Below are 55720 nucleotides of genomic sequence, written 5' to 3' on the forward strand. Positions count from 1 at the left end.
CTTTAGGGGTGGGTTTCCCTATCTCCTGTACCAGCCCATCCAGTACGAGAACAGGACGAACAGGAACAGCAGGACGGACAGGCTGATGCGCAGGGTCAGGGCGCGGACCATGCGTTTGCTGTTGCCGGTGTCCCGCATCAGGAAGACCAGTGCCGAACCCAGACTGTAGAGTATGCCGATGAAGGCAATGGCGACGATGAAGCGCATCAGGTATTTCCTCCTCCAAGATGGAATTATGGCAGGGGGCGGGTGCGGGCGGTGGCTGGGGTGAACCCGCCTGCCGCAGGTCCGCATCGGTCGGGCCGGGTCTGGGTGGCGCTGGCGCTGCTGGCAGCGACCGTGGGCGTGACGGGGATGCTGGGCCGCTGGCAGTTGCACCGGGCGCAGGAAAAGCTGGCGACACTGGCCGAACTCGAAGCGGGCAGGGCGTTGCCGCCGCTGGTCCTGGATGCGGCCACGCCGCCGGCCGAGTTGAGGCCCTGGCGCCCGGCGATGGTGCGCGGGCGATGGCTGGCCGATCGGACGGTGCTATTGGAGAACCGCATGTCGGCGGGCCGCCCGGGGTTCTGGGTGGTGACGCCGCTGGCGGTCGAGCAAGGCGCTGCCGTAGCCGTGCTGCGAGGCTGGCTGCCCCGGCCGGTGCCGGACGGCCCGGTGCGGGTGCAGACGCCGCCGGGGCCGGTGGAAGTGAGCGGGGTGCTGCTGGCCCGCGTTCCGCGCCTGCTGGACCTGGGCGCGCTGAGCGGCAGGCCGCAGGCGTGGCCCGAGCCGTGGCCGCAAGCGGACGGGGCGCCGCCGCGGATGCAGAATCTCGATACCGGTGCCTACGGGCAGGCGGCAGGGTTGGCGCTGTTGCCCGCGGTGCTGGAGCAGACCGGCGCCCAGGCGGATGGCTTGCTGCGGGAGTGGGCCGGTCCGCCGGTCAATGTGGATACGCATCGCGGCTACGCGTTGCAGTGGTTTTCGTTCGCGGCGATTGCCGCCATCGCTTTTGGAGTGCTTCTTGTCCGACATTTCCGCTCGACCCGTTGATGCCCGCCGGCCCGCGCCGCGCCGGCGCTCCCTGTTCGCGCTCTATGCCGTACTGCTGGTATGCGCCGCGCCGCTGGTGGCGGCGGCGCTGGTCTATTTCCTCGATTGGCGTCCCGACGGCGCAGGAACCAATTACGGCAGCCTGGTCGATCCGCAGCGGCCGGTGCCGCCGGCGGAACAATTGCAGCTGACCGACCTGGACGGCAGCGCCTTCGACCTGCGCAGCCTGACCGGCAAATGGGTGATGGTGAGCGCCGACAGCGGCGACTGCGGCGACGAGTGCGCCAAGAAACTGTTCATCATGCGCCAGACGCACGCCAGCACCGGCAAGAACGTCGGCCGCATCGAGCGCGTATGGCTGATCCTGGACGATGAACCGGTGCCGACCATCGTGATCCGGGCCTACGAAGGCGCGCACATGGTGCGGGCCAATGCCGAGCAGGTGGCGCGCTTCCTGGCGTTGCCGGACGGCACGCGGCCTTCGGCGCAGGCGCTCAAGCAGCACATCTGGCTGATCGATCCGCGCAACAACCAGATGCTGCGCTTTCCCGAAAATCCGGATCCCCTGCGGCTGCGCGACGACATCGGCAAGCTGCTGCACGCGTCGCGCATCGGGTAGCGGACATGGCAACCCTGCAGACGCCCGGGGCGCGGGCCAGCCGCATCCGGGCACGTTACGCCAGGCTGGTGGCCGTAACGATGTTCCTGACTTTCGATCTGATCATGTTCGGCGCCTTCGTCCGCCTGACCGATTCTGGCCTGGGCTGTCCCGACTGGCCGGGCTGCTACGGCAACGCCTCGCCCATCGGCGCGCGGCACGACATCCACGCCGCCGCCACGGCCTTGCCGGACGGGCCGGTTACCCTGTCCAAGGCCTGGATAGAGATGATCCACCGCTATGCCGGCACCGTTCTGGGCATGCTGATCATCGCCATCGTCGTGATGGCGTGGCGGCATCGCAAGACGCTGGCGCAGTCGCCGCTCCTGGCCACCGTCATCCTGCCGGCGGTCTGCCTGCAAGGGGCGTTCGGCGCCTGGACGGTCACGCACCAGCTCATGCCTGTGGTCGTCACGGTCCACCTGCTGGGGGGCGTCAGCCTGCTGGCGCTGCTGACCTGGCTATCGGCTAGACAGACGACCCTCCCGCAAATCCCGCCGTCGGCCCGCAAATGGCGCGGCTATGCGGCGCTGGGCCTGGTGCTGCTCTACGCCCAACTGGCGCTCGGTGGGTGGGTGAGCACTAACTACGCTGCCTTGGCCTGCCTGGACTTCCCCACTTGCCACGGGGAGTGGGTGCCGGACATGGATTTCCACGGCGGCTTTTCCATCCTGCGGGCGCTGGGCGAGCTGCCATCGGGCGAGATCATTTCGCAGAGCGCGTTGACGGCGATCCATTGGGTCCACCGCAATTTCGCGTTCGTCGTACTGATCTACCTGGGCTGGCTGGCGCTCAAGCTGCGCCGCTACGAGGGGCTGGCGGGTCCGTCGCGCGCGCTGCTGGCGATGCTCGGGGTGCAGCTCCTGACGGGGCTGACGAATATTTTCCTGCATTGGCCTATAGTGGTCGCCGTGCTGCATAACGGCGGGGCCGCCGTGCTGACCCTGCTTTGCGTTACGCTGATGGTCCGGCTCGGCCGTGCGCGCGCTGGGTCCGCGGACGGCATGCGCACGATTTGATGGGTTTTGGGTTTTTCATGGAAAGCATTAGTGTGTCCAACGTCGGTCTGCGGCTTCGCCAGTATTGGGTACTGACCAAGCCGCGCGTCAGCCAGCTCGCGGTGTTCTGCGCCGTGATCGGCATGTTCCTCGCCACGCCGGGCGTTCCGCCCTGGGGTACGGTGGTGGCCGCAACCGTGGGCATCTGGCTGCTGGCGGCGGCCGCTTTCGCGATCAACTGCCTGATCGAAGAGCAGATCGACGCCCGCATGGCCCGCACCGCCCACCGCCCATCGGCGCGCGGCGACATCGGCGCGCTGCAGATCATCGGCATGTCGGGCGTGGTCGGCGGCCTGGGCATGGCGATCCTCTATACCCTCGTGAACCCGCTCACGATGTGGCTGACCTTCGCCACCTTCGTCGGCTATGCGGTGATCTATACCATCATCCTCAAGCCTCGCACGCCGCAGAACATCGTGATCGGCGGTCTGTCCGGCGCGATGCCGCCGGCATTGGGCTGGGCCGCCGTGGCCGACAGCGTGCCGGCCGAGGCCTGGTTGCTGGTGATGATCATCTTCGTCTGGACGCCGCCGCATTTCTGGGCGCTGGCCCTGTATCGCACGCGCGACTACGAGAAAGCCGGCCTGCCCATGCTGCCCATCACCCACGGCGCACAGGTCACCCGCCTGCACATCCTGCTGTATTCGGTGGCGCTGCTGGCGACCACCGTGCTGCCCTACGTGATCCGGATGAGCGGGATGTTCTACCTGGTATGCGCCGTGGCGCTGGGAGCGGTGTTCATCGGCTATGCCTGGAAACTTTATCGCCATTACAGCGACGAACTCTCACGCAAGCTGTTCCGTTATTCCATCCTGTACCTGGCGCTGCTGTTCGCCGCATTGCTGCTCGACCATTGGCTGCCGGCCTGGACCTGAGCGCAGGCGACGCCAGCGCCGTTTTTCCTGGTTGCCACGAGGTTCCCGCATGAGCGCAGATTTGTCCGTCTCCCGCCGTTTCGTCCTGCGCGCAGGCGCCGCCGCCGTTGCCGCCGCCATGCTGGCCGCGTGCCAGAAGCAGCCGTCGTTCAAAAGCACCGACGTCAGCGGCTCGGACCTGGGCACCGATCTCTCCCTGGACGACTTCAACGGCAAGCCACGCAGCCTGCAGGATTTCAAAGGCAAGGCGCTGGTCGTGTTCTTCGGTTTCGCCCAGTGCCCGGACGTCTGCCCGACCGCCCTGGCCGACCTGGCCCAGGTCCGGGAACTGCTGGGTCCGGATCGCGACCGCCTGCAGGTCGTTTTCGTGACTGTCGATCCCGAGCGCGATACGCCCGAGGTCCTGCGCCAATACGTCACCCAGTTCGATCCCGGCTTCCTCGCCCTGCGCGGCGACGACGTCGCCACCGCCCGCGTGGCCAAGTCCTTCAAGGTCTATTACGCCAAGGTTCCCGGCAAGGAGCCCGGCTCGTACACCATGGACCACACCGCCGGCCTCTACATCTACGATCCCCAAGGCCACCTGCGCCTGTTCGCCCGCCACACCGCCGGCCCCGAAGCGCTGGCCAGCGACATCCGCCAACTGCTGTAGCCGCCATCTTTCCGGAAAGGGCGGCGCGGCGGATCTACTTCTTGCCGCGCGGGCCCGGCGCGGGTGGCGGCGGCGCGATCTCCATCATGTCGCCCCACTTCACTTCGGCCAGCACGCGCTCGGAATTGAGCACCAGCGTCTTCATCGCGCGGGTGACGACGGTCAGCTCTTCGGCGGTGATGCCTTGGAACAGATGGTCGTTCACCTTGCGCACCAGCGGCGATATGCGGGCGACCTCGGCCTCGCCGTTGGGCGAGAGCGAGACCAGCACGCTGCGGCCGTCGGCGTGGTTGGGGCGCTTGACCAGCAGCTTCTTGCGGATGAGCCGCCCGACCTCGGTCGTGACATGGGGCGCGGCCAGCCGCACATGCTCGGCGAGCTCGCGGATGGTGACGCCTTCCGCGCCCTGTTTGTAGGCCGTGCCCATCAGCACCGCGAACTGGCTGCCGGTGAGCGTCATCGCCTTGCTGAACACTTCGCGGCAGGACATCAGGGCATCGAGCGCACGCACGATGCCGTAGATGCTTTCGCGAAAGACCTGGTCGGAACCGTTGTCGATGAACTCCCGCCGCGAGGTGGTGGCGGGGGGTTGGTAGGAAGCCGGTTTGGGACTGCGGGAAGTGCTCATTCGAGACTGGGCGTCAACATTCGAAAAGGGGCTGCCGGACCGGCCGGCGCTCGCGCGCGGCCGGTCCGGCGCGCCGAAGCATGTTTATACCAGCTATGCCTTTTCAGGTGGCGCGGGTCCCGGGCGGCTTCGTATCCGATCGTCGCCCCGGTCCTGGGGAACGCCTCGACGCCGGGACGCAGCCTCCCGGGCTGGTCATGCAGGAGGCAATGCCGGCAAAGACTCCCGCCGTGACGCTTGATTAGTTACATTTTGTATATAAAACATGAATATAATTGGGCGGCTGCACGCCTTGGAGAAGCCATGTCGAAGAATGCGTGGCAACTTGGGCGAAACCGGTTGACACCCGCCAATTTAATTACATAATATACATACATTATGTATGTAAATCGCTGGCGGATTCAGTGGCTTGCATATCTTCCGATGCTTACCGAGTGACCTGTGGAGACCTCTCAATGAATGCCCAATCCAAGCGCGAGATGACCAATCTGGAGCCGCGTCCGTCCAGCAGCCAGGCCGGCGGGTTGCGCCCCGGCGATGAATATCTGCGTTCGTTGAACGACGGCCGCGCGGTCTACATGGACGGCCAGCTGGTCAAGGACGTGACCCGCCATCCGGCCTTCGCGGCTTCTGCCCGGTCCGCGGCCCGCCTGTTCGATACCGCCGCCGATCCGTCGCTGCGCGAACGCATGACTTTCGTGTCTCCGAGCAGCGGCAACCCGGTGCTGCGCGCCTACCAGATTCCCCGGACCCATGCCGACCTGAAAGCCAAGCGCCTGGCGTCGGAGACCTGGTCCGAAGGCAGCTTCGGCATGATCGGCCGCACGCCGGATCACGTGGCGGGCTTCTTCACGGGCTATGCCGCCGTGCCGGAAGTATTCGCCGCGGGCGGCCAGCAGTTCGCCGACAACGTGGTCGGCTTCTACGAACACCTGCGCGAGAACCATCTGTGGGCCACCTACGCCATCGTGCCGCCGCAGATCGACCGCAGCAAGCCGGCGCACAAGCAGACCGATCCCACGCTGTATGCGGGCGTGGTCAAAGAGCGCGACGACGGCATCGTGATCTCGGGTGCGCAGCAGCTGGCCACCGCGGGCGTGCTGTCCGATTATCTCTACCTGAGCTGCATTCATCCCCTGCAGCCGGGCGACGAGAACTATGCCATCGGCGTGGCCCTGCCCATGAACGCTCCCGGCATGAAGCTGTATCCGCGGCGTTCGTTCGCGCTGCAGGCCGCCAACTCGTTCGACTACCCGCTCAGCAGCCGCTTCGACGAAACGGATTGCTTCGTGGTGTTCAAGGATGTGTTCGTGCCCTGGGAGCACGTTTTCATCTACCGCAACACCCAGGTCTGCCGCGACCAGTGGTGGAGAACGCCGTCGCATGCGTATGGCAACCTGCAGGCGCAGGCCCGCTACGCCACCAAGCTGCGCTTCATGATGGGCCTGGCCAAGCGCATGAACGAGATGACCGGCAACGACGCCCACCCCCAAGTACAGGTGCAGATGGGCGAGATGGCCGCCCAGGTGCAGCTGGTCGAGTCCATGCTCGAGGCGCAGGAAACCCGCGCCACGATCGACGCCAAGGGCGTGGTATGGCCGTGCGCCAAGTCGCTCTACGCGATCATGGCGCTGCAATCCGAGATGAATCCGCGCATGATCGACATGATCCGCGAACTGACCGGCGCCGCCATGATCTCGCTGCCGTCGTCGCTGCAGGACCTGGAAAGCCCCGAGACTGCCGGGGACATCGAGCGCTACATGCGTTCGGCCAACTCGGATGCCCGCTCGCGCATCGCGCTCATGCGCATGGCCTGGGACTTCATCGGCACCGAGTTCGGCAACCGCAGCCAGCAGTACGAGAAGTTCTACGGCGGCGCGTCGTTCCTGGTGAAGCAGAACATGTACCGCTCCTACGACTTCGCGCGCGGCACCGCCATGGTGGACGCCGCCTTGAATCTGCCGCCGGAACTGTAATCGCCACGGGCCCCGCCGGCGCGGCGGGGCCCCGACTGGAAGAGCCCATGAATACGCCCGACGGTTTCAATTCGACGTTCGACAGCCGGCAATTCCGCAACGCCCTGGGCATGTTCGCCACCGGCGTGGCGGTGGTGGCCTGCGTGGCCGATGACGGCACTCCGCTGGCCAGCACGGTGAGTTCGTTCAATTCGGTGTCGCTGGATCCGCCGCTGGTGCTCTTCAGCCTGGCCAACTCGGCGCTGTCGCTGAAGTCATGGCTGAACACGCCGCACTATACGGTCAGCCTGTTGCACACCGACCAGGCCGACTTGTCGAATCGCTTCGCCAAGGCGGGGTCCGACAAGTGGCAGGGCGTGCGGCCGGTTCGCGGTCCGTCGACCGGCTTGCCGCTATTGCCCAACGCGCTGGCCTGGTTCGAGTGCGCGGCCTACGGGCAGCACGACGGCGGCGACCACACCATCATGGTGGGCCGCGTGCTGTCTTTCCGCACGCGCCAGCTGTCCGACGACCAGCCGCTGGTGTTCTACAAGGGCCGCTACCGGAGGCTTGCGCAAGAGGCGGAGCCGGTCGCGGCCGACGACGGGCTCTACCTGCACGCCTGGTAGGCCGGATCGCCGGGTGAACGCAGAAAGGCCGGCTCTTCGCGGAGCCGGCCTTTCTGCCGTGCGCGCCCTCAGCCGCGCAGCAGGTCCAGCCACTTGTCCTCGACCGCGCGGCGCTCCTGGACGTCCAGGGCCGAAGGGATCGGGAACTGCTCGCGCCAGACGTAGGGCCGGGTGGCATCGAGGATGAGCTTCGAGTTGGAGCTCACCCCCAGCTCCTTCAGCGCCGGCGGTATGCGCGGATCGAGCGCGGAGCTCCAGCCATTGCGCAGGATGTCCACCGATTCGCTCGGTTCGCAGCGCGTGGCGACGGCCCACATCACCTCGTTCAGGTTGGACGGGTCGATGTCCTCGTCCACCACCACGACCAGGCGGCCCATGTAGGCGTTGCCGGCCGCCACCATGGCGGCGCGGCGCGCGTGGCCGTCGTAGCGCTGCTTGAGCGCCACCACCGTCATCAGCGAGGACATGTGCTGCCAGATACCGGTGATGTCGCTCACGCCGGCGGCCGTCAGGCTGGCCCACATGCCGCCCACCCGCATCGGCACGCCGACGTGGAAGTGGGGCGGCTTGAGCGGCGGCGAACCGAGCAGGATGGGATCGTCTCGATAGTGCAGGCCGAGCACCTCCATGACCGGCGCCGGCCGTTTGTCGTCGGCGTAATAGCCGGTGAATTCGGCGAACGGCCCTTCTTCCAGGGCGTCCGTGCTCATCGGCAACAGTTCGCCTTCCAGCACGATCTCGGCATCGGCGGGGATCGGCAGGCCGGTGACGGGCCCCGGACACACCGCCAGGGGCTCGCCCCGGATCGCGCCGGCGAACTCCAGTTCGCTCGCGCCCAGCGGCAGAGATTCGAAACCCGCCATGAACAAGGCCGGATCGCCGCCGTTGACCACGGCCAGCGGGCACGGCCGGCCACGGTCCCAATACTTCCTGGCGATCACCGCCCCGTGCCGCCCCATGTGGTCGAACTGCACGGTCACGCGGCGCGGGCCGTGCACCTGCACCCGGTAGATCGAGGCATTGATCCAGCCGGTATCGGGATCGCGCATGACGACGATGCTGCCCGCGCCGATGTAGGGGCCGCCGTCCTGCCGATGCCAGACCGGCGCGGGAATGGCGGTGACGTCGACCGCGTCGCCGGTCAGGCTGTGCTCGAAGCAGCGGCCGTCCGCCGTTTCCGCCGGCGCCAGCATGCGCAGCGCCTGGCGCTTCTTCAGCCACGCCTCGAGTATTTCCAGCGGCCGCTGGCGCGGATCCAGGCGCAATGCCAGGGCCGAGCGCTGCGGCGTCATCAGCGGGTTGCTGAACACGCGGAAGCCGGGCTCATGCCCGGGGATGTGGTCGAACAGCAGCGCGGGCGGCACCGGCATCCCCGCCGCCACTTCGGTCACGGCGCCGATCTCGCCGTTCTTGTCGGCTTCGCGAACGTGCCGCAGCTGCCCCAGCTTGTCCACTTCGGCGATGAAGCCGCGCAGATCCGTAAACGTCATGACGGTCCTTCCGTTCATTCGGGCTTGATGCCGACGTCGGCGATCAGCTTCGACCAGCGCCGGGCCTCGCCTTCCACGTACTCGGCGGATTTTTCCACGGACTGGTAGGAAATCGTGTCGCCCGCCTTGGAGATCGATGCCCGGGTCTCCTCGTCGGCCAGCACCTTGCCCAGCAGCCGGTTGAGCTTCTCGACGACCGGTGCGGGCGTGCCGGCGGGCGCCATCAGCGCGGTCCAGAAATAGGAATTGAAGCCGGGCACCGTTTCCGCCACCGTGGGCAGGTCGGGGAATTCGCTGCTGCGCTCGGCGCCGGTGGTGGCGATGGCGCGCATCATATTCTGCTGGATATAGGACTTGGACGCCGAGATCGCCGACATCGTGAACTGGACCTGGCCGGCGACCAGGTTGGTCACCGCCGGGCTGGCCCCCTTGAACGGCACGTGCAGCACATCGACGCCGCTGAGCGACTTCAGCAGTTCGCCCGATACGTGCGGCATGGAGCCCACGCCCGGGGTGGAATAGCTCAGGGTGCCCGGCTTCGCCTTGGCCAGGGCCAGCAGTTGCGGCAGGTTTTCGGCCGGCAGCGTGGGGTGGGTGGACATCACCAGGGGCGAGCGCGTGACGGTGGAAACGGCGACGAAGTCGCGCTTGATGTCGTAGCCCACGTTGGGCATGAGGCCGGTATTGATCGCAAAGCTGGGATCGGCCAGCAGCAGCGTATAGCCGTCCGGCGCGGCGCGCCTGACGAAGCCGGCGCCGATCGTGCCTCCCGCGCCGGGCTTGTTCTCGATCACCACCGACAGGTTCAGTTCTTTCGTCAGTTGCCGCGCCACGATGCGAGCCACGTTGTCCGTGCCGCCGCCGGGCGCGAATGCCACCACCACGGTAATGGGCCGTTCGGGAAACTCGGCGCGGGCCGCGCCCGGTGCGGACAGGCCGGCACCGAACAGGCATGCCACGAGGGTGAGGACGGTCTGAGGCAGGCAGGATAGTGGTTTAAGCATCGCAGGACTCCTCTTTCAGTGAGAGTGGAAGCCAAACGATATCCAATTTATGACGATTTATCTACATAATTAAGTATATTTTTTATGTATATGCCGTATGGAGTTCAGGTTTTCCATTCAGGACACGATGGATAGGCGGTCTGGATGCAGCCGGAGCGGAAGGGCGCGCGGATGAAAAACGGATTGGTCGGGAAGGGGGGAAGCGCGGAGAAAAAAAGAACGGGACACCGAGGGTGTCCCGCCAAATATCCGCCTCAAGTGGGGGGGAGGGAGGAGAAAGCAGAGGCGGATGTATTGGCTGGTACCGGCACACTGCGCCGGAAGGAATGCCGAAGCGGGGGGAAGCCCGGCATCCCGACACATGGGCGTTGCACCCAAAGCGTGTCCCAACTAAGAGGTTAGGTGCGCCTTTGCCGGATAAGTTCATCCGGCAACTCGTGGTTTCACGTAAGTATCCGGCAGAAATGTAACGTCTTATGACGACGCCCGGCGTGCCCCGTGGCGCGCCGATGCTGGCGGCCGGACAGCCAGAGCATGCACCACGTGCATACCGTACATGGCCGATATCCCTGGCCGGCTCCGCTTCTTCCAATGAAATCAAGGCTTCGCGGCGCGCCGTCGGGGCGTCTCGCCTGCTCATGGGGGCTGCCCGCAGTTGACGCGGCAGGGCCAGCCGGTAGGCTGTGATCCTGAGAACAAGGCGTCCAGCCCGCATCGCTGCGGAAGAGACCGCCGCGCCACTGATCCGATTCAATCCAGGAGAGGCGAGGAGACATGCGTTACACCACATCATGCAAGGTGCTGCTCGCGGCGTCGATGGCTGCGGGCTCCGCCGTCCAGGCAGCGGATTCCCAGGCCGACGACTATCCGCGGCATACCGTCACGCTTTACGTATCGACATCGCCGGGCGGCGGCCCGGACATCCTCGCGCGCGCCCTGGCCGAGAAGCTGCGCGAGAAATGGGGCCAGCCGGTGGTGGTCGAGAACCGTCCCGGCGGCGGGCAGAACGTGGGCGCGGAAGCGGCGTCGCGAGCCACGCCCGACGGCTATACCTTGCTGGTGAGCCCCCAGGGCGCACTGGTCGCCAACAAGAGCCTGTACCGCAAGCTCGCCTACGATCCCGACGCGCTGGAACCGGTGTCCATCCTGGCCAAGGTGCCGGTGGTGCTGGTGGTGAATCCGAAGGTGCCGGCCCGCTCCGTACCCGAACTCATCGAATACGCCAAGGCGAACCCCGACCGGTTGAACTACGCCTCCTCGGGCAGCGGCTCCACGCCGCACCTCACCGCCGAGCTCTTCAAGACCAAGGCCGGGGTACAGCTCATCCACGTGCCCTACAAGAGCAATCCGCTCGCCGTGACCGATCTGATCGGCGGCCAGGTGGACATGATGTTCCTGGACCTGGGTGCGGTGCTGCAGCACATCCGCGGCGGCAAGCTGCGCGCCCTCGCGGTGGCCACCGACGCCCGCAGCCGCGATCTGCCCGACGTGCCGACCATGAACGAGCTGATTCCCGGCGTATCGGTCGCTCCCTGGTGGGGCCTGGTGGCGCCGCCCAAGACTCCGCCGGCCATTGTCGCCAAGGTGTCGGCGGCGGTGGACGCCGCGCTCAAAGAGCCGGAAATCGTCAAACGCCTGGCCGACATGGGCCAGCTGGAGGGGGTGGGAGGCACGCCGGAGCAGGCGGCGAGCTTCATGACGCAGGAGCGCAAGCTATGGGGAGACCTGATCCGTTCCGCGGGCATCACGGTGGACTGAGCCGCTTCTCCTGGCGGCGTGCGGCGTCCTATCCGGGCGGGACCGGCGACGCCGGCGCCCGCCGGGGAAAGAGGTCGGCCAATGTGCTGCGCAGCCACTGGCATCCGGCGTCGTCATGCAGGGCACGATGCCAGAATATGCGCACCGAGGCAGGCGGAACCTTGAACGGCAGCGGCACCGCGACCAATCCGGCCGTTTCTGCAAATATCTCGGCGATCGCCAGGGGCAGTACCGCGATGATGTCGGTCCCGCTCAGCACGAAGGGCGCGACCAGGTAATTGGGCGCGGTGGTGACGACCTTGCGGCGATGCGCGTTGGCGCCCAGCGCGCGGCGCACCATCGAGTCGCCAATGGCGGGAAGGTCCACGGCGAGGTGCCGGGCGCCCAGATAGTTCTCCAGCGTCAGGTCGTCCCGCAGGGGGTTGTCCTTGCTCATCATGCACACCTGCGGGTCTTCGAACAGCAGGCGCTGGACGAAGTCGCGATGCGTTTCCGGCAGCACCGCGACGGCCAGGTCCGCCTGGCCGGCTTCGAGCGCGTCGCGGTAAGTGCGCAGCGGCTGGTGGGTGCGCAGCGGGTGGCGGTTCGAGGCGACCTTGACCGCATAGCCGTTCTGGTGGATGAAGCGCAGCAGGCGCGGCATCACCAGGAATTCCACGATGTCGGGCATCAGCAGGCGGAACTCGCGCGTGGAGGTCGCCGGATCGAACGGCTGGGCGCGATCCAGTACGGCCTGCAGCTCATCGAGTGCGCGGGTGGCGGGACCCAGCAGCATCGCGGCCAGCGGCGTCGGCCGCATGCCGTGCGTGGTCCGGACGAACAGCGGGTTGTCGAGGCTGGTGCGCAGCCGGGCCAGCGCATGGCTGATGGAGGATTGCGCCAGGCCGAGGCGTTCGCCGGCGCCGGTGACGCTGCCTTCCTGCATCAAGGCAACGAAGACCTTGAGCAGGTTCAGATCCAGCTTGCTGACGTCGATTTTGCTCATGTGCAAGCGCCGAGGCGTTTTTTCACAGCAGCATTGTAAGGATGCGCTCCAGCGATTGCTTGATATCGGCGAGGAACGCGGCCGCCGCCGCGACATCGACGAGGCCTGGGTCGACGGTCAGCGTGCAGCTCATGACCGTGGCCACGGCCACGCCGTCGCCACGAGCGACGGGGCGGCGCTCGGCCGCGCCCAGGCTCAGCGTGCAGGCCCGCGCCGCCTGAACGGGGGCCGAACATGTGCGCACGCCCCAGCGGCCGGCGTCCAGCACCGCGAACGTGCCGCCCCGGCTCTGCTCCGGCACGAGCGCGCCCTGGCGCGCGGATTCCTCCAGCGCGCGCATTTCCTCCGACAATTGCACGATGCCCTTGTCCTGCGCACGCAAGAGCACCGGCATCGCCAGGCCATCGGGCGTGGGGACGGCGACGGCGATGTTCGCGTCGGCGTGCCGGACCGTCGAGCCGTTCTCCCGGGTGGCGTTGACCTGGGGGAAGCGGTTCAATGCCCTGACGCAGGCGGCGACGACGAAGTGTTCCAGCGCGAGCCGCAGGCCTTCGCCGTTCAGTTCGCTCATCCACTGCGCCAGGTCGTCCACCTCGCAATCCACGGTCAGCCGCACGCAGGCATCGCCGGAAGGCGCATCGGCGGGGGCATGTGCCCGCCGGGATTCCGCCGCATTCATCACGTCGGCCTTGAGCACGCGGCCGCCCGGGCCGCTGCCGGCAAGGCGGCTGGCGTCCACGCCGAGTTCGGCCGCCAGCCTGCGCGCGATCGGCGTCACCGCCTTTCTGGCCTGCGGCGGATCTGCGCGCGCGCCGGTCTGAGGAATTGCCGCGGAGGGCGTCGCCGCGGGCGGCTCGCGTTCGGGCGCGCGGGGCGGGGCGGGCGCGCGCGCCTCGCCGCCGTCGCCCAGCATCGCGATGGCGGTCCCCACGGCAACCGGCGCGCCGTCCGCCGGCACCAGAATGCGTTCGAGCACGCCGTCGGCGGCTGCCTCGACTTCCATCACGGCCTTGTCGGTCTCGATCTCGACCAGGATGTCGCCCGCGCGTATGTCTTCCCCTTCTTTCTTGCGCCAGCCGACGATGCCGCCCTCGGTCATCGTCGGCGACAGCGCCGGCATCAGCAAGGGAGTGCTCATCGCCGCTCGCTTCCGTCGCGGCCGACGAGGGCGCGCACGGCCGCGACGATCCGGTCCGCGTCCGGCTGCACCAGCGGCTCGAGCGTGCGGCTCATCGGAATGGGGATGTCCTCCGCGCCCAGCCTGCAAACGGGCGCGTCGAGCCAGTCGAAGCCTTCTTCCGACAGCATCGCCGCTATCTCGCCGCTGACGCCGTAGCTGCGCGGCGCGCCGTCCACCACCAGGGCGCGGTTGGTCTTGCGCAGCGAGGCCAGCAGGGTGTCTTTGTCGAGCGGCACGAGCGTGCGCGGATCGATCACCTCGGCCGAGATGCCCTGGCCGGCCAGCTTGTCCGCCGCCGCCAGCGCATGGGAGCGCATCCTGCCCAGCGCGATGATGCTGACGTCGCTGCCGGGGCGGGCGATCTCGGCCTGGCCCAGCGGGACGACGTAGTCGCCTTCAGGCACGGTGTCTTTCATGCCGTACAGCAGGCGATCTTCGAATACGAGCACCGGATTGTCGTCGCGGATCGCCGCGGCGAACAGGCCCTTGGCATCGGCCGGCGTCGCCGGCAGCACGACCTTCAGTCCCGGTACATGCGCTGCCCATGCGTACAGGCTTTGCGAATGCTGCGGCCCGAGGTTGGCGCCGGTGCCCATGGTGGTGCGCAGCACCAGCGGCACCCGGAAGGCGCCGTTCGACATGTAGTGGACCTTGGCCGCCTGGTTCACCAGCTGATCCATGACCAGCGTGATGAAGTCGCCGAACATGACCTCGAACACCGGTCGCATGCCGGCCATCGCCGCGCCGACGGCGATGCCGAACGCGCCGGGTTCGGAAATGGGCGTGTCGATGACGCGGCCGGCGCCGAATTCGTCGAACAGCCCTTCGGTCTGGAGGAACACGCCGCCGGCGGCGCCGACGTCCTCGCCGATGACGACGACGTTGGAATCGGCGCGCATTTCGCGTTGCAGCGCCTCGATGACCGCGGCGCGGTAGGTGATGGCGCGCTGCTCAGGCATAGACGAACCTGCTCAACTGGTTCGCGTCCGGCTCGGGGCTGGCCTTGGCGAAGTCGGCGGCTTCGCGCACCCGGCGCGATGCCTCCTGCCGCAGGGCATCCAGTTCTTCTTCCGTGGCGGCCTGCTGCTCGAGCAGCAGGCGCTGCAGTTTAAGGATGGGGTCGCGGGCCTGCCATTGCTTCACTTCGTCATCGTCCTTGTAGGCCTGCTTGTCGCCGACGTGGTGGCCGCCGTAGCGGTAGGTATTGAAGATCAGGAAGGAGGGGCCGTCGCCGCGGCGCGCGCGGGCGATGGCCCGGTGCGCGGCGTCCAGCACCGTCAGCACGTCCATGCCGTCGAGAATGTCCGAGGGAATGTCGAAGACTTCGCCGCGGGCGGGGAGGCTCTTGCCCGCGGTCACGTCTTCCAGCGCGGTGTACTCGCCATAGCCGTTGTTCTCGCACACGAAGATCACGGGCAGCTTCCAGATGGATGCCATGTTCATGACTTCGAAGGCGATGCCCTGGTTCAGCGCGCCGTCGCCGAAGAAGCACATGGCGACCCGGTTTCCGCCCGCGTGCCTGGCTGCCAGCGCCGCGCCGGCGGCCAGCGAAATGCCGCCGCCGACGATGCCGTTGGTGCCCAGGTTGCCGGTGGACGGATCGCTGACGTGCATCGAACCGCTGCGGCCGCCGCAGTAGCCGTCGCGCTTGCCGAGGATCTCCGCCAGCAGGCGGTCGGGGCGCATGCCTTTGGCCAGGCAGTGCCCATGCCCGCGGTGGCTGCTGGCGATGTAGTCGTCGTCGTTCAGGAAGTAGCAGGCGCCGACCGCGGTGGCCTCCTGCCCGGCGCACAGGTGGGCCAGCCCGGGAACGGTGCCCGAGGTCGCCAGACGCCTGACCTGCTCCTCGAATTCCCGTATCAGGACCATGCGCGAATAAACGTCCCGCAACTGCTCTGGCGTCAGAGCCGGCGCCGGTGTGCTGCTCATGCGCGAGCCTGCATCATGGCATGCGCCAATTGCGCGATCTTGGCGGCATCGGGCGTGATCGCCGCTTCCAGGCCGGGACTGCAGGCGACGGGCGCGTCGGCCCGCGCCAGCCGGCGTGGCGGCTGCTTCAGATAGGACATGCCATGTTCGGCCACCGAGGCGACGACTTCCGAGGCGACGCCGCAGCGCAGCGGGCATTCGTCCACCACGAGCAGCCGCCCGGTCTTCGCCACCGATTCCAGCACGGCCGCCTGGTCGAACGGCACCAGGGTGCGCAGATCCACCACTTCCGCGTCGATGCCGTCGCCGGCCAGCACGTCGGCGGCCTTAAGCGCCTCCTGCACCATGTACGAGGTGGCGACCACCGTCACGTCCCGGCCCGTCCGCTTGACGTCGGCGCGGCCGAACTCGATCTCGTAGTCGCCGGCGGGCACTTCGCCCTGCATGGCCATCAGCTTGGCATGGTTGAGTATCACCGTGGGATTGTCCGATTTCAACGCGCGGCGCACCAGGCCCTTGACGTCGCGGGGGCTGGCCGGCAGCACGATCTGCAGGCCCGGGCAGTTCCACAGCATGGATTGCGGACTGCTGCTGTGTTGCGCCGCTCCGCCGCCGCGCACGCCGTGCAGCATGTGGTACACGACCGGGGCCTTGATCTGCCCGCCCGACATCAGATGCGCCACCGCCGCTTCGTTGGTGATCTGCGACCAGGCCAGCAGCGAGAAACTGGCGGTGCCCAGGTCGACGAAAGGCCGCGAGCCGGCCATTGCGGCGCCCGCGGCGAGGCCGGCGATCGCGGCCTCGGCGATGGGGCCGTCGACCAGGCGGTCCGGGAATTCTTGCGTGATCCGGTCGACGAGGCGCCGTGCCGGTCCGATGCCCAGCAGCGCGCTTCCGATCATGGTGACCGCCTCGTCATGCTGCAGCGCCTCGCACAGCCCGTCGATGAGGGCCTCGGCGAAAGTCATGGTTGGCATGCGCCCTCCTTCAGGCGAAAAGATAGTCGGTGGCCGTGGCCGGGTCGGGCAGCGGGCTGGCGAGCGCGAAGTCGACGGCGCGGTCCATTTTCTGCCGGATCGTGCCGTCGAGCGCCTTGAGCGTATCGATGCCCACGCCTTCGGCGAGCAGTTCGCGGGCGATGCGCAGCACGGGGTCGTGGTCGGCGATCCAGCCGGCGTGCTCCCCGGAGGGCGCCTCGGTGCCGTAGGCGACCTCGAGCCGGGTGATGCCGGTGGCCAGCACCGGCCAGAGCGGCTGGCTGCCGGGCCAGCGGGTGGTGACCGCCTCGATGAAGGTGGGGCCTTCGCCGTTGCGGGCCCGCTGCAAGGCCTCGACCGCGTCGAGGTAGATCCCGTCGATGTCGTTCCCGTCCAGGTGGACGCGGGTTTCGATGCCGTACACCTTGGGAATGGTGGTGAACTGGGTGGTGGCGTTGACCGAGCTGTTGTAGCCGCCGCCCTCTCGGCCGATCGCCCCGACGCTGTTGTTCTCGCAGACGTAGACGATGGGCAGTTTCCACAGCGCCGCGATGTTGAACGATTCGAACACGCAGCCTTCCTCCAGCGCGCCGTCGCCGAAGAATGCAATGACGGCATCCTGCCGGCGCTGCCGCTGGAGCGAGTAGGCCGCGCCGGTGGCCAGCGGCGCGATGCCGCCGACCACGGCCGAGGTCTGCAGAAAGCCCAGCGAGCGGTCGGTGCCGTGCAGCGTGCCGCCACGCCCCCGGTTCAAGCCGTCGGCCCGCCCCAGGAATTCAGCCAGCATCCGGCCGGGATCGGCGCCCCGTCCGACCAGGTGTCCGTGATTGCGGTGGGTCGAGAGCAGCAATTCCCCCGGCCCCGCCGCCTGCAGCATCGCAGCACCGGCCGACTCCTGGCCGATATAGACGTGGAAGTGCCCGACCATGATGCCGCGGGCGGCGAGATCGAACACCGTTTCCTCCAGCCGGCGCATGGTCAGCATGCGTTCGAAAATGCGGAGCCTGGTGTCCGCGTCCAGCTTCGCTCGTGTCATCGGTTGTCTCCATCCTGTCTGTCGCACTCGGGGCTTGCGAAGTGGAAAAATGGTATGCCCGTTGCCGCAGGAAGAGCAATCAATGCCCTGCATGTCACGCATGTACGAAATCGATATTGCGCAACCGCGCGGACTTGGGGGCACCGCAAAAGAGACCTCATGCCGCGCCTGCGGCCACGCTGTCCCTCCAGCGGCGCTTTTTGCGTTGGGGCACAGCCCGGCGGCAAAAAAACGGCCCGGGAATGCCGGGCCGCGTGGCTGGATGCTGGCGGATGCGCGTCAGGCGTAGGCGGCGAGCGCCCCGCGCATCTTGGTCATGGCGCGCGCCTCGATCTGGCGGATGCGTTCGGCCGAGACGCCGAACTCGTTGGCCAGCTCCTGCAGCGTGGCGCCGCCTTCGTCCTTGAGCCAGCGCGCCTCGATGATGCGGCGCGAACGGTCGTCCAGGCCGTCCAGCGCCTGGAGCAGGCCCTGGCCGTGCAGTTCGTCGCGCCGGCGGCCTTCCAGCACGGCGCTGGGCTCCAGCTGGCCGTCGTCGGACAGATAGGCGATGGGCGCGAAGTCGGTCTCGCCGTCGTCCGAGCGGCCTTCCAGGGCCATGTCCTGCCCGCCCATGCGGACTTCCATCTCGGCAACGTCCTGCGGACGCACGTTCAGGCTGGCGGCGATCTCCTCGACCTGTTCGGGCGTGAGCGCGTGGCTGTCCTGCTTCATGCTGCGCAGGTTGAAGAACAGCTTGCGCTGCGCCTTGGTCGTGGCGACCTTCACCAGGCGCCAGTTCTTCAAGATGTATTCGTGGATCTCGGCCTTGACCCAGTGGATGGCGAACGACACCAGCCGCACGCCGCGATCCGGATCGAAGCGCTTGACCGCTTTCATCAGGCCCACGTTGCCTTCCTGGATCAGGTCGGCATGCGGCAGGCCGTAGCCCAGGTACTGGCGGGCGATGGAGACGACCAGGCGCAGGTGCGAGAGCACCAGCTCGCGCGCCGCATTCAGGTCTTCCTTGTCGCGGTAGCGGACGGCCAGTTCGTGTTCCTGTTCGGCCGTGAGCACGGGCAGGCGGTTGACGGCACCGATGTAGGCTTCGATCGTGCCAAGCGAGCCAGGGTTGGCGATGGCCAGCGCCAGCGCACCCGGGCCGCTTGTGGCGGGAACGAGGGTGTCAGGCTGATTCGACGAACGTTTCATACGGGTTACCTCCATGCAAGAAGGTTAGCACTCTCGTCAAAAGAGTGCTAATGGGTCTTTTCGATGGCTGCGATAGGGGAGTTCGATGACTCCCGGCAGGGTCACGGCCGCCTCGGGCCGTGCCACGCCGCGAGCGGATCGGCGACGGTTCAGCAGGGCTTCGGACCAGATAGTCCGCGAAGCGGGCATGCCGGGGCTATCGCCGTAGTTGGCGATACCCGGCAGCGGCTGCCTGGATGCGGTTTATGAATCACATTGGGGCGGGCACCTGCCGAGCCTGGCTATCCTATTGCCATTCGACTGTTTGCTGCACTGCAAGTTCCGGTCCCGGCCCCTTCGCGACGGCCTCCCTCGCGAGGGCCGTCCGCCTGGCTCGAGCGGGCAAGCCAGGCGTGGCGCGCCCTGCTGCCTGCTAACGGTACGCGGCTTCCACGTAGCGGGTATCCACCCATGTGTCGAAGTCGATTTCACCGTTGAGAAGCTTGGCTTCCTTCATGAATTTTTCTTCGGACTTCAGGGTGTCGAGCACCTGCGGCGTGATGCGCGGCGCCTCGCTGAACCGCTGTCGGGGATATTCCAGCCTGACCGCCTCGACGGAGGTGTTGCGCGCTTTGGCATAGATTGCCGCTGCCTGGTCGAAGTTCTGGTCCGCCCATTCGGCGACCTTTCTGTCCGCCTGGAGGAGTTTCTTGAGCGTGTCGGGGTATTTCTTGGCGAAATCGCCGTTGACGGTGATCAGCAGCGGGACTTCCCATTCGGGATGCCGGGAATTGTCGAACAGCACCCGGGCGACCCCCTTCTGGACCAGCGGCGCCACGGTAATGTCGCTTTCCGCGACGGCGTCCACGTCGCCGCGCGCCAAAGCGGGCGCGGACGCTTCGAAGGGCATGTTCAGCGAGTCGATGTCTTTGGTGGTCAGCCCGATCGATTGCAGGGATTTGACCAGCACGGAGTGGCGAATGGTGCCCGACAGGTAGGCCACCTTCTTGCCGCGCAGGTCTTCCAGCTTGCGCAGCGGGGAGTTGGCAGGGACCACGATGGAGATCGAACCCACCTCGGGGACGGAAGAGAGCCCCACGAACTTTACGTTGGCCTTCCTGGCGGCCAGCCGCAGCGCCGGGCTGGCGCCGGTGTAGGCGACATCGATGGCGCCGCTGGCCAGCGCGGTCTGCACTTCCGCGCCGCCTCCGGTGAACGGGAGGTACTCGACTTTCGTGCCCTGGGAGGCGAGCGCTTGGTCGAAGAATTTTTGATCCTGGCTGAGCAGGAATTTCAGGTGGCCGGGAGCGGTGGTGCCGATCCGTACGACGCCCGGGACGGCCTGCGCATAGGCGGGAATCTGCCAGGCCAGCGCCGAGGCGGCCAGGATCTTGAGGAGGGAGCGGCGGTAGTCGAAGTCCATGGGAAAGGCTCGCAGAGAAAAGCGGAATGGATGAACGGGAGGGTCGATGCGGGGAACGGCCGGGCGCGGGTCAGCGGGTCACCACCTCGGAGGCGGCTTTCCAGCTGGTCGCCCTGCGTTCGAACCAGACCAGCGCGTAATTGGTGGCCAGGCCGATGGCGGTAATGGTGACGATGCCCGCGTACATCGTGGGCATTTCCATCATTAGCTGGGAGTGCTGGACCAGGTAGCCCAGCCCGGACTTGGCGGCCAGCATTTCCGCGCCGATGACCGATACGATCGCGGCTTTTACGCCCAGGCGCGCGCCTGACACGATGGACGGGATGCTGGCCGGCAACAGCACCTGGCTGAAAATCGCGGCGTCGCTGGCGCCCATGGCGCGCGCCGCCTTGATCAGCAGCGGGTCCACGCTTTTGACCCCGCTGATCGTATTGATCAAGATGAACCAGATGGCCGAGTAGAACGTGATGGCGATTTTCGATGCCTCGCCTATGCCCATCAGGATGATGAACAGCGGCAGCAGGGCGAATTGCGGGGTATTGCGCAGCGACTGGACCAGCAGGTCGGTCAGCCGTTCGAAGCCTTCGTAGCGTCCCATCAGAAATCCCAGCGGGATCGCCACCGCCACTGCCAGGCAGAAACCGATGGCGCTGCGCGCCAGGCTGGCCTGGATGTGCGTGAACAGCTCGCCGGTGAGCAGCAGATCCCACCAGGCGCGTGCCACGTCGCTGAGCGGCGGGATGAAGATCGCGTCGACCATGCCCCACCTGGGCAGCAGTTCCCATAGCAGCAGCAATACGGCGATCAGCGGTATCCCCTGGACGACGGTGTTCTTTTTCCAGGCCTGCACGTAGCCGCCCTTGCGAGACAGGCTGGCGGCTTCGGCGAGCGAGGCTTGCCGGGGAGTGATGTCGAGGTTGGCGGAAGTCATGCGGCGATCTTTGACGAAGAGGAGACGGGCGTGGCGGGCGCCTGGCCCGGCGAGGGGTCGATGACCTCGTCGCGCAGGACCTCCCAGACACGCTGGCGGTACAGGTTGAACGTGTTGCTGGCGCGCAGGTCCGCGTCGCGCGGGCGCGGCAGGTCGATGTCCAGGATGCGCTTGATGCGGCCGGGCCGGGCCGCCATCACGGCGACCCGGTCTCCCAGGAACACCGCCTCGTCCAGGCCGTGGGTGATGAAGATCACGGTGGTCTTCAAGGCATTCCAGATGCGCAGCAGCTCGATCTGCAGCGCTTCCCGGGTCTGCGCGTCGAGCGCGGCGAACGGCTCGTCCATCAGCAGCACCTTGGGACGCGGCACCAGCGCCCGGGCGATGGCCACGCGCTGCTGCATGCCGCCCGACAACTGGCTCGGGTAGCGGTGGGCGAAGTCCTTGAGGCCGAACAGTTCCAGCAGCTCCCAGGCGCGCGCTGAACGCTCGCGCCCCGGCACGCCGCGAATCTGCAGCGGATATTCGATGTTCTGCAGAGCGGTCTTCCAGGGAAAGAGGGCGTATTGCTGGAACACGTAGCTGACATCGCGCGAGGGTTTGGCGATGAGTTCCCCGCCGACGCGGACGCTGCCCGAGGATGCCGAAGCCAGGCCGCTGATGATGTCCAGCAACACCGATTTGCCGCTGCCGCTGGGGCCGACCACGGTCAGGAATTCGCCTTCGCGGACCGCCAGGTCGATGCCTGCGAGGACTTCCAGTTCGCTGTGGGAGGGCTGGCCATCGGCGTGATTCTTGATCAGGAACGTCTTTCTGACGTTGTCGATGTGGATATGGTCAATGTGCATGGGATGCGGTCAAGGAGGTGTCCTGCGGCTGCCGGGGGGTGTCTCCGGCGGCGCGCGGCCCGGCAAGGGGTGGGGGTGCGTCCTGCGCCCAGGCGAGCGGTTCGCGCCACAGCCGTGGGTGATCAAGGCCGCTGATGCGCTGCGTGTACAGTAGGCCGCCGGCGTTCTGGGCGGGAAAGTCGTGCCGGCGGTGCAGGCCCCGGGTTTCCTGGCGGTGCAGCGCGCAGGTCTGCAGCCAGCGCGCGCTCGCCGCCAGCGCCGCGGCCTCGCGCGCCGCCAGGGCGTGGTCCGGGCCCTCCGGCGCGAGATGGTCCCGCGCTTGGTGCCAGAGGGCGTCGAGCTTGTCCAGCGAAGTCCCGAGCGTGGCGGCCGAGCGGAAATAATGCTTTTGCAGCGGCAGGATCTCTTCGCGCGTGCCGTCGCGCACCGTATCGGCCAGGTCGTGGCGGGGCTGCCGGCGCGGCCGCAGGCCAGCCGTGCCCAATCCCTGCAGGGCGCCCCGGCTGGCCGGCCGGCTCAGGGCATGCGCGGCGGCCGCTTCGCCAGCCCATTGGCCGGAGGCGAAGCACCAGGCGACCGCCGGCCCGCCGCCGCTCATGCCCGCGCCCACCAGCCGCAACCGGTCGGTCAGGTCGCCCGCGGCATAGAGGCCGGGCACGCCGGTGGCGCACCGCGCGTCGATCACCAGGCCGCCCACGCCGCGGGTATGCCCCTCCAACAGCATCTGCAGGGGCCAGAGATCCTTGAAGGGATTGATTCCCAGCCGGTCGAAATACAGGAAGCTGACGGCATGGTTCAACCGCGCCCAGCGCTCGAAACCTTCGGGCGCCTTGTCCAGCACCGCGTAGGCGCCGCCGGTCTCGAGGATGGCGCGAGCCAGCGCCTCGGTGGCTTTCCGGCCGGAGCCGGCGTCCAGCGGACGGCGGTTGCCGTCGTAGAAGGTCGCCGAGTCGTACATGAAGCCCTTGGTGCTGGGAGACCCGAGCGGGGCGAAGCCGTAGAGCGCGCTGAATTCGAGATTGGCCAGGGTGGCGCCTGCCTCGGCGGCCATGAGGTGGCCGTCGCAGGTAAGCCCGCGCGTGCCCATGGCGCCGGACAGGAACGAGCCTCCGCCGGTGGCGGCCACCACCGCGCCGGCGCGCACCGTCCAGGGCTTGCGCTGTTGCCGGGCGATGCCGGCGGCTCCGGCGATCCCACCGTCGCCGTCGCGCAGCAGTTCCAGCGCCGGGCAGTGGTCGAGGATCTTCACGCCGGCCTTCTTGAGCGCCTGGCGGAGAAAGTGCAGGGTATAGCCGCCGATGAAGCGGCCCATCTGCGACAGGCCGTTGGGACGGCTGTGGAACTGGAAGCCGAGCGCCTCTAGTTCGCTGTATGCATGAAAGCTTTGGACGTAGACCTTGCGCACGTGCGCAAGGTCATCCATGTCGCAGGCGCTGGCATGCCGGGCGTGGACCGCCTTGTGGGCCTGTTCCGGGTCGGACGGGTTGGCGTAGTAGCCGCCGACGTTGGCGGGCGCGGCGGCCCCGGCCGTGCCGACGTATCCCTTTTCGGCGAGCACCACGCGGGCCCCGCTCCGGCGGGCCGACAGCGCGGCCCATGCGCCCGCCAGGCTGCCGCCGATGACCAGTACGTCGGTTTCCAGGGCCAGCGCGTCGTCCCGGCCCGCTGGCGGATAGCGGTCGCTGGATGCGTGAAGGCGCTCAGGCATGCCGTGCCTCGGCCTTGGCCAGTTGCGGCCGCCCCTTTGTCCAGCCGCTTGCCCGCGCGTAGCTGCCCCACTGGATGACGTGCGTTTCCTCCGGGCGCGGCGTCGCGGGGTCGTGCGGCGCCACGTAAATGGCATCGACCGGGCAATAGAGCTCGCACAAGAAGCAGGTATGGCAGTCGGCCGGCCGGGCAATGGCGGGAGCCTGGTCCGGCCGCGCGGCGAACACGTCATTGGGACAGGCACGCACGCATACGTTGCAACCTGTGCAGCGGTCCTGGGATATCAATTCGATCATTGCGGCGCCGGAGCGGGTTTATCGAGAAAAGCCCGATCAATTTATCAGCCGAGGGCAATCTCTCTAAATTCAAAAATGAATGATGAATATGTCATTTCCCGTCATAGGAAAAAGATGAATATTCATATGTGGAAAACCGCATGCCCCGGCGCGCCGGTATCGAATATATAGGAACGAATTCATCCGATATATTCGATACCGCCCTGGCGATCGCAGGTGAAACCGTCCAGGAGAATGGTTCCACGCCGCCAGCGCCATCCAATCCCGCTGTGGCGGGCTGACGCGCCGCCGATTTCACACTGCTCGATCCGGGTTTCCGGAAAAAGGTCAGCCATTCCGATTTCAATGGCGGCAAGGCGGTGCAGGGGCATTCATTTCGAATATCTGTCCGTTCGTCGAATCGATCGAGTACAAACTGGTCCGCTTCGCGCGGGAATATGAGGCAAAAGGCTGCGCGTGGGGGCGGATGCCGTCCGTTTTGCGCTGCACCAAACCACTCATCCTGGCAACACCCGCGGCGCAGACTGCGCCGTCTCCCTTCCGGCGGGTCGCATTCGCTGCGATCGACCGCTGCGTGGGAAGGGAAAACGGCGTATCTTTCGTTCGAAACCAGTAAATTTTCGAGTACTGGTTCGATGCGTCCCCCAATATGGCCCGCCTGCCTCGTCTCTACGCTCCCGACTTGCCCAACCTCGCCCAGGCGCGGTTCACCGTTCCGCTTTCGCTCGGGGGAGAGGGACAGGTCATGCTCGACCAAGTGGCCGCATGGCTGGCCGAGGACAGCAAGCAGCACGGCGTCGCCGTGCACGGATGGACGCTGACGTTCGACCAATTGCTGCTGCTGGCCACGCCGGCCGGGCCGGCGGGATTGTCGGGGCTGGTCCAGTCGCTGGGCCGCCGCCTGGCCGCGCGCTTGCAGATCGGCCGGGTGTTCGCGGGCCGGTTCCGCTCTACCTTGGTAGAGCCGGGCGCGTGGGTACTGCCCAGCCTGATCTGGCTCGAGACCGTGCCGCTGCGCCAGGGGCTGGCGGCCGATCCAGAATTGTGGCGCTGGTCTTCCGCCGCGCTGCACGTGGGCGCCGCGGCCGGTGGTGCGGTGCATGATCACGCCGACTACTGGGCGTGCGGCAACACGCCGTTCGACCGCCAGGCCAATTACCGGTCCATGCTGCTGGAAGGCCTGCCCGGCGCCTCCAGCACCCGCATCGAACGCTCGCTGCAAGGCCAATGGGCGCTGGGCGGGCCGGTTTTCCTCCAAGGGCTGGAAGGAAGCTGCAGCAGGCGCGCGGTGGCGGCCAAACGTGGACGCCCGCGCAAGGCGGCGCCCGCCTCGGAATAGTGCATCGGCGCACGCATTCGGTGCGTCCCCAATTTTAAAAGCCGGATTTGTAGCCTGGAAAATAAATGGGGACGTTCCCCTATTTATTTTTGTTGCGACGCTTGACGCAGCGCAGTATCTTGACTTTCCGCAGGCCGTCCATCCGGCAGCCGCGGCCAGAAATGCCGGCCGGCGCGCAGGGTCTCCCCGCCGGCCCCATCCTCGAAGTCACAGTACCGATCCGCCCGTCCGGCGGATCCCAGCGGAGCGCAGCATGCCCCACACCAGCCAGGAAAACCTCTCGGCCCCGACGCCGCAGACTGCCGTCATCGACGCGTCCCGCATCGGCCTGCCCGCGCGCACGGCGCCCCAGGCGCAGGGCCTGTACGACCCGTCCAACGAGCACGACGCCTGTGGCGTCGGCTTCGTCGCCCACATCAAGGGCGCCAAGAGCCACTCGATCATCCAGCAGGGCCTGAAGATCCTCGAGAACATCGACCATCGCGGCGCGGTGGGGGCCGATCCGCTGATGGGCGACGGCGCCGGCATCCTGATCCAGATCCCCGACGCGCTGTACCGTGAAGAAATGGCGGCCCAGGGCGTGCACCTGCCGGCTCCCGGCGAGTACGGCGTCGCCATGGTGTTCCTGCCGCAGGAAATCGCCTCGCGCCTGGCCTGTGAGCAGGAACTCGAGCGCGCGGTGCGCGCCGAGGGCCAGGTCGTGCTGGGCTGGCGCGACGTGCCGATCGACAAGGACATGCCGATGTCGCCCAACGTCAAGGGGCTGGAGCCGGTCATCCGCCAGCTCTTCATCGGCCGCGGCGGCGACATCATGGTGCCCGACGCCCTCGAGCGCAAGCTGTACGTGATCCGCAAGATGGCCTCGCACGCCATCCAGAAGATGCGGCTCAAGCACGGCAAGGAATATTTCGTGCCGTCGATCTCCAGCCGCACCGTGGTCTACAAGGGCCTGCTGCTGGCCGACCAGGTGGGCCGCTACTACCGCGACCTGGCCGATTCCCGCGCCGTGACCGCGCTGGCCCTGGTCCACCAGCGTTTCTCGACCAACACCTTCCCGGCCTGGCCGCTGGCCCACCCCTATCGCCTGATCGCCCACAACGGCGAGATCAACACCGTCAAGGGCAACTTCAACTGGCTGCGCGCGCGCGAAGGCGTGATGCAGTCGCCGGTGCTGGGCGAGGACCTCAAGAAGCTGTATCCCATCGTCTATGAAGGCCAGTCCGATACGGCCACCTTCGACAACTGCCTGGAACTGCTGGTGATGTCCGGCTATTCCATTGCGCACGCGATGATGATGATGATTCCCGAGGCCTGGGAACAGCACGCCGAAATGGATGAGGCCCGCCGCGCCTTCTACGAATACCACGCCGCGATGATGGAGCCGTGGGACGGCCCCGCCGCGATCGCCTTCACCGACGGCCGCCAGATCGGCGCCACGCTGGACCGCAACGGCCTGCGCCCGGCGCGCTACATCATTACCGACGACGACCTGGTCATCATGGCCTCGGAGTCGGGCGTGCTGCCGGTGCCGCAGAGCAAGATCGTCAAGAAGTGGCGCCTGCAGCCGGGCAAGATGTTCCTGATCGACCTGGAGCAGGGCCGCATCATCGACGACAAGGAACTCAAGGACCAGCTCGCCAACAGCAAGCCCTACCGCCAGTGGATCGAGCGCATCCGCATCAAGCTGGACACGCTGCCCGAGCCGGTCCGGGAAGAGATCGAGGAAGGCCGGTCGGCCGTGCCCATGCTCGACCGCCAGCAGTCTTTCGGCTGGACCCAGGAAGACTACAAGTTCATCCTGCGCCCCATGGCCGTGCTGGGCGAGGAATCCACCGGCTCGATGGGCAACGACGCCCCGCTGGCGGTCCTGTCGGGCAAGAACAAGAGCCTCTACAACTATTTCCGCCAGTTGTTCGCCCAGGTGACCAACCCGCCGATCGACCCGATCCGCGAGAACATGGTGATGTCGCTGGTGTCCTTCATCGGGCCCAAGCCCAACGTGCTGGATATCAACAACGTCAACCCGCCGCTGCGCCTGGAAGTGGCCCAGCCGGTGCTGGACTTCGCCGACATGGCGCAGATCCGGCACATCGCCCGCGTCACCAACGGCAAGTTCAAGAGCTTCGAACTCGACATCACCTATCCGGCGGCGTGGGGCAAGGAAGGCATCCAGGCCCGCGTGGCGGCGCTGTGCGCGCAGGCCGTCGATGCGGTCCAGAGCGGCTACAACATCCTGATCGTGTCCGACCGCCTGGTCGATGCCACGCGCGCGCCCATTCCTGCGCTGCTGGCGACCTCCGCCGTGCACCAGCACCTGATCCGCGCCGGGCTGCGCACCAGCACCGGTCTGGTGGTGGAGACCGGCTCGGCCCGCGAAGTGCATCACTTCGCACTGCTGGGCGGCTATGGCGCCGAGGCCGTGCATCCCTACCTGGCGATGGAAGCGCTGGTGCACGAGCATGCCGAGGACGGCAAGGTCACGCCGGCCAAGGCGATCTACAACTACACCAAGGCGGTCGGCAAGGGCCTGCAGAAGGTCATGTCCAAGATGGGCATCTCGACCTATATGTCCTACACCGGCGCGCAGATCTTCGAGGCCGTGGGGCTGAACCGTTCGCTGGTCGAGCAGTATTTCCCCGGCACCGCCAGCAACATCGAAGGCATCGGCATCTTCGAGGTGGCCGACGAAGCCATCCGCATGCACAAGGCGGCGTTCGGCAGCGATCCGCTGCTGGACAACGCGCTGGACGAAGGCGGCGAGTACGCCTTCCGCATCCGCGGCGAAGAGCATATGTGGACCCCCGACGCCATCGCCAAGCTGCAGCATTCCACCCGCGCGGACAACTATCGCACCTACAAGGAATACGCGCAGATCATCAATGACCAGAGCAAGCGCCACATGACGCTGCGCGGCCTGTTCGAGTTCAAGTTCGATCCGGCCCATGCGATCCCGCTGGACGAAGTCGAGCCGGCCAAGGAAATCGTCAAGCGCTTCGCCACCGGTGCCATGTCGCTGGGTTCGATCTCGACCGAGGCGCACTCGGTGCTGGCGATCGCGATGAACCGCATCGGCGGCAAGTCCAATACCGGCGAAGGCGGCGAAGACGAATTGCGCTACCGCACCGAACTGCAGACCGGCAAGGCCGGCATCAAGGACGGCGATACGCTGGCCTCGGTGCTGGGCACCGAACGCATCGTGGCCGACGTGCCGCTCAAGGCGGGCGATTCGCTGCGCTCGAAGATCAAGCAGGTGGCCTCGGGCCGCTTCGGGGTTTCGGCCGAATACCTGGCCAGCGCCGACCAGATCCAGATCAAGATGGCGCAGGGCGCCAAGCCCGGCGAGGGCGGCCAGCTGCCCGGCCACAAGGTATCGGAATACATCGCCAAGCTGCGCTTCTCGGTGCCGGGCGTGGGCCTGATTTCGCCTCCGCCGCACCACGACATCTATTCCATCGAAGATCTGGCCCAGCTCATCCACGACCTGAAGAACGCCAATCCGCTGGCGTCGATCTCGGTCAAGCTGGTGTCCGAAGTCGGCGTGGGCACGGTGGCGGCGGGCGTGGCCAAGGCCAAGTCCGACCACGTGGTGATCGCCGGCCATGACGGCGGCACCGGCGCTTCGCCCGTGTCGTCGATCAAGCACGCCGGCACGCCCTGGGAGCTCGGCCTGGCCGAGACCCAGCAGACGCTGGTGCTGAACCATCTGCGCGGCCGCATTCGCGTGCAGGCCGACGGCCAGATGAAGACCGGCCGCGACGTCGTCATCGGCGCGCTGCTGGGCGCCGACGAGTTCGGCTTCGCCACCGCGCCGCTGGTGGTCGAGGGCTGCATCATGATGCGCAAATGCCACCTGAACACCTGCCCGGTGGGCGTGGCCACCCAGGATCCGGTGCTGCGCGCCAAGTTCCAGGGCAAGCCCGAGCACGTCGTGAACTTCTTCTTCTTCATTGCCGAGGAAGTGCGCGAACTGATGGCGCAGCTGGGCATCCGCAGGTTCGACGAGCTGATCGGCCGTTCCGACCTGCTCGACATGCGCGCCGGCATCGAGCACTGGAAGGCCCGCGGACTGGATTTCAGCCGCGTGTTCTTCCAGCCCGAAGTGGCCCGGGAAGTGGCTCGCCGCCACGTGGACGAGCAGGACCACGGCCTGGTCAAGGCGCTGGACCTGCAACTGATCGAGCGTGCCAGGCCGGCCATCGAGCGCGGCGAAAAGGTGTCTTTCATCACCACCGTGCGCAACGTCAACCGCACCATCGGCACCATGCTGTCGGGCCAGGTCGCGCGCAAGTACGGCTACGCGGGCCTGCCTGACGACACCATCCACATCCAGTGCAACGGCACGGCGGGCCAGAGCTTCGGCGCCTTCCTGGCGCACGGCATCACGCTGGACCTGGTCGGCGAGGGCAACGATTACGTCGGCAAGGGCTTGTCCGGAGGCCGCATCATCGTGCGGTCGCCCAACGACTTCCGCGGCCATGGCCCGGAGCACATCATCATCGGCAACACGGTGCTGTACGGCGCGCTGTCGGGCGAGGCCTATTTCAACGGCGTGGCGGGCGAGCGCTTCGGCGTGCGCAACTCCGGCGCCGCCGCGGTGGTCGAGGGCGTGGGCGACCACGGCTGCGAATACATGACGGGCGGCACGGTGGTGGTGCTGGGCGCGACCGGCCGCAACTTCGCCGCCGGCATGTCGGGCGGCGTGGCCTACGTCTACGACCCGGACGGCTCGTTCCGCGTCCGCGCCAACCTGGCCATGGTCGAGCTCGAGCCGGTGGTGCCCAGCGCGGTGCAGGAGAAAGAGGCGTCGCGGCGTCTGTGGCACAGCATGGCGCGCGGCGAGCGCGAGACCGACGAAGCCATCCTGCGCTGGCTGGTCGAGAACCACTTCCGCTACACGGGCAGCTTCCGCGCGCGCGACCTGCTCGACAGCTGGGAGGTTTCGCGTTCCAAGTTCGTCAAGGTCATGCCGACCGAGTACCGGCGCGCCTTGGGCGAAATGTGGGATGCCCAGAATCCGCAGAAGCTGGCCGCGTAGGCAGACCGCGCGCCGCGCAGCCGCCGACGGCGGCGTGCGCCGCGGCTGCCGGAGCCGTCCGTAACAAACCAGGCCGGAGGGCGCGAGGCTTCGATGCCGCGCCCGCCGCCAACAGCATAGTCAGGAAAGCACCATGGGTAAGGTCACCGGATTTCTGGAATACCAGCGTCTGCAGGAAGCTGCCGAGGCGCCAGAGGCACGCGTCAAGCACTGGAAGGAATTCGTCCTTCATCTGAACAACGAGGAAGCCCGGCAGCAGGGCGCGCGCTGCATGGATTGCGGCGTGCCGTTCTGCACCAGCGGCTGTCCGGTCAACAACATCATTCCCGACTGGAATGACCTGGTCTACCGCCAGAACTGGAAGCAGGCGCTGGCCGTGCTGCATTCCACCAACAACTTCCCCGAGTTCACCGGCCGCATCTGTCCGGCGCCGTGCGAGGCCGCATGCACGCTGAACATCAATAACGACCCCGTCGGCATCAAGTCGATCGAACACGCGATCATCGACCGCGGCTGGGAGCAGGGCTGGGTGCTGCCCGCGCCGCCCAAGGCAAAGACCGGCAAGAAGGTCGCCGTGGTCGGCTCCGGCCCCGCAGGCCTGGCTTGCGCCCAGCAACTGGCGCGCGCCGGCCACGACGTGACGGTGTTCGAGAAGAGCGACCGCGTCGGCGGCCTGCTGCGCTACGGCATTCCCGACTTCAAGCTGGAGAAGTGGCAGATCGACCGCCGCATGGCGCAGATGGAGCAGGAGGGCGTGGCCTTCCGGCCTTCGACCTTCGTCGGCCGCGCCGAGGACGCCAAGGCGCTGGGCATCTCCGCCACCGTCAAGACGCCCGAGGAACTGCAGGCCGAGTTCGACGCCATCGTCATTTCCGGCGGCTCCGAAACCCCGCGCGACCTGCCGGTGCCGGGCCGCGAGCTGCAGGGCGTGCATTTCGCCATGGATTTCCTGCGCCAGCAGAACAAGGTCGTGGCCGGCGACAAGCTCAAGGACCAGATCATGGCCACCGGCAAGCACGTCGTCGTGATCGGCGGCGGCGATACCGGCTCGGACTGCGTGGGCACCAGCAACCGCCACGGCGCCGCGTCCGTCACCCAGTTCGAGGTGATGCCGCAGCCGCCCGCCTCCGAGGACAAGCCCATGGTCTGGCCGTACTGGCCGCTCAAGCTGCGCACCTCGTCGTCGCACGAAGAGGGCGTGGAGCGCGACTGGGCCGTTTCGACCAAGTCCTTCAAGGGCAAGAACGGCAAGCTCGCCGCGCTGGTCGGCTGCAAGGTCGAGTGGGCAAAGGGCGAGAACGGCCAGATGAAAATGGTCGAGGTCGAAGGGTCGGAGTTCGAGATCCCGGCCGACCTGGTGCTGTTCGCGATGGGTTTTGTTTCGCCGGTGAAGCAGGTGCTGGAAGCCTTCGGCGTCGATCGCGACCCGCGCGGCAACGCTCGCGCCAACACCGAGGACTACCGCACCAATGTCGACAAGGTCTTCGCCGCCGGCGACGTGCGCCGCGGCCAGTCCCTGGTCGTCTGGGCGATACGCGAAGGCCGCCAGTGCGCTGCCTCGGTCGACAGCTTCCTGATGGGGGCGACCGAACTGCCTCGATGACCCCCCTACGCGCTCACGCGCGCCCAGCATGGTGGGGCCCCAGCCGCTGCGCGGCAGCCCCCCGAGGGGGCCTGGGCCCGCCTTGGGGCGGCCCGGCGCCGGGCCCATGGGGCGGAACGAACGGACCGGCGGAGCCGGATCCGCGGCTTCCTGGGTCAAAAACCCAACACGCTTTGTTGAGCGAAGGCCGAGCGGTGGATTGCTGACGCCCCCGTAGACCGTTGTAAATCCGTGAACCCGGATGCGTGGTTGTGTTCAATAATGGCGGGTGCGTTTTGCCGACTCTGGGCAAGTGGCCGGCTTTGCTGCGTGCAACTGTTAGAATTCTTTTGCTGGTTTCCCCTAGGCAACGACGAATTCCGCCCGCAACGCACACTTTTTCAACTTTTCTCGCGCCGACATGCCCGATCCGGCAAGACCTTCATTGACTCCCTCCACGGACATCGCCCTCGCTTTCGACCAGTTGGCCGTCGGCTATGGCGAGCGCACGATCCTGCGGGACATCGACATGCAGGTGCGGCGCGGCCAGGTGGTGGCGGTCATGGGCGGCTCGGGCTCGGGCAAGACCACCTTGCTGCGCGCGGCCACGGGCCAGTTGCCTCCCCAGGCGGGACGGGTCGTGGTGCTGGGCGAGGATTTGTCCCGGCTGTCCGCCGACGGACTGTTCGCGTTGCGCAAGCGCATGGGCGTGCTGTTCCAGCAGGGCGCGCTGTTCACCGACCTGGACGTGTTCGAGAACGTGGCCTTCCCGCTGCGCGAGCACACGTCCATGAGCGAGGCCGAGATCCTCGAGCGGGTGCTGGCCAAGCTGGATGCGGTCGGGCTCAAGGCTGCGGCGTTCCTGCGCACCTCGGAAATCTCCGGCGGCATGGCGCGGCGCGTGGCGCTGGCCCGGGCGGTGGTGATGGAACCCGAGCTGATCCTGTACGACGAGCCGTTCGCCGGCCTGGACCCGATCTCCATGGGCGTGACGGCGCAACTGATCCGCGACACGAGCGACCGCTTGGGGTGCGCATCGGTGCTGATCACGCACGATGTGCAGGAATCCTTTTCGATCGCCGACCGGGTCTACCTGCTCGGCCGCGGCACGATCGTCGCCGGCGGTACGCCGGCCGAGCTTTCGGCTTCCGAGGATCCGTTCGTGCATCAGTTCCTGAAGGGCGAGCCCGACGGCCCCGTCGCTTTCCACTATCCCGAGACGCCGGCCTACCAGGCCTGGCTGGCGCGGCAGCGGGGGGCGCGCTGATGGCCATGTTCATACGTTTCCTGACCGGCCTGGGCGCCGGCGTGCGCGGCAACCTCGCCGGCCTGGGCCGATTCGCGGGCTTTTTCGTGGAGGTGGTGCTCAAGAGCGGCACCGCACTGCGGCGGCCGCGCCTGATCGTGCAGCAAATACACTTCATCGGCAATTATTCGCTGGTCATCATCGCCGTATCGGGCCTGTTCGTCGGTTTCGTGCTCGGCCTGCAAGGCTATTACACGCTCAACCGCTATGGTTCCGAGCAGGCGCTCGGCTTGCTGGTCGCGCTGGGCCTCGTGCGGGAACTCGGGCCGGTGGTGACGGCGCTGCTGTTCGCCGGCCGGGCCGGTACCTCCCTGACCGCAGAGATCGGCCTGATGAAGGCGGGCGAGCAATTGTCCGCGATGGAAGTCATGGCGGTGGATCCGGTGCGCCGGGTGCTGGCCCCGCGTTTCTGGGGCGGCGTGATCGCCATGCCTTTGCTGGCCGCGGTGTTTTCGGCGGTCGGTGTGCTGGGCGGCTGGGGCGTCGGGGTGCAGCTCATCGGCGTGGACGAGGGCGCGTTCTGGGCGCAGATGCAGAACGGCGTGGACGTCTGGCAGGACGTGGGCAACGGCGTGCTCAAGAGCGTGGTGTTCGGCGTGGCGGTAACGCTGATCGCGCTCTACCAGGGCTATCACGCCAAGGCCACGCCGGAAGGCGTCTCGCGCGCCACCACCCGGACAGTCGTGGCGGGGTCGCTGGCCGTGCTGGGCCTGGATTTCCTGTTGACGGCCTGGATGTTCGGCAACTGAACTCGTGCGTGGCGGCCGCGGGATGGCGGCTTCCACACTGAAGAAATGGCAGGGCGCGCCGCATGGGGCGGGGCGCCGGAGGAACTGGATATGTCGCGCGACAAAGTCGATCTGTGGGTGGGAGTCTTCGTGCTCATCGGGGCGCTGGCCCTCGTATTCCTGGCGCTCAAGGCAGGCAACCTGCTGAGCACGCTGTCCATCGGGCAAACCTATTCGGTGACGGCGAATTTCGACAACATCGGCGGCCTCAAGCCGCGTGCGCCGGTCAAGAGCGCCGGCGTGGTCGTCGGCCGCGTCTCCGGCATCTCGTTCGACGACAAGATGTACCAGGGCGTGGTGACGCTGGATCTGGACTCGCGCTACGTTTTCCCTACGGACTCGTCGGCCAAGATCCTCACTTCCGGCCTTCTGGGGGAGCAGTACATCGGGCTCGAGCCCGGCGGCGACGACAAGAACTTTGCGGCGGGCGACAAGATCCGCTACACGCAAAGCGCAGTCGTGCTGGAGAACCTGATCAGCCAGTTCCTCTACAGCAAGGCGGCCGAAGGCGGCAGCAACGGCGGCTCGGGCGAGCCCGCCGCCAAATAAGAAGAAACAGGCGTACGATCATGAACAAGAAATTTCTGACCCTGGCCCTGGCGGCCGCTTCCCTGGCGGGCTGTGCGTCCGTCCCGGAAGGCAGGCAGACCGATGCGCGCGACCCGTTCGAGGGCTTCAACCGCAACGTCTACCAATTCAACGACACCGTGGACCGCGCCGTGCTCAAGCCGGTGGCCCAGGGCTACGTGGACGTCGTGCCTTCGCCTGTGCGCAGCTGCGTGCGCAATATGTTCAACAACGTCGGCGATGTCTGGTCGGCGATCAACAGCGTCCTGCAGAACCGGGCGCCCGACGGCATCAACTCCGGTTTCCGCTTCCTGTTCAACAGCACCGTGGGCGTGCTGGGTTGTTTCGACGTGGCGAGCGCGAACGGCCTGCCGCGCAACAAGGCGGATTTCGGCCAGACGATGGGCGTCTGGGGCGTCGGGCCCGGGCCCTACGTGGTGCTGCCTTTCCTCGGGCCGAGCACCGTGCGCGATACCGGCGGCACCGTGGTCGATCTGGTCGGCGACCCGATGGCGATCGGCAACATCGACAACGTGCCGCTGCGCAACTCGACCTACGGTTTGAAGGTCGTGAACATCCGCGCCAACCTCCTGGAAGCGGGCAACCTGCTCAACGACATCGCGCTCGATCCCTACACGTTCACGCGCGATGCCTACCTGCAGCGCCGGGCCAGCCTGATCCGCGGGGTCAAGGCGGGAGATGGCGACGATACTCTGCCCGACTATTCGCTGCCGGATTACGAAGACGAGGACGACGAGCCCGCTTCCGGCAAAGCCAAACAATAAGGACAACGAACCATGGCAATTTCCCGATATTCCCGCGCCTTCGCGGCGCCGATGCAATCGTTCCGCCGGGCCTGGCTGGCCGCGCTCTTCGTCGGCCTGGTGCTCGCCGTAGCGGCCACGCAGGCGCGCGCGCAGGCTGGCGGCGCGCCCGAAGCGCTGGTGCAGAAAGTGACGGGCGAAGTGCTGTCCGCGATCAAGGCCGATGCCTCGGTACAGTCCGGCGACCCCAGGCGCCTGTTGCAACTGGTGGACGAAAAGATCCTGCCCTACGTCGATTTCCAGAAAACCACCCGCCTGGCGGCCGGCCGTTTCTGGCGCCAGGCCACGCCCGAGCAGCAAGGGGCCCTGGTCAAGGAGTTCCGGACCACGCTGGTGCGTACCTATAGCGGCGCCGTCTCGGCGGTCAAGCAGCAGACCGAGGTCGAACTGCGTCCCTCGCATTACGCCGCCGACGCCACCGACGTGGTCGTGCGCACCAACATCAAGCAGCCCGCCGGCGATCCGATCCCGGTGGACTACCGGATGGAAAAGGAAGGCGGCGGCTGGAAGATCTACGACGTCAACGTGATGGGCGTCTGGCTGATCGAGAACTACCGCAACCAGTTCTCGCAGCAGATTTCGCAGAACGGCATTGACGGCCTGATCAAGTCACTGGCCGAGCGCAACAGTCAATTCAAGTAGATCAACATAGGGGTCCCCCCCCTACGCGCTTACGCGCGCCCCCCAGGGGGCGGCACTGGCGGACTGGCAAAGCCAGATCCGCTGTGCCCTGGGTCAAAACATTCGAATGGCCGCATTTTCGTTCTAAACGGCACGAGAACGCACCGACTCAGTTCAAGCGTCCTTTCCTGGCCCGGGAAGCGGGTAGGGGGCGGGCTTCCCATAAGCTTATAATGGCCGATTGGCCCGGGCGAGCCGGGTTTGGGCGCTGCGCGTCATTTGTCTGGTTCCAAATATGTCATCCGCCGTTCGCATCGAGCATGTTTCCAAGGTGTATCCGAGGCCCGTCAGCCTGTGGCGGCGTGTGGCCGGGGGGCAGGCGGAGGACGGTTTACAGGCGTTGAACGATGTGAGCCTGGAGATCGCGCAGGGCGAGTTCTTCGGGCTGCTCGGCCCGAACGGCGCGGGCAAGACCTCGCTGATCGCCATCCTGGCGGGGCTGTCGAAGGCGACGGCGGGACGGGTGTCGGTCTGTGGCTACGATGTGCAGGCCCAGTTTCGCGAGGCGCGCCGTTCGCTCGGCGTGGTGCCGCAGGAGCTGGTGTTCGACCCCTTCTTCACCGTGCGCGAGACGCTGCGGCTCCAGTCCGGCTATTTCGGGCTGCGCAACAACGACGGCTGGATCGACGAGATCCTCGAGAACCTGGGTCTGGCCTCCAAGGCCGACGACAACATGCGCGCGCTGTCGGGCGGCATGAAGCGGCGCGTGCTGGTCGCCCAGGCGCTGGTGCACCGGCCGCCGGTGATCGTGCTGGACGAGCCCACCGCAGGGGTGGACGTCGACCTGCGCCGCACGCTGTGGCAGTTCATTTCGCGCCTGAACCGGATGGGCCACACCATCCTGCTCACTACCCACTACCTCGAAGAAGCCGAGGAGCTCTGTCACCGCATCGCCATGCTCAAGAGCGGGCGCATCGTCGCGCTCGACACCACGCGGGCGCTGCTGGCCAAGGTCGGTGGCACCCGTCTGGTGCTGGAGATGGGCGCCTCGGGATGGCCCGAGGGCAGGAGCCGGCTGCTGGACGAGCGCGTGGTGCAACGCCAGGGGCGGCGGGTCGTGCTGCGCATGGATGCCAGCACCGAAATCGAAGCGCTGCTGGCGCAGGTCCGCGGTGCGGGTGGGACCATCGAGGCCGTGGAAGTTCTGCGCGCCGACCTGGAGGACGCTTTCCTGGACATCATGCACGGCACGGCCGGTTCTTCGCTGGAGCAGGCTGCATGACGGCCGTTGTCCGGCCGCCGGAAGGCGGCGCTGCCTCCCCGCGGGAGGGTGCAGCGCAGCGGCATGAAAGTACAGGAGCGAGTGTGACGCAATCCATCGAATCGACGAACGTGCCGGCAGGTGCCGGCAAGCCGGGCGGCTTCGTCGGCCTTCAGCCCAACCTGAATGCGGGTTCCGGGTTTTTGACGCTGTTTCACAAGGAATTGCTGCGGTTCTGGAAGGTGGGTTTCCAGACCGTCGCCGCGCCGGTCGTGACCGCGGTGCTGTACTTGCTGATCTTCGTGCACGTGCTGGAAGGCCGCGTCACCGTGTACGAGACGGTGCCCTATACCGCCTTCCTGATCCCCGGGCTCATGATGATGAGCATGCTGCAGAACGCGTTCGCGAACGCCTCGTCGTCGCTGATGCAGAGCCGCGTGACGGGCAACCTGGTGTTCATGCTGCTGCCGCCGTTGACGCATTGGGAATTCTTCTGCGCCTACGTACTGGCCGCCATCGTGCGCGCGCTGTTCGTCGGCCTGGGTATTTTCCTGGTTTCGATGTTCTTCGTGACGCCGCACGTGGCTCAGCCGGTATGGCTGCTGGTGTTCGCGCTGCTGGGCGCGGGCATCATGGGCGTGCTGGGGCTGGTGGCGGGTATCTGGGCCGAGAAGTTCGACCAGATGGCGGCTTTCCAGAATTTCCTGATCATGCCGGCCACTTTCCTGTCCGGGGTATTCTATTCCGTGCATTCGCTGCCGCCGTTCTGGCAGGCCGTGTCGCACTGGAATCCCATTTTCTACACCATAGACGGCTTCCGCTATGGGTTTTTCGGCATTTCCGACGTCACGCCCTGGCACAGCCTGGCCGTGGTCGCAGGGACCTTCCTGGTCGTGGCGGCATTCGTGCTGAGACTCCTCGCCACCGGCTATAAACTAAGGTATTAGGCCCCCTCTACGCGCTTGCGCGCGCCCCCAGGGGCGGCACTGGCGGACCGGCGGAGCCGGATCCGCTGTGCCCGTCGCGAGAGCTGTGGAATATGACGATATGAATATGACTCTTCCTACTTCTGAGCAGGTTCGGCAGTACATTGCGGACGGGCTGGACTGCGAGCGTGTCGAGGTGCAGGGCGATGGCCAGCATTTCGAGGCGTTGATCGTCTGTGCGGCGTTCGCCGGCAAGCGGCCGGTGGCGCGCCACCAGATGGTGTATGCCGCGCTGGGCGACCGCATGCGGGCGGAGATCCATGCGCTGTCGATGCGCACGCTGACCCCCCAGGAATTCGAGGCGGGCAATTGATGGACAAGCTCCAGATCACCGGCGGCCGGCCGCTGCGCGGCGAGGTCGAGGTGTCGGGCGCCAAGAACGCGGCGCTGCCCTGCCTGTGCGCCGCGCTGCTCAGCGCGGATGCGGTCACCCTGGAAAACGTGCCGCAGCTCAACGATATCGGCACGACGCTGCGCCTGCTGCGCCAATTGGGCGTCAAGGCCGAGCGCAGCCAGGCCGGCGGCGAGCCGGGCGCCGTGGTGATGCTGGATGCCGGCAAGGTCGAGTCGCTCGAAGCGCCGTACGAGCTGGTCAAGACCATGCGCGCGTCGATCCTGGTGCTGGGCCCGCTGCTGGCCCGCTTCGGCGAGGCGCGCGTCAGCCTGCCCGGCGGCTGCGCCATCGGCCAGCGGCCCATCGACCAGCACATCAAGGGGCTGGCGGCCATGGGAGCCGAGATCAGCATCGAGCACGGTTTCGTCGTGGCCCGGGCCAAGCGCCTGAAGGGCGCCACCATACGCACCGACATGGTTACCGTCACCGGCACCGAGAACCTGCTGATGGCGGCGGTGCTGGCCGACGGGCTGACGGTGCTGGAAAACGCCGCGCGCGAGCCCGAGATCGTCGACCTGGCCGAAATGCTGATCAAGATGGGCGCCCGCATCAGCGGCCACGGCACCGACCGCATCGTGGTCGAGGGCGTGTCCCGGCTGCACGGCGCCACGCATCGCGTCATGCCCGACCGCATCGAGGCCGGCACCTTTCTGTGCGCGGTCGGCGCGGCCGGCGGCGAGATCGTGCTGCGCAATGCGGATCCGGCCAGCATGGGCGCCACCCTGGACAAACTGGCCGAGGCCGGGGTGTCCATCGAGTGCGGCCCCGACTGGATCCAGGCGGGCATGGCCGGGCGGCCGCGCGCCGTGGGCTTCCGCACGCTCGAATATCCGGGCTTCGCCACCGACATGCAGGCGCAATTGATGGCGCTGAACGCCATTGCCGAAGGCACCTCGGTCATCACCGAGACCATCTTCGAGAACCGCTACATGCACGTCCAGGAACTGCGCCGGCTCGGCGCGGACATCGAAATCGACGGGCATACCGCCGTGGTCAAGGGCGTGGCGCGGCTGTCCGGCGCCACCGTCATGGCGACCGACCTGCGCGCCTCGGCCAGCCTGGTGATCGCCGGGCTGGTGGCCGACGGCCAGACCCTCATCGACCGTATCTATCACCTGGACCGCGGCTACGAGCGCATGGAACACAAACTGATGCAGCTGGGCGCCGACATCCGGCGGCTGAGCGGCAAAGGGAGTCCGGAATGAGCGCATTCGCCCCCGCCGATCCCAGCGCGCCGGTCACCCTGGCCCTGTCCAAGGGCCGGATCTTCGAGGAAACCATGCCGCTGCTGGCCGAGGCCGGCATCACCGCGACCGAGGATCCCGAGAAATCGCGCAAGCTCATCCTGCCCACCAGCGATCCGGGCGTGCGCATCATCATTGTGCGGGCGTCGGACGTCCCCACCTATGTCCAGTACGGCGCCGCCGATCTGGGGGTGGCCGGCAAGGACGTGCTGCTCGAGCATGCTGCCCAGCATCCGGGCGGCTTGTATCAGCCCGTCGATCTGCGCATCGGCAAGTGCCGGCTGTGCGTGGCGGTGCCCCAGGGCTTCGACTACGCCAGCGCGGTGCGCCAGGGGGCCCGCCTGCGGGTGGCCACCAAATACGTCCAGGCGGCGCGCGAGCATTTTGCCGCCAAGGGCGTGCACGTCGACCTGATCAAGCTGTACGGCTCGATGGAACTGGCGCCGCTGATCGGGCTGGCCGACGTCATCGTCGACCTGGTCTCGACGGGCGGCACCTTGCGGGCCAACAACCTGGTCGCGGTCGAAGATATCATGGACATATCGTCGCGTCTGGTGGTCAACCAGGCGGCCCTGAAAACCCGGCGACACCGGCTGCAGCCTCTGATCGACGCCTTCGCGCGCGCGAGCCTGGCCATGCCGGCCTGAGGCTCGCCGCGCCAGGCATCGTGGCGCGGCAAGCCCGCCGCGCCGCCCAGAGGCTGCGTTGTCCAACGCCCTTCGCGCTCAGCCGGCGCAGGGCCGGGCTGCCTTCCGGAAACCGACTTTGCAGAGCCAATGTATGTCCCTGATCAATCGACTCGACACCCGTAGCGGCGACTTCCGCTCCCGCCTGCAGACCCTGCTGGCCTTCGAAGCGTCGGAAGACGCCTCCATCGAACGCGTCGTGGCCGACATCCTGCTGGACGTCCGCACCCGCGGCGACGGCGCGGTGCTGGAATACACCCGCCGCTTCGACCGCGTGCAGGCGGGCTCCGTCGCCGAACTGGACATCCCGCGCGCCGACTGGGTCGCGGCCCTCGACGCGCTGCCGCGCGACCAGCGCGCGGCGCTGGAGGCGGCGGCCGAACGCATCCGCCTCTATCACGAGCGCCAGCGCAGCGAGACCTGGACCTACACCGAGGCCGACGGCACGGTGCTGGGCCAGAAGATCACGCCGCTGGACCGCGTGGGCCTGTACGTGCCCGGCGGCAAGGCGGCCTATCCGTCGTCGCTGCTGATGAACGCCATTCCCGCCAAGGTCGCGGGCGTGCCGGAAGTGGTGATGGTCACGCCCACGCCCGATGGCGTGCGCAATCCCATGGTGCTGGCCGCCGCCGCCATCGCCGGCGTGGACCGCGCCATCGCCATCGGCGGAGCCCAGGCCGTGGGCGCGCTGGCCTACGGCACGCCGTCGATCGCGCCGGTCGACAAGATCGTCGGCCCCGGCAACGCCTATGTGGCGGCCGCCAAGCGCCGCGTGTTCGGCGTGGTGGGCATAGACATGATCGCCGGCCCCAGCGAGATCCTGGTCATCTGCGACGGCAGGACGCCGGCCGACTGGATCGCCATGGACCTGTTCTCGCAGGCCGAGCACGACGAACTGGCCCAGGCCATCCTGCTGTGTCCGGATGCCGCCTACCTGGACGCCGTCGAGGCCGCCATGGCGCGCCTGCTGCCCACCATGCCGCGCGAGGCCATCCTGCGCACCAGTCTGGCCAACCGCGGCGCGCTGATCCTGGTGCGCGACCTGACCGAAGCCTGCGCCATCGCCAACGACATCGCCCCCGAGCACCTGGAAATCTCCACCGAGGATCCGGAGCGCTGGGCCGACCAGATCCGCCATGCCGGCGCGATCTTCATGGGACGGCACAGTTCGGAATCCATCGGCGATTATTGCGCCGGCCCCAACCACGTGCTGCCGACCTCGCGCACGGCCCGTTTTTCGTCGCCGCTGGGCGTCTACGATTTCCAGAAGCGTTCCAGCCTGATCAAGGTGTCGGGCGCGGGCGCGCAGACGCTCGGCCGCATCGCCGCCACGCTGGCCTACGGCGAAGGCCTGCAGGCCCACGCGCGCAGCGCGGAATACCGCCTGGAGGCCGATCCGGCCGCCCAGGGCAAGCCGGCTGGCGCCTGAGCGCCGCCTTTCAACGAGATCACCCCGGAAACGACCATGCGTACCGCCGAGATCACCCGCAATACCAACGAGACGCGCATCCGCGCGACCGTCAACCTCGACGGCACCGGCAAGCAGAACCTGCAGACCGGCGTGCCTTTCCTGGACCACATGCTCGACCAGATCGTGCGCCACGGCCTGATCGACATCGACGTCGTCGCCGACGGCGACTTGCACATCGACGCCCACCACACGGTGGAGGACGTCGGCATCACGCTCGGCCAGGCGGTGGCCAAGGCGGTCGGCAACAAGGCCGGCATCCGCCGCTACGGCCACGCCTACGTGCCGCTGGACGAGGCGCTGTCGCGCGTGGTGGTGGACTTCTCCGGCCGTCCCGGGCTGGAGTTCCACGTGCCGTTCACCCGCGCGATGATCGGCCAGTTCGACGTCGACCTGACGCGCGAGTTCTTCCAGGGCTTCGTCAACCACGCGCTGGTGACCCTGCACATCGACAACCTGCGCGGCGCCAACGCCCACCACCAGTGCGAAACGGTATTCAAGGCCTTCGGCCGCGCCCTGCGCATGGCGCTGGAAATCGATCCGCGCGCCGGCGGCGCCGTGCCGTCGACCAAGGGCGTGCTATGACCCGCATCGCCATTGTCGACTACGGCATGGGCAACCTGCGCTCGGTGGCGCGTGCGCTCGAGCACGTCGCGCCCGAGGCCGACGTGCGGATCTGCAGCGATGCGGCCGGCGTGCGCGCGGCCGACCGGGTGGTCTTCCCCGGCCAGGGCGCGATGCCCGATTGCATGCGCTACCTGGAAGAAACCGGCCTGCGCGAAGCGGTCATGGAAGCCTCGCGCACCAAGCCGCTGCTGGGCGTGTGCGTAGGCGAGCAGATGCTGTTCGAGCGCAGCGAGGAAGGCCCGGCCGACGGCCTGGGCATTTTCCGCGGAGAGGTCGTGCGCTTTGCCGGCCCGGCCTTCGAGGGCGAAGCCCGCCTGAAGGTGCCGCACATGGGCTGGAACCGCGTGCGCCAGACCCTGGCCCATCCGTTGTGGGCCGGCGTGCCCGACGACACCTATTTCTACTTCGTTCACAGCTACTATGTCTCCCCTGCCGATCTAGGGGTAATTGCCGGGCAATCCGATTACGGCCTCGCCTTTACCTGCGCGGTAGCCAGAGATAACATCTTCGCAACTCAGTTCCATCCAGAGAAAAGCGCCGGCGCCGGCTTGCGCGTGTACCAGAATTTCGTGGGATGGAACCCCTGAACCCCGCCCGCCGCAGTCTGGCCGGTTTTTTCCATGCTGCCCCGTCAGCGCTCCTGAATCGAACGACACCCTGATTCGCCATGCTTCTTATTCCCGCGATTGATCTCAAAGACGGTCGTTGTGTCCGCCTGCGCCAGGGCGATCTCGACGATGCCACCGTGTTCTCCGAAGAACCCGCCGCCATGGCCACCCACTGGTTCGAACTCGGCGCACGCCGACTGCATCTGGTGGACCTGAACGGCGCGGTGGCCGGCAAGCCCAAGAACGGCGCCTCGATCAAGGCCATCGTCGACGCCGTCGGCGACGATATCCCCATCCAGATCGGCGGCGGCATCCGCGACCTCGACACCATCGAGAACTATCTCGACAACGGCATCTCCTACGTGATCATCGGCACTGCCGCGGTCAAGAATCCCGGCTTCCTGCACGATGCATGCGGCGCCTTCCCGGGCCAGATCATCGTCGGCCTGGACGCCAAGGACGGCAAGGTCGCCACCGACGGCTGGAGCAAGCTGACCGGCCACGACGTCACCGACCTCGCCAAGAAGTTCGAGGACTACGGCTGCTCGTCCATCATCTACACCGACATCGGCCGCGACGGCATGTTGTCCGGCGTCAACATCGAAGCCACCGTCAAGCTGGCCCAGCACGTGCGCATCCCGGTCATCGCCTCGGGCGGCATCGCCAACCTGACCGACATCGAGAAACTCTGCGCCGTCGAAGACGAAGGCATCGAAGGCGCCATCCTGGGCCGCAGCATCTACGAAGGCACCCTAGACTTCCGCGCCGCACAAGAATATGTAACCCCCCCTACGCGCTGACGCGCGCCCCCCCAGGGGGGCGGCACTGGCGGACCGGCAAAGCCGGATCCGCGGTGCCCTGGATCGAGAGAGAGCAGAGTTCGCTGAGGGAGTGCTCCTGGTGTTCGGGGTGGACGCCATGGACCTTACATCCGGGAAGGGGCGGATACGCCCAGCAGGGCGAGGCCGTTGGCCAGGACCTGGCGGGTGGCGGCGAGCAGGGCCAGGCGGGCCAGCTTGAGCGCCTCGTCGTCGACCAGCACGCGTTCGGCGTTGTAGTAGGCGTGGAAGTCGGCGGCGCAATCCTTGAGCCAGAAAGCGACATGGTGAGGCGAGAGATCGGCTGCCGCCATACCCACCATGGACGGGAACTCGGCCAGCCGCTGCAGCAGCAGGAACTCCCGTTCGGCCGCCAGCAGCGACGTGTCGGCGCGGGCCAGGTCGCCCGGTTCGCCGCCCCACGAGGCCAGGATGGAACAGATGCGGGCGTGCGCGTACTGGATGTAGTAGACCGGGTTCTCGTCGGTCTGCTTGAGCGCGAGGTCCACGTCGAACACGAATTCCGTATCGGCCCGGCGCTGGATCAGGAAGTAGCGCACCGCGTCGCGGCCGACCCAGTCGATCAGGTCGCGCATGGTCACGTAGCTGCCGGCGCGCTTGGAGATCTTGACCTCCTCGCCGCCGCGCACGACCTTGACCATCTTGTGCAGCACGTAGTCCGGGTAGCCCTTGGGAATACCCACGTCCAGCGCCTGCAGGCCAGAACGCACGCGCGCCACGGTGCCGTGGTGGTCGGAGCCCTGGATGTTGATGGCCTTGGCGTAGCCGCGCTCCCACTTGGTGACGTGATAGGCGACGTCGGGCACGAAATAGGTATAGCCGCCCTCGGACTTGCGCATCACGCGGTCCTTGTCGTCGCCTTCGCCCAGTTCGGTCGTGCGCAGCCACAGCGCGCCGTCGTGCTCGTAGGTGTGGCCGCTGGCCACCAGGCGCTGCACGGTCTGCTCAACGCGGCCCGAAGTGTAGAGCGAGCTTTCCAGGTAATAGTTGTCGAACTTCAGGTCGAAGGCCTGCAGGTCGAGATCCTGCTCGCGGCGCAGGTAGGCGACGGCGAACTTGCGCACGTCGTCCAGGTTCTCGGCATCGCCCGAGGCCGTCACCGGCTCGGCGTCGGCCGCCTGCACCGTCTTGCGGGCCAGGAAATCGGCGGCGATGTCGGCAATGTATTCGCCGCGATAGCCGTCGGCCGGGAAATCCGGATGCTCGGGACCGTAGCCGCGCGCGCGCGCCTGCACGCTGATCGCCAGGTTGGCGATCTGGTTGCCGGCATCGTTGTAGTAGAACTCGCGCGTGACGTGCCAGCCGCTGGCGTCGAACAGCCGGCATATGGCGTCGCCCAGCGCGGCCTGGCGGGCGTGGCCGACGTGCAGCGGCCCGGTCGGATTGGCGGACACGAATTCGACCAGGACCTTGCGGCCACTGGACGGGGCGCGGCCGAACTCGGCGCCGCGCACGCGGATCGCGTCGATCACGGCCCGCTTGGCGGCCGGCGCGATGCGCAGGTTGATGAAGCCCGGGCCCGCGACTTCGGCGCCCTGGACCAGGCCGGCCACGCCGGGCTGCGCCATCAGCGCATCGACGATGGCCTGCGCCAGTTCGCGCGGGTTGCGCTTCATGGGCTTGGCGATCTGCATGGCCACGTTGGTGGCGGCATCGCCATGGGAGGCCACCTTGGGCCGCTCCAGCAGCAAGGTGGGTGTGGCGTCGGGGGCGACCGCCTTGACGGCGGCGCCGATCAGGCCGAGGAGGTGTTCCTGTTGCTCGGGGAGCATGGGTGGGCTATCACGGAAAAAGAGAAACCAAGAGCGGAATCTTAACAGCCGCCCGGCCCGGCGCCGGAAAAACCCGGATCCGATTGTCCATCGCCGCGGGCCGCCGCCGGCGAACGGCCCGGTTTCCGTCTAGTCCACGTCTCGCGTGGCCAGCGCGATCAGCCCGCGGGAGCGGTCGCCCGGCAGCATGCCGATCTCCAGGATGCCATCGTCATAGACCATCACGCCCGCCACGGCCTGCGCGCGCAGCGGGCAGGCGGCGCTGTCGTCGAAGATCAGCGCGAGGTCGAAGTAGTACCTGGCCGCTTGCGGAACGACCATGCCGCCGAAGCGGCAACTGCCGGCCTCGCCGCGCGAGACGCCCCAGACGCGGCCATTGGCGTCGATGCGGAAGCGGCCGCTGCTGCCGGTATTGTCGGTGAACAGCCAGGATTTGCCGGCCAGCAGGCCGAAAGGCGCGGGCTGCTCGTAGAGCGCGCTGTAGCCGGCGGCGAAGCGCATGCCGCCGACCTGGCCCGCCATGGTCGCTCCCGACAAAGTGGCGGTCGCCTCGCCGTCGGCGACCGCGCCGCCCGGCCGGTAATCCCTGCCGGCCGCCCGGAACGTCGCTCCCTGGACCGTGCTGGCGGCGTGCACCATGCCGAACTGGTAGATGCTGACGGCATCGTCCGGCCAATAAAATCCCCAGACCTGGCCGTCCGGGGCCACCATCATCGCGAACTGCGTCCGGGCGTCGGCGATCTCGCCGCGCCAGAAGCCTTGCGCGCCGGCTGGCCCGGGCCGGCCAGGCACCGCCGCACATCCCGCGACCAGCGCCATGCCCACGCACAGCGTGCCCAGCCTAAATCCCATGCTGTCCCATCCGTTCCTGGCGGCCTGATGCGGCCGGGCCACCCTTGCCCGCACCGCCGCGTCCTGCGCGTGACCAAACGTATCCAACCCGTTCCGCGCTGTCAACGCCGCAGCCTGTTGCAACCGGAGCCTCGGGGCGCGCCGCCGCGCGCGGCGCTTCGGCCATAATGAATCCCTGTGCAACAACCATAGCGCAAAGCCATGATCGTCACATTCAGGTCCAAGGCCGCCGGGGCGGTCATCATGCTGGGGGAACACGCCAAGCCGCTGCTCGAACTGGCAGGCAAACCGTCGGACATCGCCGGCGGCACGCGCGGGGTGTTCACCCCGGAGCAGCTGGGCGAAGCCATACGCCGCATCGAAGCCGCGCTGGGCAACGAGCGGGATCCGCAGTTCGACGAAACGGACCCCGTCGAGAAAGAAAAGGCCGCCCGCTACGTCGGGCTCAAACAACGCGCCTTTCCGCTGCTCGACATGCTGCGCAAGGCGCACGAGCAACAGGTCAACGTCACCTGGGAAAGCTGAGGCCAACCATGCAACGACCCGCTTGGCAGGACGTCCTGGACTTCTGGTTCCTGCCGCCCGACGATCCGGGCCACCTCAAGCCGCGCCCGGCCTGGTTCCAGAAGAATGCCGGCTTCGATGCCGAGATCCGCGCGCGCTTCCAGACCCTGGTGGAGCAGGCGCTTGCCGGCCGCCTGGCCGAATGGCGGCGCGAACTCGACGGCGCGCTCGCGCGCATCCTGCTGCTCGACCAATTCCCCCGCAACGTCTGGCGCGACACCCCGCGCGCCTTTGCGGGCGATGCCCAGGCACAGGCCGATGCGCTGGCCTTGATCGACAGCGGCCGCTACCTGCAATTGCCGCCGGTCAAGCGCGAGTTCGTCTACCTGCCGCTGATGCATAGCGAGAACCTGGGCATGCAGGAGCGCTGCGTGGCCTTGTACACCACGCTGACGCACGAACACCCCGCTTCGCAGAACTCGCTGGACTACGCCGTCCGCCACCGCGACATCATCGCGCGCTTCGGCCGCTTCCCCCACCGCAACGCCGCGCTGGGGCGGGCGAGTACGGCAGAAGAACTGGAGTTCCTGAAACAGCCGGGGTCATCGTTCTAGACCCGCCGAGGCCCTTGGCCTCGGCGGGCGCTTCCGGCCGGGCTCAGACGCTCAATTCGGCCAGCTTCGAGCCTGCGGCCTCGGCCGGCTGGCCGTGGATGCCGACGTGGCGGTTGACGGCGCTCAACACGGCCTTGAACGACGCCGTCACGATGTCGCTGTCCACGCCCACGCCGAAGCCGGTAGGCGCATCGCCCATGCGCAGTTCGACATAGCAGGCGGCGGTCGCGTCGGCGCCCACGCCGATCGAGTGCTCGTGGTAATCCATCATCCGCATCGGCATGCCCAAGGCCTGCACGAAAGCGTCGATGGGGCCGTTGCCCTTGCCCACGAGGGTCCGGGCCTCGCCGTCGGCGTGCACGTCCACTTCCACGCGCACGCCGCCCTCGATGCTGGCCATGCGATGCCGCACGAAACGGTAGGGCTCGTGCTGCTCCAGGTATTCCTCGCGGAAGATGGCGTAGACGTCGCCCGACGTCACTTCGCGGCCGGTCTCGTCGGTCACGCGCTGGATGGCGCGGCTGAACTCGATCTGCAGGCGGCGCGGCAAATCGAGGCCGTATTCCTGCTGCAACAGGTAGGACACGCCGCCCTTGCCCGATTGGCTGTTCACGCGGATCACCGCGTCATAGCTGCGGCCGAGGTCGGCCGGGTCGATGGGCAGATAGGGAACGTCCCAGACCGTGTCGGGCTGGCGCTGCGCGAGGCCCTTCTTGATCGCGTCCTGGTGCGAGCCGGAGAACGCCGTGAAGACCAGGTCGCCCGCATACGGATGGCGCGGGTGCACCGGCAGCTGCGTGCAGTACTCGACGCAGCGGCGCACTTCGTCGATGTCCGAGAAATCCAGCCCCGGCGAAACGCCCTGGCTGTAGAGGTTGAGCGCGAGCGTGACCAGGTCGACGTTGCCGGTGCGCTCGCCGTGGCCGAACAGGCAGCCTTCGATGCGATCGGCGCCGGCCAGCACGGCCAGCTCGGCGGCGGCCACCGCGGTGCCGCGGTCATTATGAGGATGCACGCTCAGGACGATGCTGTCGCGGTTGGCCAAATTGCGGTGCATCCACTCGATCTGGTCGGCATACACATTGGGCATCGCGCATTCGACCGTGGCCGGCAAATTCAGGATGATCTTGCGGTTGGGCGTCGCGCCCCAGGCCTCGACCACCGCATCGCACACTTCCTTGGCGAAATCGAGTTCGGACGAGCTGAACACTTCCGGCGAATACTGGTAGACCCACTCGGTATCCGGCCGCGCGTCGGTCAACTCCTTGATGAGACGCGTGCCCGACAAGGCGATCTGCTTGATCTCTTCGCGCGACATGCCGAACACGATGCGCCGGAACGCCGGCGCAATGGCGTTGTACATGTGCACGATCACGCGGCGGCCGCCCTCGACGGACTCGATGGTGCGGCGGATCAGATCCTCGCGCGACTGGGTCAGGACTTCGATGGTGACGTCGTCCGGCACCTGGCCCTGGTCGATCAGGCCGCGGATGAAATCGAAATCCGTCTGCGAGGCCGCGGGAAAGCCGGCCTCGATTTCCTTGAAGCCGATCTCGACCAGCTTGTTGAACAGGCGCGTCTTGCGCTCGCCGTTCATGGGCTCGATCAAGGCCTGGTTGCCGTCGCGCAGATCGGTGCTCATCCAGATCGGCGGCTTGGTCATGCGGCGGTTGGGCCAGGTACGCTCGGAAAAGTCGTAGGCGGGGAACGGACGATACTTCGTCTCGGGATTCTTCAACATCATGGAAACACTCCTGCTACTGCGGACTCAGACTATGCGGATAAACCGCGCGAGTGGCCGTGTGGAGGGCTGCCGAACTGCCACGAGGACGCTAGGTCCGGCAACCGATCGGTAGTAGTAGCGAGGAAATGATGATGGCGGCGATCGCGCGCACGTCTGCACGCAGCGCAATGGAGCGCTGGGCGGCGATGGTGCGGATAACGGCGGGGGATGCCATAACTTGCGATCGTGCTTCGGGAGAAAAGGAAAAACCGTTAGGTTTGGGCTATTAGGAAAACACAAATCCCGGGTTTTGGCAAGTCAGCGCCGTTTCTCTGGCGAGACAGAATCGGGAGTTTTGAGGACGTATGCGCGGGGCATGAAGTCGTCGGGAACGGGATGCTCAACAATGCCGGCCCGCCTCGGCGGGAACCGGTGAACCCCACAGCCTTGATGGCCGGATGGGCCACAAGCGCTTCACCAATAGCATTGTCGCCGTCCCGCACCATGGAGAACACGCCCTCGGGCAGGCCCCGCTCGCGTTCCACCTGCTGGATCGCCCGACCGCGCCTTAGTCCAGCTTGACGCCCAGAGGCTTGATGACGACGTCCCAGCGCTCATGCTCCGTGGTCAGGAAGTTGCCGAATTCCGCTCCGGTCATCCCGGACACGACCAGCCCCGCATCGCTGAGCTGCTTGCGCACCTCTGGCTTTTGAATCACGGTTTCCAGAGCTGACTTAAGCTTGTTGGCGATCTCGGGCGGCATGCCTTTGGGCCCCGCGATACCGAACCAGGTTTCTCCTACGACGCCAGGCACGAACTCATTCATCGTCGGAACATCGGGAAATTCAGGCAACCGCTTCGTGCCGCTGACAGCGAGCACACGCGCATTACCTGCCTTGACCTGCGCGAAGGCCACACCCAGGTTGTTGAACAGCACGTCGATCTGCCCACCGATCAGATCCGTCATCGCCGGACCGGTGCCTTTGTAAGGCACATGGGTCATCTCGATATGTGCCTTCTGTTTCAGCATTTCTCCGGTAAGAAAGCCGATGGAGCCTACCCCCGCGGAACCATAGTTCAAACGCCCGCCGGAAGCACGGGCAAGCTCCAGGAACTGCTTGAAGTCCTTGGCGGGGCTGTCTTTGCGGACAATGAAGCCGTTGGGCATCGTTCCCAGCAGCATGATGTGCGTGAAGTCCGACAACGGGTCGTAACTGATCCGTTGCCCCAGCAGCGGGCCGGTAGTGATCGCGGCGCCATTGCTCATCAAGAGGGTATATCCATCGGGCGCGGCCTTGGCCACAACGCCGGTCCCCAGAGTCGAGCCAACGCCGCCGCGGTTCTCCACCACCACCGGCTTGCCCAGGACCTGGCCGAGATGCTGGGCGACCACGCGCGCCATGAGATCAGTGGATCCCCCGGCGTTGTACGGCACGAGCAATGTCACAGGCCGCGCAGGATAGGGGGCTTGCGCGTGAACGGCAGGGGGGGCTGCGCCCAGCATGACGCACGCGACGCCGAGCAAGACTCGCCGATTGAATGCGCGAGCGATCTTGGCATGCACCGATTGTCGGGCAGATGTTTTCATGAATCAGGTCCTCGAAAAGGAGAAGAAAGCTGCATTCGTATCGGCGGCGGGCAATCCGCCCGGCGCCAGGCTCGTCAGACGATGGAGGCGGATTCCCGCAGGCCTGCGATCATCGATGTTTCCAGCAGGTAGGCATAAGCCTTCTCAGGGTTCTCCGCCTTGAGTTTGAGATCACGCAGGATCTGCTGCCGCTTCTCCTTATCCCCCTCCTGCATCCGCGCCCGATTGCGTCCCGACTGCTCGAGCACATGTTTGATTGCGATCGGCCTGCGTTGCCGGTCATACAACTCCAACAGCGCCATGCTTTCGCCCGCGTAGATGCGCCGCAGCTTGTCGCTCAAGTTGAATGCGTCGTGTATGCCCCCGTTCATACCCATACCGCCGCTCGGGCTGTTGATGTGCGCCGCGTCGCCCGCCAGGGCAATTCTCCCGTGCACGTAGTTGTTCACCACCCGCTGATGGATCCGGTACGGGCGGATCTCCATGACCCGGTAGGGCTGGTTCTGGGGCGCGATGAGCTGCAACTTGGCTTCGATGGACTGAGGTTCGAGTGCCTCTTCGAGCGACTCGCCCTCCCATGGATACAGACTGACGCGCCAGCGGTTCACCAGCTTCAACAAGCTGAAGGTCCCTTGTTCCGACCAGCAATAGTTGACGTTGGAAAGGTCCGGGATATGGCGCTTGAAATCCGTATCGGTCAGTACAAGAATGGTCGCTTCGGGGAAGGTCAATCCTTCGAAGGGAAGATCCAGGAGTTGGCGTATGGCACTCCGAGCGCCATCGGCGGCGACGACGAAACTGCCTGACAAGATCTTCCGCTCCCCATCTGCCAACTCGACAGTTACCGAGGCCTCATCTGGGGTCTGGTCGACAGCCACGCACTTGTGGCCCATCAAAACCTCCACTCCCGGCAGCCTGGTCTTGATGTGATCGAGCATCAATTCCACCAACCGCCACTGCTCGACCTGCAGGCGATACGGATGGGAAGTATCGTTGCGCAACGCAGACAGATCGAACTGCGCAAACTCTCCTGTTGCATGCATCCTGACCTGCCAGGTTGAACCCTTGAGGCCGGCATCGAGCAATTTCGACGTGATGCCGAACTCATCAAGCATGTCGAGCGTCGGCGGATGAAACGTCGACGCCTTCAATGCGTGCGAGAGCGTGAGATCCGCCTCGACGACAGTGACGTCGATTCCCGCATGCCCCAACCGCGCCGCCGTCACCAATCCGACCGGACCCGCCCCGACGACGATTACCCTTTTCTTCTCTGAAAGCAGACTCACCACACACCTCACTCTTATCGAATAATCCCTGTCCCGCCCATCTCTGTCCGGCTCAGGACGTCTCCACGCTGGCAGCCTTAACGCCGCGAATGTTCACGAACCTCACCCCCGGCATGGCCGCCCAGCGACGCAAGCCGCGCTCGAACTCGCGGAACCGGTGCGGAACGCCTACGATCCACGGGTGGACCGGCAGCGTCAGCAGTCGCGGCCCTTTGTTCAAGGCCTCGACACCCAGCCAGCGTATGGACTGCTCGATGTCATCGACGTACTGCCCGGTGGACTGTCTGCATACCTGCAAACAATGCAAGTCGCTGGCGAAGTGCTGCCATGGCACACACAGCAGGCTGCCGCTGGCGCAGCGGATGCGAAAAGGCAGCTCGTCGTTGTTCAGGTCCAGGAGCGTGTCCAGACCGGCCCGGGCAAGGATGTCCAGCGTGTCGGGCGAGTGCGCGCCAGAGGGCGGATGCCAGCCTTCCACTGCCAAACCCTGCTCCTCGACGATCTGCGCCAGCGCCTGGCGGACCATCTCTGCTTCCGCCGCGGGATCGCCGTATCCCGCGTGAATCGACCCGGCATCCAGCCCTGAGGCAACCGCGCTGAAACCAGGGCGCCGCAGCCGCGTCAGTAGCGGTCCGATGTTTCGGCAGGATTGGGCATCGACCGACCAGGTTGCGGCAGTGCCAGTAAGGTCGAGAAAATCGAGCAACCTCTCCAGGCCCTCCCGCTCGCCAACCTTGCGCTGTGACCAGTTCGCCAGGTCTGGATAGGGTCGATCCAATCCGCCAGGCACTGGAAATGGCGGTTTGAATGACAGAGGAAACGATTGCAGCGTCACAATCAGGTGGATCGCCACTTGCACCGGCTCACCCCATTGCAATGCTGGCGTCGACCTACTGTCCCGGTAATCGAACCAGGCGTGGTCCGCGTAGCCGTGAGTCATGTGGACACTCCCGGCGCCGAGAGCGCATGAGCACCCGACGCATCCAGTTTCTGGTCGTAGTAATCCGCGATGGCGCGGGCCTGAGTAATCCAGACCATGTCCCGGCACGACTTCACATGCAGCAGGATCTGGTCGAGCGCCCAGATGTACTGGGGCATGCCGATCAGGTACGGATGCAGCGGCAGACCGACCACCTTGGGCTGGACCTCGCTATCCTTGAGCAGTTGATCGAACTGGGCCTTGAAACGCTCGACGTAGGCATGCGCGGACAAGCCGCCCACGACCACCGCGAAGAAGTCGTTCAATTCCGACGAATAGGGAATGGAGAGCAAGCGCGAATCTCCGACTGCGAGCGGCAGGACGGAATCCGCCGCTCCCAGGTCGAAGACATAATCCAGGCCGCATGCCACTGCGCCTTCCAGCGTCGAAACGTTATAGGTCAACGCAGGCGAAAGCAGGCCGCGCACCTTCGCACCCGAGAAGGCTGCAATCTCATTGCACGCTGCCTGCAGATGCTCACGCTCTTGGTCCGGCGTTTCGCCAAAGACATAGCGCGTGTTGTATTGGCCGTGGCAGAACAGCTCCCAACCACGATCCACGAAGGGCTGAACCACTTGAGGCAGATGCTGGCACATGGCCGAGTTGAGCGAGACCGAGCCGCTCATGCCATGCTTATCGAAAAGCTCCAGGCAACGCCACACGCCGACGCGATTGCCGTAGTCCCGCCAGGACCAGTTCTGCATGTCGGGAAATGGACGCGGCCAGGGCGCGCGCGTTGCGTTCGGCTTGGGGTCGACCTCGTAATATTCGATATTCGGCGCCAGCCAGAATGCCAGCCGCTTTCCATCGGGCCATGCAAAATCGGGCGGCCGATGCGTTGCGGGCTGATGCGGCGCGAACAGCTTGCCATAGTCGATGCTCATGGCGCCCCCTTCAACCACGTCAATATCTCGGCAACCGGCAGCACGTCGGCATACTTGGCCTGCATGTCATAAAGACTGGCGAAGTGCGGCGACTCGTGTACGTCGGCGACGCACTCCTCCGCTACCAGCGTCAGAAAGCCGTTGGACAGGCTGTCGACGACCGTCGCGCGCACGCAGCCGGACGTCGACCCTCCGGTCACGATGACGGTGTCGATGCGCTGGGCGACCAGGTAAGGCAGCAGATGCGTGCCATGAAATGCGGACGGCATCTTTTTGATTATTTGCAGGTCTCTCTCCGAATCGACCACGACACGCTCGTCCAGCAAGGCCCGGTCGGATCCGAATTTGATGTTCTGCAGGCTATCCGGCGTGTCGCTGCGCAGACCCCAGACGCCGCAATCGCTGCCGTCCGCCATATAGGCGAGCGAAGTCCAGACGACGGGCCAGCGCATGCGGCGCAGTTCAGCGGCCAGACGATTGATCTTCTGGATTTGGTCCGGGTCGCCGGCATAGGCAGTCGCGTAGCGATCGGTGCGCGTATAGGCGTTCTGCAGGTCGACGTTGAGCAGCGCCGCCCTGCTGCCGAAGCCGAATGGCTTGCGGCGCGGATTGCGCTTGAGGTCGGCATACATCTCGCGCGCAGTCATTTGAGAAGTTTGCATGCGATGTCTTGGTGAAAAAAGAAAAAGTTGATGTGGCAGCGATGGCTAGCGAATCGCGCCAGCGGGCGTCGAATGCAGCCATCCCGCATCGCGCGTGAACCAGTCCGCAGGAGAGACCGCTTGCGCACCGCCCGCCGCGAGCAAAGACCGGGCCAGGCAGAGCGTGGAGGACAGAATGGGCGGGCTGGCCAGCCGGCTTGAAGTGAGGATCCGTTGGATGACAGGCAGCGACGACAGGCCCGTACCGGTGATCAGGATCGGGGAGGTGGCGCGGCTCGCCACTTCGGCAAGCGTGTCCTCGACGTCCGACGGCGTAAGGGTGTAGATGGAATGAAAGCCAGGGTTGGGATTCTGGAGCTGGCAAACACCGGTCACCCTGAAGCCCATTTGCTGCCAATACTCCACGCAACGCTCGGTGATCGCCGCCGGGTAGGGAGATACCAACTCCACACTGCGCGTC

Annotated in this window: 54 protein-coding genes and 1 pseudogene (1 of these 55 cut by a window edge); 27 read left to right on the forward strand and 28 right to left on the reverse strand. The window is 66.6% G+C overall.

Features of this window, described 5'->3' with window-relative positions:
* Nucleotides 1–18 precede the first annotated feature (18 nt).
* The gene (locus PIGHUM_RS07040; RefSeq protein WP_124078690.1) at nt 19–207 is read right to left on the reverse strand and encodes a twin transmembrane helix small protein; all 189 of its coding nucleotides are present in this window, start codon (nt 205–207) and stop codon (nt 19–21) included.
* 60 nt (nt 208–267) lie between these two features.
* Here PIGHUM_RS07040 and PIGHUM_RS07045 point away from each other — a divergent pair, with 60 nt between their 5' ends.
* The 5 genes from PIGHUM_RS07045 to PIGHUM_RS07065 are packed head-to-tail and all read left to right on the forward strand — an operon-like array spanning nt 268 to nt 4275.
* The gene (locus PIGHUM_RS07045) at nt 268–1032 is read left to right on the forward strand and encodes an SURF1 family protein (RefSeq protein WP_246013001.1); all 765 of its coding nucleotides are present in this window, start codon (nt 268–270) and stop codon (nt 1030–1032) included.
* A complete protein-coding gene (locus tag PIGHUM_RS07050) occupies nt 1004–1651 on the forward strand; it encodes an SCO family protein (protein ID WP_246013003.1) in 648 nt (215 codons plus the stop codon). The genes PIGHUM_RS07045 and PIGHUM_RS07050 overlap by 29 nt, the downstream gene beginning before the upstream one ends.
* 5 nt (nt 1652–1656) lie before the next feature.
* Entirely contained in the window at nt 1657–2709 is a 1053-nt protein-coding gene (locus PIGHUM_RS07055; RefSeq protein WP_124078691.1) for a COX15/CtaA family protein, read from the forward strand.
* 17 nt (nt 2710–2726) lie between these two features.
* Complete coding sequence (gene cyoE / locus PIGHUM_RS07060; protein ID WP_124078692.1) at nt 2727–3623, forward strand: heme o synthase; 897 nt, start codon at nt 2727–2729, stop codon at nt 3621–3623.
* A 49-nt stretch (nt 3624–3672) separates the two neighbouring features.
* Complete coding sequence (locus PIGHUM_RS07065; RefSeq protein ID WP_124078693.1) at nt 3673–4275, forward strand: SCO family protein; 603 nt, start codon at nt 3673–3675, stop codon at nt 4273–4275.
* A gap of 34 nt (nt 4276–4309) precedes the next feature.
* On the opposite strand, the gene PIGHUM_RS07070 is transcribed toward PIGHUM_RS07065, so the two are convergent.
* Nucleotides 4310–4903, reverse strand: a complete 594-nt coding sequence (locus PIGHUM_RS07070) for a MarR family winged helix-turn-helix transcriptional regulator (RefSeq protein ID WP_124078694.1) — start codon at nt 4901–4903, stop codon at nt 4310–4312.
* A gap of 455 nt (nt 4904–5358) precedes the next feature.
* Between PIGHUM_RS07070 and PIGHUM_RS07075 the strand changes: the two genes are divergently transcribed.
* Nucleotides 5359–6879 (forward strand): 4-hydroxyphenylacetate 3-hydroxylase family protein, encoded by a 1521-nt coding sequence (locus tag PIGHUM_RS07075; protein ID WP_124078695.1) that lies wholly within the window; start codon nt 5359–5361, stop codon nt 6877–6879.
* Nucleotides 6880–6926: 47 nt separating this feature from the next.
* Nucleotides 6927–7487, forward strand: a complete 561-nt coding sequence (locus PIGHUM_RS07080; protein WP_124078696.1) for a flavin reductase family protein — start codon at nt 6927–6929, stop codon at nt 7485–7487.
* A 68-nt stretch (nt 7488–7555) separates the two neighbouring features.
* On the opposite strand, the gene PIGHUM_RS07085 is transcribed toward PIGHUM_RS07080, so the two are convergent.
* Both PIGHUM_RS07085 and PIGHUM_RS07090 read right to left on the reverse strand, forming a co-directional pair.
* Nucleotides 7556–8977: a UbiD family decarboxylase gene (locus PIGHUM_RS07085; RefSeq protein ID WP_160142194.1), complete on the reverse strand. Its 1422-nt coding sequence runs from the start codon at nt 8975–8977 to the stop codon at nt 7556–7558.
* A gap of 14 nt (nt 8978–8991) precedes the next feature.
* Nucleotides 8992–9981, reverse strand: coding sequence for a Bug family tripartite tricarboxylate transporter substrate binding protein (locus tag PIGHUM_RS07090; protein ID WP_124078698.1), 990 nt, complete (start codon nt 9979–9981; stop codon nt 8992–8994).
* A gap of 774 nt (nt 9982–10755) precedes the next feature.
* Here PIGHUM_RS07090 and PIGHUM_RS07095 point away from each other — a divergent pair.
* Entirely contained in the window at nt 10756–11739 is a 984-nt protein-coding gene (locus tag PIGHUM_RS07095) for a Bug family tripartite tricarboxylate transporter substrate binding protein (protein ID WP_124078699.1), read from the forward strand.
* Between the two features lie 28 nt (nt 11740–11767).
* Here the strand turns inward: PIGHUM_RS07095 and PIGHUM_RS07100 are convergent, their stop codons facing one another.
* The 13 genes from PIGHUM_RS07100 to PIGHUM_RS07160 form a co-directional block, all read right to left on the reverse strand.
* On the reverse strand, nt 11768–12724 hold the full coding sequence (locus PIGHUM_RS07100) for a LysR family transcriptional regulator (protein ID WP_160142195.1): 957 nt from the start codon (nt 12722–12724) through the stop codon (nt 11768–11770).
* A gap of 22 nt (nt 12725–12746) precedes the next feature.
* Nucleotides 12747–13862, reverse strand: a complete 1116-nt coding sequence (locus tag PIGHUM_RS07105; protein ID WP_124078701.1) for a 2-oxo acid dehydrogenase subunit E2 — start codon at nt 13860–13862, stop codon at nt 12747–12749.
* Complete coding sequence (locus PIGHUM_RS07110) at nt 13859–14863, reverse strand: alpha-ketoacid dehydrogenase subunit beta (protein WP_124078702.1); 1005 nt, start codon at nt 14861–14863, stop codon at nt 13859–13861. Before PIGHUM_RS07110 ends, PIGHUM_RS07105 begins: the two co-directional genes overlap by 4 nt.
* Nucleotides 14856–15833 carry a thiamine pyrophosphate-dependent dehydrogenase E1 component subunit alpha gene (locus tag PIGHUM_RS07115; RefSeq protein ID WP_124078703.1) on the reverse strand — a complete coding sequence of 326 codons (978 nt, stop codon included), beginning with the start codon at nt 15831–15833 and terminating at the stop codon, nt 14856–14858. Before PIGHUM_RS07115 ends, PIGHUM_RS07110 begins: the two co-directional genes overlap by 8 nt.
* On the reverse strand, nt 15830–16810 hold the full coding sequence (locus tag PIGHUM_RS07120; RefSeq protein ID WP_124078704.1) for an alpha-ketoacid dehydrogenase subunit beta: 981 nt from the start codon (nt 16808–16810) through the stop codon (nt 15830–15832). The genes PIGHUM_RS07115 and PIGHUM_RS07120 overlap by 4 nt, the downstream gene beginning before the upstream one ends.
* Nucleotides 16811–16820: 10 nt before the next feature.
* A complete protein-coding gene (locus PIGHUM_RS07125; protein WP_160142196.1) occupies nt 16821–17846 on the reverse strand; it encodes a thiamine pyrophosphate-dependent dehydrogenase E1 component subunit alpha in 1026 nt (341 codons plus the stop codon).
* A gap of 279 nt (nt 17847–18125) precedes the next feature.
* Nucleotides 18126–19037, reverse strand: a complete 912-nt coding sequence (gene rpoH / locus PIGHUM_RS07130) for an RNA polymerase sigma factor RpoH (RefSeq protein ID WP_124078706.1) — start codon at nt 19035–19037, stop codon at nt 18126–18128.
* 412 nt (nt 19038–19449) lie between these two features.
* Nucleotides 19450–20439 carry an aliphatic sulfonate ABC transporter substrate-binding protein gene (locus PIGHUM_RS07135; protein WP_124078707.1) on the reverse strand — a complete coding sequence of 330 codons (990 nt, stop codon included), beginning with the start codon at nt 20437–20439 and terminating at the stop codon, nt 19450–19452.
* 70 nt (nt 20440–20509) lie between these two features.
* Nucleotides 20510–21370 (reverse strand): ABC transporter permease, encoded by an 861-nt coding sequence (locus tag PIGHUM_RS07140; protein ID WP_124078708.1) that lies wholly within the window; start codon nt 21368–21370, stop codon nt 20510–20512.
* Nucleotides 21367–22218 carry an ABC transporter ATP-binding protein gene (locus tag PIGHUM_RS07145; RefSeq protein WP_222929231.1) on the reverse strand — a complete coding sequence of 284 codons (852 nt, stop codon included), beginning with the start codon at nt 22216–22218 and terminating at the stop codon, nt 21367–21369. Before PIGHUM_RS07145 ends, PIGHUM_RS07140 begins: the two co-directional genes overlap by 4 nt.
* Nucleotides 22208–23926 carry an FAD-dependent oxidoreductase gene (locus tag PIGHUM_RS07150; RefSeq protein WP_124078709.1) on the reverse strand — a complete coding sequence of 573 codons (1719 nt, stop codon included), beginning with the start codon at nt 23924–23926 and terminating at the stop codon, nt 22208–22210. The genes PIGHUM_RS07145 and PIGHUM_RS07150 overlap by 11 nt, the downstream gene beginning before the upstream one ends.
* A complete protein-coding gene (locus PIGHUM_RS07155) occupies nt 23919–24221 on the reverse strand; it encodes a 4Fe-4S dicluster domain-containing protein (protein WP_124078710.1) in 303 nt (100 codons plus the stop codon). Before PIGHUM_RS07155 ends, PIGHUM_RS07150 begins: the two co-directional genes overlap by 8 nt.
* Nucleotides 24222–24400: 179 nt before the next feature.
* Nucleotides 24401–24592, reverse strand: a complete 192-nt coding sequence (locus PIGHUM_RS07160; protein ID WP_124078711.1) for a hypothetical protein — start codon at nt 24590–24592, stop codon at nt 24401–24403.
* A 278-nt stretch (nt 24593–24870) separates the two neighbouring features.
* On the opposite strand from PIGHUM_RS07160, the gene PIGHUM_RS07165 reads away from it, so the two are divergent.
* From PIGHUM_RS07165 to hisA, 17 genes are all read left to right on the forward strand, one after another.
* A complete protein-coding gene (locus PIGHUM_RS07165; protein WP_124078712.1) occupies nt 24871–25560 on the forward strand; it encodes a hypothetical protein in 690 nt (229 codons plus the stop codon).
* 253 nt (nt 25561–25813) lie between these two features.
* Complete coding sequence (locus tag PIGHUM_RS07170) at nt 25814–30595, forward strand: glutamate synthase-related protein (protein WP_124078713.1); 4782 nt, start codon at nt 25814–25816, stop codon at nt 30593–30595.
* Nucleotides 30596–30728: 133 nt separating this feature from the next.
* Complete coding sequence (locus PIGHUM_RS07175) at nt 30729–32198, forward strand: glutamate synthase subunit beta (protein ID WP_124078714.1); 1470 nt, start codon at nt 30729–30731, stop codon at nt 32196–32198.
* Between the two features lie 400 nt (nt 32199–32598).
* Nucleotides 32599–33444 carry an ABC transporter ATP-binding protein gene (locus tag PIGHUM_RS07180; protein WP_124078715.1) on the forward strand — a complete coding sequence of 282 codons (846 nt, stop codon included), beginning with the start codon at nt 32599–32601 and terminating at the stop codon, nt 33442–33444.
* 5 nt (nt 33445–33449) lie between these two features.
* Nucleotides 33450–34232 carry a lipid asymmetry maintenance ABC transporter permease subunit MlaE gene (mlaE, locus tag PIGHUM_RS07185; RefSeq protein ID WP_124078716.1) on the forward strand — a complete coding sequence of 261 codons (783 nt, stop codon included), beginning with the start codon at nt 33450–33452 and terminating at the stop codon, nt 34230–34232.
* A gap of 90 nt (nt 34233–34322) precedes the next feature.
* Nucleotides 34323–34820 carry an outer membrane lipid asymmetry maintenance protein MlaD gene (gene mlaD / locus PIGHUM_RS07190; RefSeq protein WP_124078717.1) on the forward strand — a complete coding sequence of 166 codons (498 nt, stop codon included), beginning with the start codon at nt 34323–34325 and terminating at the stop codon, nt 34818–34820.
* A gap of 20 nt (nt 34821–34840) precedes the next feature.
* A complete protein-coding gene (locus PIGHUM_RS07195; protein ID WP_124078718.1) occupies nt 34841–35623 on the forward strand; it encodes an MlaA family lipoprotein in 783 nt (260 codons plus the stop codon).
* A 51-nt stretch (nt 35624–35674) separates the two neighbouring features.
* Complete coding sequence (locus PIGHUM_RS07200) at nt 35675–36304, forward strand: MlaC/ttg2D family ABC transporter substrate-binding protein (protein ID WP_124078745.1); 630 nt, start codon at nt 35675–35677, stop codon at nt 36302–36304.
* 274 nt (nt 36305–36578) lie between these two features.
* Nucleotides 36579–37565, forward strand: coding sequence for an ABC transporter ATP-binding protein (locus PIGHUM_RS07205; protein WP_124078719.1), 987 nt, complete (start codon nt 36579–36581; stop codon nt 37563–37565).
* Nucleotides 37566–37675: 110 nt separating this feature from the next.
* Nucleotides 37676–38491, forward strand: coding sequence for an ABC transporter permease (locus tag PIGHUM_RS07210; RefSeq protein WP_246013008.1), 816 nt, complete (start codon nt 37676–37678; stop codon nt 38489–38491).
* A 106-nt stretch (nt 38492–38597) separates the two neighbouring features.
* Nucleotides 38598–38843 carry a BolA family protein gene (locus PIGHUM_RS07215; RefSeq protein ID WP_425466687.1) on the forward strand — a complete coding sequence of 82 codons (246 nt, stop codon included), beginning with the start codon at nt 38598–38600 and terminating at the stop codon, nt 38841–38843.
* On the forward strand, nt 38843–40129 hold the full coding sequence (murA, locus tag PIGHUM_RS07220) for a UDP-N-acetylglucosamine 1-carboxyvinyltransferase (RefSeq protein ID WP_124078722.1): 1287 nt from the start codon (nt 38843–38845) through the stop codon (nt 40127–40129). Before PIGHUM_RS07215 ends, murA begins: the two co-directional genes overlap by 1 nt.
* Nucleotides 40126–40815, forward strand: a complete 690-nt coding sequence (gene hisG, locus PIGHUM_RS07225) for an ATP phosphoribosyltransferase (RefSeq protein WP_124078723.1) — start codon at nt 40126–40128, stop codon at nt 40813–40815. Before murA ends, hisG begins: the two co-directional genes overlap by 4 nt.
* A gap of 133 nt (nt 40816–40948) precedes the next feature.
* On the forward strand, nt 40949–42283 hold the full coding sequence (hisD, locus tag PIGHUM_RS07230; protein ID WP_124078724.1) for a histidinol dehydrogenase: 1335 nt from the start codon (nt 40949–40951) through the stop codon (nt 42281–42283).
* Nucleotides 42284–42319: 36 nt separating this feature from the next.
* Nucleotides 42320–42907 (forward strand): imidazoleglycerol-phosphate dehydratase HisB, encoded by a 588-nt coding sequence (gene hisB / locus PIGHUM_RS07235; RefSeq protein WP_124078725.1) that lies wholly within the window; start codon nt 42320–42322, stop codon nt 42905–42907.
* Nucleotides 42904–43536 (forward strand): imidazole glycerol phosphate synthase subunit HisH, encoded by a 633-nt coding sequence (hisH, locus tag PIGHUM_RS07240; protein WP_124078726.1) that lies wholly within the window; start codon nt 42904–42906, stop codon nt 43534–43536. The genes hisB and hisH overlap by 4 nt, the downstream gene beginning before the upstream one ends.
* 80 nt (nt 43537–43616) lie before the next feature.
* Complete coding sequence (gene hisA, locus PIGHUM_RS07245; RefSeq protein ID WP_124078727.1) at nt 43617–44357, forward strand: 1-(5-phosphoribosyl)-5-[(5-phosphoribosylamino)methylideneamino]imidazole-4-carboxamide isomerase; 741 nt, start codon at nt 43617–43619, stop codon at nt 44355–44357.
* Nucleotides 44358–44482: 125 nt separating this feature from the next.
* On the opposite strand, the gene argS is transcribed toward hisA, so the two are convergent.
* Nucleotides 44483–46168, reverse strand: a complete 1686-nt coding sequence (gene argS / locus PIGHUM_RS07250) for an arginine--tRNA ligase (protein WP_124078728.1) — start codon at nt 46166–46168, stop codon at nt 44483–44485.
* A gap of 129 nt (nt 46169–46297) precedes the next feature.
* Nucleotides 46298–47020, reverse strand: a complete 723-nt coding sequence (locus PIGHUM_RS07255) for a hypothetical protein (protein WP_124078729.1) — start codon at nt 47018–47020, stop codon at nt 46298–46300.
* Nucleotides 47021–47221: 201 nt separating this feature from the next.
* Here PIGHUM_RS07255 and PIGHUM_RS07260 point away from each other — a divergent pair, with 201 nt between their 5' ends.
* Together PIGHUM_RS07260 and PIGHUM_RS07265 are read left to right on the forward strand one after the other, a co-directional pair.
* A complete protein-coding gene (locus PIGHUM_RS07260; RefSeq protein ID WP_124078730.1) occupies nt 47222–47545 on the forward strand; it encodes a DUF1840 domain-containing protein in 324 nt (107 codons plus the stop codon).
* Between the two features lie 8 nt (nt 47546–47553).
* On the forward strand, nt 47554–48138 hold the full coding sequence (locus tag PIGHUM_RS07265) for a DUF924 family protein (protein ID WP_124078731.1): 585 nt from the start codon (nt 47554–47556) through the stop codon (nt 48136–48138).
* 43 nt (nt 48139–48181) lie between these two features.
* Here the strand turns inward: PIGHUM_RS07265 and leuA are convergent, their stop codons facing one another.
* The 9 genes and pseudogenes from leuA to PIGHUM_RS07305 all read right to left on the reverse strand — a co-directional run.
* Nucleotides 48182–49882, reverse strand: coding sequence for a 2-isopropylmalate synthase (gene leuA, locus PIGHUM_RS07270; protein ID WP_124078732.1), 1701 nt, complete (start codon nt 49880–49882; stop codon nt 48182–48184).
* An 88-nt stretch (nt 49883–49970) separates the two neighbouring features.
* Entirely contained in the window at nt 49971–50096 is a 126-nt protein-coding gene (locus PIGHUM_RS24330) for a hypothetical protein (RefSeq protein ID WP_281279062.1), read from the reverse strand.
* Nucleotides 50097–50256: 160 nt separating this feature from the next.
* Nucleotides 50257–50424: pseudogene (locus PIGHUM_RS24160) on the reverse strand (aldehyde dehydrogenase family protein); the annotation flags it as partial.
* A gap of 5 nt (nt 50425–50429) precedes the next feature.
* Nucleotides 50430–51449 carry a Bug family tripartite tricarboxylate transporter substrate binding protein gene (locus PIGHUM_RS07280; RefSeq protein WP_124078733.1) on the reverse strand — a complete coding sequence of 340 codons (1020 nt, stop codon included), beginning with the start codon at nt 51447–51449 and terminating at the stop codon, nt 50430–50432.
* 74 nt (nt 51450–51523) lie between these two features.
* On the reverse strand, nt 51524–52738 hold the full coding sequence (locus PIGHUM_RS07285) for an FAD-dependent oxidoreductase (RefSeq protein ID WP_222929232.1): 1215 nt from the start codon (nt 52736–52738) through the stop codon (nt 51524–51526).
* Between the two features lie 49 nt (nt 52739–52787).
* The gene (locus PIGHUM_RS07290) at nt 52788–53675 is read right to left on the reverse strand and encodes a polysaccharide deacetylase family protein (RefSeq protein WP_124078734.1); all 888 of its coding nucleotides are present in this window, start codon (nt 53673–53675) and stop codon (nt 52788–52790) included.
* The gene (locus PIGHUM_RS07295; protein WP_124078735.1) at nt 53672–54598 is read right to left on the reverse strand and encodes a polysaccharide deacetylase family protein; all 927 of its coding nucleotides are present in this window, start codon (nt 54596–54598) and stop codon (nt 53672–53674) included. Before PIGHUM_RS07295 ends, PIGHUM_RS07290 begins: the two co-directional genes overlap by 4 nt.
* Nucleotides 54595–55260, reverse strand: a complete 666-nt coding sequence (locus tag PIGHUM_RS07300) for an isochorismatase family protein (RefSeq protein ID WP_124078736.1) — start codon at nt 55258–55260, stop codon at nt 54595–54597. The genes PIGHUM_RS07295 and PIGHUM_RS07300 overlap by 4 nt, the downstream gene beginning before the upstream one ends.
* Nucleotides 55261–55305: 45 nt before the next feature.
* On the reverse strand, nt 55306–55720 hold the 3' portion of the coding sequence (locus PIGHUM_RS07305) for an aspartate racemase/maleate isomerase family protein (RefSeq protein WP_124078737.1). It continues 389 nt past the right edge of the window; the window shows 415 of its 804 coding nt (coding positions 390–804); its start codon lies beyond the right edge, outside the window; its stop codon occupies nt 55306–55308.

It is taken from the genome of Pigmentiphaga humi (assembly GCF_900606115.1).
Classification (GTDB): domain Bacteria; phylum Pseudomonadota; class Gammaproteobacteria; order Burkholderiales; family Burkholderiaceae_B; genus Pigmentiphaga; species Pigmentiphaga humi.

Coding starts and splice junctions, on each gene's coding strand:
- PIGHUM_RS07280 (WP_124078733.1), bottom strand. CDS start 51,449: ATGAAAACATCTGCCCGACAATCGGTGCATGCCAAGATCGCTCGCGCA.
- PIGHUM_RS07105 (WP_124078701.1), bottom strand. CDS start 13,862: ATGAGCACTCCCTTGCTGATGCCGGCGCTGTCGCCGACGATGACCGAG.
- PIGHUM_RS07300 (WP_124078736.1), bottom strand. CDS start 55,260: ATGCAAACTTCTCAAATGACTGCGCGCGAGATGTATGCCGACCTCAAG.
- PIGHUM_RS07070 (WP_124078694.1), bottom strand. CDS start 4,903: ATGAGCACTTCCCGCAGTCCCAAACCGGCTTCCTACCAACCCCCCGCC.
- PIGHUM_RS07065 (WP_124078693.1), top strand. CDS start 3,673: ATGAGCGCAGATTTGTCCGTCTCCCGCCGTTTCGTCCTGCGCGCAGGC.
- PIGHUM_RS07170 (WP_124078713.1), top strand. CDS start 25,814: ATGCCCCACACCAGCCAGGAAAACCTCTCGGCCCCGACGCCGCAGACT.
- PIGHUM_RS07200 (WP_124078745.1), top strand. CDS start 35,675: ATGCAATCGTTCCGCCGGGCCTGGCTGGCCGCGCTCTTCGTCGGCCTG.
- PIGHUM_RS07255 (WP_124078729.1), bottom strand. CDS start 47,020: ATGGGATTTAGGCTGGGCACGCTGTGCGTGGGCATGGCGCTGGTCGCG.
- PIGHUM_RS07135 (WP_124078707.1), bottom strand. CDS start 20,439: ATGGACTTCGACTACCGCCGCTCCCTCCTCAAGATCCTGGCCGCCTCG.
- PIGHUM_RS07165 (WP_124078712.1), top strand. CDS start 24,871: ATGGCCCGCCTGCCTCGTCTCTACGCTCCCGACTTGCCCAACCTCGCC.
- PIGHUM_RS07150 (WP_124078709.1), bottom strand. CDS start 23,926: ATGCCTGAGCGCCTTCACGCATCCAGCGACCGCTATCCGCCAGCGGGC.
- argS (WP_124078728.1), bottom strand. CDS start 46,168: ATGCTCCCCGAGCAACAGGAACACCTCCTCGGCCTGATCGGCGCCGCC.
- PIGHUM_RS07075 (WP_124078695.1), top strand. CDS start 5,359: ATGAATGCCCAATCCAAGCGCGAGATGACCAATCTGGAGCCGCGTCCG.
- PIGHUM_RS24330 (WP_281279062.1), bottom strand. CDS start 50,096: ATGGCATCCCCCGCCGTTATCCGCACCATCGCCGCCCAGCGCTCCATT.
- PIGHUM_RS07195 (WP_124078718.1), top strand. CDS start 34,841: ATGAACAAGAAATTTCTGACCCTGGCCCTGGCGGCCGCTTCCCTGGCG.
- PIGHUM_RS07125 (WP_160142196.1), bottom strand. CDS start 17,846: ATGACACGAGCGAAGCTGGACGCGGACACCAGGCTCCGCATTTTCGAA.
- rpoH (WP_124078706.1), bottom strand. CDS start 19,037: ATGAAACGTTCGTCGAATCAGCCTGACACCCTCGTTCCCGCCACAAGC.
- hisH (WP_124078726.1), top strand. CDS start 42,904: ATGACCCGCATCGCCATTGTCGACTACGGCATGGGCAACCTGCGCTCG.
- murA (WP_124078722.1), top strand. CDS start 38,843: ATGGACAAGCTCCAGATCACCGGCGGCCGGCCGCTGCGCGGCGAGGTC.
- hisB (WP_124078725.1), top strand. CDS start 42,320: ATGCGTACCGCCGAGATCACCCGCAATACCAACGAGACGCGCATCCGC.
- PIGHUM_RS07055 (WP_124078691.1), top strand. CDS start 1,657: ATGGCAACCCTGCAGACGCCCGGGGCGCGGGCCAGCCGCATCCGGGCA.
- PIGHUM_RS07175 (WP_124078714.1), top strand. CDS start 30,729: ATGGGTAAGGTCACCGGATTTCTGGAATACCAGCGTCTGCAGGAAGCT.
- PIGHUM_RS07215 (WP_425466687.1), top strand. CDS start 38,598: ATGACTCTTCCTACTTCTGAGCAGGTTCGGCAGTACATTGCGGACGGG.
- PIGHUM_RS07160 (WP_124078711.1), bottom strand. CDS start 24,592: ATGCCCCTGCACCGCCTTGCCGCCATTGAAATCGGAATGGCTGACCTT.
- PIGHUM_RS07180 (WP_124078715.1), top strand. CDS start 32,599: ATGCCCGATCCGGCAAGACCTTCATTGACTCCCTCCACGGACATCGCC.
- cyoE (WP_124078692.1), top strand. CDS start 2,727: ATGGAAAGCATTAGTGTGTCCAACGTCGGTCTGCGGCTTCGCCAGTAT.
- PIGHUM_RS07155 (WP_124078710.1), bottom strand. CDS start 24,221: ATGATCGAATTGATATCCCAGGACCGCTGCACAGGTTGCAACGTATGC.
- hisD (WP_124078724.1), top strand. CDS start 40,949: ATGTCCCTGATCAATCGACTCGACACCCGTAGCGGCGACTTCCGCTCC.
- mlaD (WP_124078717.1), top strand. CDS start 34,323: ATGTCGCGCGACAAAGTCGATCTGTGGGTGGGAGTCTTCGTGCTCATC.
- mlaE (WP_124078716.1), top strand. CDS start 33,450: ATGTTCATACGTTTCCTGACCGGCCTGGGCGCCGGCGTGCGCGGCAAC.
- hisA (WP_124078727.1), top strand. CDS start 43,617: ATGCTTCTTATTCCCGCGATTGATCTCAAAGACGGTCGTTGTGTCCGC.
- PIGHUM_RS07095 (WP_124078699.1), top strand. CDS start 10,756: ATGCGTTACACCACATCATGCAAGGTGCTGCTCGCGGCGTCGATGGCT.
- PIGHUM_RS07265 (WP_124078731.1), top strand. CDS start 47,554: ATGCAACGACCCGCTTGGCAGGACGTCCTGGACTTCTGGTTCCTGCCG.
- leuA (WP_124078732.1), bottom strand. CDS start 49,882: ATGATGTTGAAGAATCCCGAGACGAAGTATCGTCCGTTCCCCGCCTAC.
- PIGHUM_RS07085 (WP_160142194.1), bottom strand. CDS start 8,977: ATGACGTTTACGGATCTGCGCGGCTTCATCGCCGAAGTGGACAAGCTG.
- PIGHUM_RS07100 (WP_160142195.1), bottom strand. CDS start 12,724: ATGAGCAAAATCGACGTCAGCAAGCTGGATCTGAACCTGCTCAAGGTC.
- PIGHUM_RS07120 (WP_124078704.1), bottom strand. CDS start 16,810: ATGCCAACCATGACTTTCGCCGAGGCCCTCATCGACGGGCTGTGCGAG.
- PIGHUM_RS07145 (WP_222929231.1), bottom strand. CDS start 22,218: ATGCACATTGACCATATCCACATCGACAACGTCAGAAAGACGTTCCTG.
- PIGHUM_RS07090 (WP_124078698.1), bottom strand. CDS start 9,981: ATGCTTAAACCACTATCCTGCCTGCCTCAGACCGTCCTCACCCTCGTG.
- hisG (WP_124078723.1), top strand. CDS start 40,126: ATGAGCGCATTCGCCCCCGCCGATCCCAGCGCGCCGGTCACCCTGGCC.
- PIGHUM_RS07080 (WP_124078696.1), top strand. CDS start 6,927: ATGAATACGCCCGACGGTTTCAATTCGACGTTCGACAGCCGGCAATTC.
- PIGHUM_RS07295 (WP_124078735.1), bottom strand. CDS start 54,598: ATGAGCATCGACTATGGCAAGCTGTTCGCGCCGCATCAGCCCGCAACG.
- PIGHUM_RS07140 (WP_124078708.1), bottom strand. CDS start 21,370: ATGACTTCCGCCAACCTCGACATCACTCCCCGGCAAGCCTCGCTCGCC.
- PIGHUM_RS07260 (WP_124078730.1), top strand. CDS start 47,222: ATGATCGTCACATTCAGGTCCAAGGCCGCCGGGGCGGTCATCATGCTG.
- PIGHUM_RS07110 (WP_124078702.1), bottom strand. CDS start 14,863: ATGCCTGAGCAGCGCGCCATCACCTACCGCGCCGCGGTCATCGAGGCG.
- PIGHUM_RS07040 (WP_124078690.1), bottom strand. CDS start 207: ATGCGCTTCATCGTCGCCATTGCCTTCATCGGCATACTCTACAGTCTG.
- PIGHUM_RS07115 (WP_124078703.1), bottom strand. CDS start 15,833: ATGAGCAGCACACCGGCGCCGGCTCTGACGCCAGAGCAGTTGCGGGAC.
- PIGHUM_RS07290 (WP_124078734.1), bottom strand. CDS start 53,675: ATGACTCACGGCTACGCGGACCACGCCTGGTTCGATTACCGGGACAGT.
- PIGHUM_RS07205 (WP_124078719.1), top strand. CDS start 36,579: ATGTCATCCGCCGTTCGCATCGAGCATGTTTCCAAGGTGTATCCGAGG.